This is a genomic window from Mesorhizobium sp. M0060, from assembly GCF_040323155.1.
Lineage (GTDB): Bacteria > Pseudomonadota > Alphaproteobacteria > Rhizobiales > Rhizobiaceae > Mesorhizobium.
This window is the reverse complement of record NZ_JAMYUP010000015.1, coordinates 1-55,178: the sequence shown is the minus strand read 5'-3', so window position 1 is coordinate 55,178 and position 55,178 is coordinate 1. Positions and strand designations below refer to the sequence as shown.

Annotated in this window: 60 protein-coding genes and 3 tRNA genes (1 of these 63 running past the window's edge); 30 read left to right on the top strand and 33 right to left on the bottom strand. The window is 62.0% G+C overall.

Translation table 11 applies throughout. From position 1 onward, the window contains the following. From NKJ94_RS16670 to NKJ94_RS16655, 4 genes are all read left to right on the top strand, one after another. A protein-coding gene (locus tag NKJ94_RS16670) for a rhomboid family intramembrane serine protease (RefSeq protein ID WP_352526514.1) crosses the window boundary here: on the top strand, positions 1-293 show its 3' portion. It extends 478 nt beyond the left edge of the window; the window shows 293 of its 771 coding nt (coding positions 479-771); its start codon lies off the left edge, out of view; it ends in the stop codon at positions 291-293. Positions 294-393: 100 nt separating this feature from the next. Further along, complete coding sequence (locus NKJ94_RS16665) at positions 394-825, top strand: CBS domain-containing protein (protein WP_023717464.1); 432 nt, start codon at positions 394-396, stop codon at positions 823-825. Positions 826-1,064: 239 nt separating this feature from the next. Next, positions 1,065-2,564: an Asp-tRNA(Asn)/Glu-tRNA(Gln) amidotransferase subunit GatB gene (gene gatB, locus NKJ94_RS16660; RefSeq protein WP_352526512.1), complete on the top strand. Its 1,500-nt coding sequence runs from the start codon at positions 1,065-1,067 to the stop codon at positions 2,562-2,564. 1 nt (position 2,565) lies between these two features. Then, positions 2,566-3,054 (top strand): GNAT family N-acetyltransferase, encoded by a 489-nt coding sequence (locus NKJ94_RS16655; protein ID WP_352526510.1) that lies wholly within the window; start codon positions 2,566-2,568, stop codon positions 3,052-3,054. Between the two features lie 16 nt (positions 3,055-3,070). On the opposite strand, the gene NKJ94_RS16650 is transcribed toward NKJ94_RS16655, so the two are convergent. From NKJ94_RS16650 to NKJ94_RS16630, 5 genes are all read right to left on the bottom strand, one after another. Then, entirely contained in the window at positions 3,071-3,502 is a 432-nt protein-coding gene (locus NKJ94_RS16650) for a hypothetical protein (protein WP_352526508.1), read from the bottom strand. 58 nt (positions 3,503-3,560) lie between these two features. After that, on the bottom strand, positions 3,561-4,772 hold the full coding sequence (locus NKJ94_RS16645) for a hypothetical protein (protein ID WP_352526506.1): 1,212 nt from the start codon (positions 4,770-4,772) through the stop codon (positions 3,561-3,563). 148 nt (positions 4,773-4,920) lie between these two features. Beyond that, positions 4,921-5,220 (bottom strand): hypothetical protein, encoded by a 300-nt coding sequence (locus NKJ94_RS16640; protein ID WP_352526504.1) that lies wholly within the window; start codon positions 5,218-5,220, stop codon positions 4,921-4,923. Between the two features lie 94 nt (positions 5,221-5,314). Further along, positions 5,315-6,715 (bottom strand): ArnT family glycosyltransferase, encoded by a 1,401-nt coding sequence (locus tag NKJ94_RS16635; RefSeq protein ID WP_352526502.1) that lies wholly within the window; start codon positions 6,713-6,715, stop codon positions 5,315-5,317. A gap of 209 nt (positions 6,716-6,924) precedes the next feature. Then, positions 6,925-8,085: a helix-turn-helix transcriptional regulator gene (locus tag NKJ94_RS16630; RefSeq protein WP_352526500.1), complete on the bottom strand. Its 1,161-nt coding sequence runs from the start codon at positions 8,083-8,085 to the stop codon at positions 6,925-6,927. Positions 8,086-8,343: 258 nt separating this feature from the next. Here NKJ94_RS16630 and NKJ94_RS16625 point away from each other — a divergent pair, with 258 nt between their 5' ends. From NKJ94_RS16625 to NKJ94_RS16615, 3 genes are all read left to right on the top strand, one after another. Beyond that, positions 8,344-8,742 carry an NADH:ubiquinone oxidoreductase subunit NDUFA12 gene (locus NKJ94_RS16625; protein ID WP_352526498.1) on the top strand — a complete coding sequence of 133 codons (399 nt, stop codon included), beginning with the start codon at positions 8,344-8,346 and terminating at the stop codon, positions 8,740-8,742. 125 nt (positions 8,743-8,867) lie between these two features. Beyond that, the gene (locus NKJ94_RS16620; RefSeq protein WP_352526496.1) at positions 8,868-9,344 is read left to right on the top strand and encodes a DUF2155 domain-containing protein; all 477 of its coding nucleotides are present in this window, start codon (positions 8,868-8,870) and stop codon (positions 9,342-9,344) included. Between the two features lie 92 nt (positions 9,345-9,436). Continuing rightward, positions 9,437-9,805: a hypothetical protein gene (locus NKJ94_RS16615; protein WP_352526495.1), complete on the top strand. Its 369-nt coding sequence runs from the start codon at positions 9,437-9,439 to the stop codon at positions 9,803-9,805. A gap of 12 nt (positions 9,806-9,817) precedes the next feature. Here NKJ94_RS16615 and aat read toward each other — a convergent pair whose 3' ends face one another. The 6 genes from aat to NKJ94_RS16585 form a co-directional block, all read right to left on the bottom strand. Further along, the gene (gene aat, locus NKJ94_RS16610) at positions 9,818-10,435 is read right to left on the bottom strand and encodes a leucyl/phenylalanyl-tRNA--protein transferase (protein WP_352526493.1); all 618 of its coding nucleotides are present in this window, start codon (positions 10,433-10,435) and stop codon (positions 9,818-9,820) included. Between the two features lie 15 nt (positions 10,436-10,450). Further along, on the bottom strand, positions 10,451-11,794 hold the full coding sequence (gene accC, locus NKJ94_RS16605) for an acetyl-CoA carboxylase biotin carboxylase subunit (RefSeq protein ID WP_352526492.1): 1,344 nt from the start codon (positions 11,792-11,794) through the stop codon (positions 10,451-10,453). A gap of 19 nt (positions 11,795-11,813) precedes the next feature. Further along, on the bottom strand, positions 11,814-12,272 hold the full coding sequence (gene accB / locus NKJ94_RS16600; protein ID WP_352526490.1) for an acetyl-CoA carboxylase biotin carboxyl carrier protein: 459 nt from the start codon (positions 12,270-12,272) through the stop codon (positions 11,814-11,816). Positions 12,273-12,298: 26 nt separating this feature from the next. After that, on the bottom strand, positions 12,299-12,733 hold the full coding sequence (aroQ, locus tag NKJ94_RS16595; protein ID WP_352526489.1) for a type II 3-dehydroquinate dehydratase: 435 nt from the start codon (positions 12,731-12,733) through the stop codon (positions 12,299-12,301). A gap of 163 nt (positions 12,734-12,896) precedes the next feature. Beyond that, positions 12,897-13,700, bottom strand: coding sequence for a DsbA family protein (locus NKJ94_RS16590; RefSeq protein ID WP_352526487.1), 804 nt, complete (start codon positions 13,698-13,700; stop codon positions 12,897-12,899). Between the two features lie 70 nt (positions 13,701-13,770). Continuing rightward, positions 13,771-15,165 (bottom strand): M48 family metalloprotease, encoded by a 1,395-nt coding sequence (locus NKJ94_RS16585; protein ID WP_352526485.1) that lies wholly within the window; start codon positions 15,163-15,165, stop codon positions 13,771-13,773. Positions 15,166-15,310: 145 nt separating this feature from the next. Here NKJ94_RS16585 and NKJ94_RS16580 point away from each other — a divergent pair, with 145 nt between their 5' ends. Then, positions 15,311-16,459: a pyridoxal phosphate-dependent aminotransferase gene (locus tag NKJ94_RS16580; protein WP_352526484.1), complete on the top strand. Its 1,149-nt coding sequence runs from the start codon at positions 15,311-15,313 to the stop codon at positions 16,457-16,459. Positions 16,460-16,470: 11 nt separating this feature from the next. Continuing rightward, complete coding sequence (locus NKJ94_RS16575) at positions 16,471-17,418, top strand: glutaminase (RefSeq protein ID WP_352526482.1); 948 nt, start codon at positions 16,471-16,473, stop codon at positions 17,416-17,418. Between the two features lie 95 nt (positions 17,419-17,513). Here the strand turns inward: NKJ94_RS16575 and NKJ94_RS16570 are convergent, their stop codons facing one another. Then, a complete protein-coding gene (locus tag NKJ94_RS16570) occupies positions 17,514-20,504 on the bottom strand; it encodes a ribonuclease E/G (protein ID WP_352526480.1) in 2,991 nt (996 codons plus the stop codon). Between the two features lie 648 nt (positions 20,505-21,152). Here NKJ94_RS16570 and NKJ94_RS16565 point away from each other — a divergent pair. The 6 genes from NKJ94_RS16565 (at position 21,153) to NKJ94_RS16540 (ending at position 28,611) form a co-directional block, all read left to right on the top strand. Further along, positions 21,153-22,415 carry an N-acetylmuramoyl-L-alanine amidase gene (locus NKJ94_RS16565; protein WP_352526478.1) on the top strand — a complete coding sequence of 421 codons (1,263 nt, stop codon included), beginning with the start codon at positions 21,153-21,155 and terminating at the stop codon, positions 22,413-22,415. A 213-nt stretch (positions 22,416-22,628) separates the two neighbouring features. Further along, positions 22,629-25,085, top strand: a complete 2,457-nt coding sequence (locus tag NKJ94_RS16560; RefSeq protein WP_352526477.1) for a penicillin-binding protein 1A — start codon at positions 22,629-22,631, stop codon at positions 25,083-25,085. A gap of 151 nt (positions 25,086-25,236) precedes the next feature. Next, positions 25,237-26,368, top strand: a protein-coding gene (prfB, locus tag NKJ94_RS16555) for a peptide chain release factor 2 (RefSeq protein ID WP_156948021.1) whose coding sequence is annotated in 2 segments (ribosomal slippage) — positions 25,237-25,302 and positions 25,304-26,368 — 1,131 coding nt in all. Because the reading frame shifts where the segments join, the coding sequence is not laid out codon by codon here. 480 nt (positions 26,369-26,848) lie between these two features. Continuing rightward, positions 26,849-27,235, top strand: coding sequence for a hypothetical protein (locus tag NKJ94_RS16550; protein ID WP_352526475.1), 387 nt, complete (start codon positions 26,849-26,851; stop codon positions 27,233-27,235). Between the two features lie 185 nt (positions 27,236-27,420). Continuing rightward, positions 27,421-27,789, top strand: coding sequence for a GFA family protein (locus tag NKJ94_RS16545; RefSeq protein ID WP_352526473.1), 369 nt, complete (start codon positions 27,421-27,423; stop codon positions 27,787-27,789). A 174-nt stretch (positions 27,790-27,963) separates the two neighbouring features. Then, entirely contained in the window at positions 27,964-28,611 is a 648-nt protein-coding gene (locus tag NKJ94_RS16540; protein ID WP_352526471.1) for a YiaD family glycine zipper/OmpA-like lipoprotein, read from the top strand. 90 nt (positions 28,612-28,701) lie between these two features. Here the strand turns inward: NKJ94_RS16540 and NKJ94_RS16535 are convergent, their stop codons facing one another. Next, a complete protein-coding gene (locus NKJ94_RS16535; protein WP_352526469.1) occupies positions 28,702-28,974 on the bottom strand; it encodes a DUF2798 domain-containing protein in 273 nt (90 codons plus the stop codon). Positions 28,975-29,022: 48 nt separating this feature from the next. Beyond that, positions 29,023-29,907 carry an NmrA family NAD(P)-binding protein gene (locus NKJ94_RS16530; RefSeq protein WP_352526467.1) on the bottom strand — a complete coding sequence of 295 codons (885 nt, stop codon included), beginning with the start codon at positions 29,905-29,907 and terminating at the stop codon, positions 29,023-29,025. Between the two features lie 123 nt (positions 29,908-30,030). On the opposite strand from NKJ94_RS16530, the gene NKJ94_RS16525 reads away from it, so the two are divergent. Next, positions 30,031-30,924, top strand: coding sequence for a LysR family transcriptional regulator (locus tag NKJ94_RS16525; protein ID WP_352526466.1), 894 nt, complete (start codon positions 30,031-30,033; stop codon positions 30,922-30,924). A 90-nt stretch (positions 30,925-31,014) separates the two neighbouring features. On the opposite strand, the gene NKJ94_RS16520 is transcribed toward NKJ94_RS16525, so the two are convergent. Further along, complete coding sequence (locus NKJ94_RS16520) at positions 31,015-32,592, bottom strand: DEAD/DEAH box helicase (protein WP_352526464.1); 1,578 nt, start codon at positions 32,590-32,592, stop codon at positions 31,015-31,017. Positions 32,593-32,888: 296 nt separating this feature from the next. On the opposite strand from NKJ94_RS16520, the gene NKJ94_RS16515 reads away from it, so the two are divergent. Next, positions 32,889-33,440, top strand: a complete 552-nt coding sequence (locus tag NKJ94_RS16515) for an outer membrane protein (RefSeq protein ID WP_352526462.1) — start codon at positions 32,889-32,891, stop codon at positions 33,438-33,440. A 142-nt stretch (positions 33,441-33,582) separates the two neighbouring features. Here the strand turns inward: NKJ94_RS16515 and NKJ94_RS16510 are convergent, their stop codons facing one another. Beyond that, the gene (locus tag NKJ94_RS16510) at positions 33,583-34,356 is read right to left on the bottom strand and encodes an NAD kinase (protein WP_352492517.1); all 774 of its coding nucleotides are present in this window, start codon (positions 34,354-34,356) and stop codon (positions 33,583-33,585) included. Positions 34,357-34,635: 279 nt separating this feature from the next. On the opposite strand from NKJ94_RS16510, the gene NKJ94_RS16505 reads away from it, so the two are divergent. Further along, positions 34,636-34,800: a hypothetical protein gene (locus NKJ94_RS16505; RefSeq protein WP_352526460.1), complete on the top strand. Its 165-nt coding sequence runs from the start codon at positions 34,636-34,638 to the stop codon at positions 34,798-34,800. A gap of 73 nt (positions 34,801-34,873) precedes the next feature. Here the strand turns inward: NKJ94_RS16505 and NKJ94_RS16500 are convergent, their stop codons facing one another. The 5 genes from NKJ94_RS16500 to NKJ94_RS16480 are packed head-to-tail and all read right to left on the bottom strand — an operon-like array spanning position 34,874 to position 39,440. Continuing rightward, on the bottom strand, positions 34,874-35,632 hold the full coding sequence (locus NKJ94_RS16500) for an MBL fold metallo-hydrolase (protein WP_352526458.1): 759 nt from the start codon (positions 35,630-35,632) through the stop codon (positions 34,874-34,876). Between the two features lie 2 nt (positions 35,633-35,634). Then, on the bottom strand, positions 35,635-36,699 hold the full coding sequence (locus NKJ94_RS16495) for an ABC transporter ATP-binding protein (RefSeq protein WP_352526456.1): 1,065 nt from the start codon (positions 36,697-36,699) through the stop codon (positions 35,635-35,637). Then, positions 36,696-37,478 carry an ABC transporter permease gene (locus NKJ94_RS16490; protein WP_352526455.1) on the bottom strand — a complete coding sequence of 261 codons (783 nt, stop codon included), beginning with the start codon at positions 37,476-37,478 and terminating at the stop codon, positions 36,696-36,698. Before NKJ94_RS16490 ends, NKJ94_RS16495 begins: the two co-directional genes overlap by 4 nt. 2 nt (positions 37,479-37,480) lie before the next feature. Next, entirely contained in the window at positions 37,481-38,320 is an 840-nt protein-coding gene (locus tag NKJ94_RS16485) for an ABC transporter permease (RefSeq protein WP_502896008.1), read from the bottom strand. Positions 38,321-38,333: 13 nt separating this feature from the next. Next, positions 38,334-39,440 carry a polyamine ABC transporter substrate-binding protein gene (locus NKJ94_RS16480; RefSeq protein ID WP_352526453.1) on the bottom strand — a complete coding sequence of 369 codons (1,107 nt, stop codon included), beginning with the start codon at positions 39,438-39,440 and terminating at the stop codon, positions 38,334-38,336. 91 nt (positions 39,441-39,531) lie between these two features. Here NKJ94_RS16480 and NKJ94_RS16475 point away from each other — a divergent pair, with 91 nt between their 5' ends. Next, positions 39,532-40,146 (top strand): TetR/AcrR family transcriptional regulator, encoded by a 615-nt coding sequence (locus tag NKJ94_RS16475; protein ID WP_352526451.1) that lies wholly within the window; start codon positions 39,532-39,534, stop codon positions 40,144-40,146. Positions 40,147-40,234: 88 nt separating this feature from the next. Continuing rightward, positions 40,235-40,801, top strand: a complete 567-nt coding sequence (locus NKJ94_RS16470; RefSeq protein ID WP_352526449.1) for a DUF2569 family protein — start codon at positions 40,235-40,237, stop codon at positions 40,799-40,801. 121 nt (positions 40,802-40,922) lie between these two features. Here NKJ94_RS16470 and NKJ94_RS16465 read toward each other — a convergent pair whose 3' ends face one another. The 4 genes from NKJ94_RS16465 to NKJ94_RS16450 all read right to left on the bottom strand — a co-directional run bounded on the left by NKJ94_RS16465 (position 40,923) and on the right by NKJ94_RS16450 (position 42,356). Continuing rightward, entirely contained in the window at positions 40,923-41,123 is a 201-nt protein-coding gene (locus NKJ94_RS16465) for a hypothetical protein (protein WP_352526447.1), read from the bottom strand. 275 nt (positions 41,124-41,398) lie between these two features. Next, positions 41,399-41,638, bottom strand: coding sequence for a hypothetical protein (locus NKJ94_RS16460; RefSeq protein WP_352526445.1), 240 nt, complete (start codon positions 41,636-41,638; stop codon positions 41,399-41,401). 124 nt (positions 41,639-41,762) lie between these two features. After that, positions 41,763-42,137, bottom strand: a complete 375-nt coding sequence (locus tag NKJ94_RS16455) for a YybH family protein (RefSeq protein WP_352526444.1) — start codon at positions 42,135-42,137, stop codon at positions 41,763-41,765. Between the two features lie 143 nt (positions 42,138-42,280). Beyond that, positions 42,281-42,356, bottom strand: a tRNA-Thr gene (locus NKJ94_RS16450). Between the two features lie 156 nt (positions 42,357-42,512). On the opposite strand from NKJ94_RS16450, the gene NKJ94_RS16445 reads away from it, so the two are divergent. The 3 genes from NKJ94_RS16445 to NKJ94_RS16435 all read left to right on the top strand — a co-directional run bounded on the left by NKJ94_RS16445 (position 42,513) and on the right by NKJ94_RS16435 (position 43,969). Beyond that, positions 42,513-42,680: a hypothetical protein gene (locus tag NKJ94_RS16445; protein WP_292661863.1), complete on the top strand. Its 168-nt coding sequence runs from the start codon at positions 42,513-42,515 to the stop codon at positions 42,678-42,680. 197 nt (positions 42,681-42,877) lie between these two features. Further along, positions 42,878-43,183 carry a BA14K family protein gene (locus tag NKJ94_RS16440; RefSeq protein ID WP_352526443.1) on the top strand — a complete coding sequence of 102 codons (306 nt, stop codon included), beginning with the start codon at positions 42,878-42,880 and terminating at the stop codon, positions 43,181-43,183. Between the two features lie 426 nt (positions 43,184-43,609). Then, a complete protein-coding gene (locus NKJ94_RS16435) occupies positions 43,610-43,969 on the top strand; it encodes a hypothetical protein (protein ID WP_352526442.1) in 360 nt (119 codons plus the stop codon). On the opposite strand, the gene bhcR is transcribed toward NKJ94_RS16435, so the two are convergent. Further along, complete coding sequence (gene bhcR / locus NKJ94_RS16430; RefSeq protein WP_352526441.1) at positions 43,970-44,791, bottom strand: HTH-type transcriptional regulator BhcR; 822 nt, start codon at positions 44,789-44,791, stop codon at positions 43,970-43,972. A gap of 203 nt (positions 44,792-44,994) precedes the next feature. On the opposite strand from bhcR, the gene gcl reads away from it, so the two are divergent. The 3 genes from gcl (at position 44,995) to NKJ94_RS16415 (ending at position 48,649) form a co-directional block, all read left to right on the top strand. Further along, complete coding sequence (gcl, locus tag NKJ94_RS16425) at positions 44,995-46,776, top strand: glyoxylate carboligase (protein WP_352526439.1); 1,782 nt, start codon at positions 44,995-44,997, stop codon at positions 46,774-46,776. A gap of 25 nt (positions 46,777-46,801) precedes the next feature. Next, the gene (hyi, locus tag NKJ94_RS16420) at positions 46,802-47,599 is read left to right on the top strand and encodes a hydroxypyruvate isomerase (RefSeq protein WP_352526437.1); all 798 of its coding nucleotides are present in this window, start codon (positions 46,802-46,804) and stop codon (positions 47,597-47,599) included. Positions 47,600-47,725: 126 nt separating this feature from the next. Continuing rightward, positions 47,726-48,649 (top strand): 2-hydroxy-3-oxopropionate reductase, encoded by a 924-nt coding sequence (locus NKJ94_RS16415; protein WP_502896007.1) that lies wholly within the window; start codon positions 47,726-47,728, stop codon positions 48,647-48,649. Here the strand turns inward: NKJ94_RS16415 and NKJ94_RS16410 are convergent. Continuing rightward, positions 48,646-49,062 carry a hypothetical protein gene (locus tag NKJ94_RS16410; RefSeq protein WP_352526435.1) on the bottom strand — a complete coding sequence of 139 codons (417 nt, stop codon included), beginning with the start codon at positions 49,060-49,062 and terminating at the stop codon, positions 48,646-48,648. The two genes, NKJ94_RS16415 and NKJ94_RS16410, sit on opposite strands and share 4 nt — an antisense overlap. 13 nt (positions 49,063-49,075) lie before the next feature. Then, positions 49,076-49,930: a TrmH family RNA methyltransferase gene (locus NKJ94_RS16405; RefSeq protein WP_352526434.1), complete on the bottom strand. Its 855-nt coding sequence runs from the start codon at positions 49,928-49,930 to the stop codon at positions 49,076-49,078. A gap of 201 nt (positions 49,931-50,131) precedes the next feature. On the opposite strand from NKJ94_RS16405, the gene NKJ94_RS16400 reads away from it, so the two are divergent. Next, positions 50,132-50,216: transfer RNA gene (locus NKJ94_RS16400), tRNA-Tyr, on the top strand. Between the two features lie 67 nt (positions 50,217-50,283). After that, positions 50,284-50,357: transfer RNA gene (locus NKJ94_RS16395), tRNA-Gly, on the top strand. Between the two features lie 79 nt (positions 50,358-50,436). Here the strand turns inward: NKJ94_RS16395 and NKJ94_RS16390 are convergent. Next, complete coding sequence (locus tag NKJ94_RS16390) at positions 50,437-50,895, bottom strand: YidB family protein (protein ID WP_352526433.1); 459 nt, start codon at positions 50,893-50,895, stop codon at positions 50,437-50,439. 160 nt (positions 50,896-51,055) lie between these two features. Here NKJ94_RS16390 and NKJ94_RS16385 point away from each other — a divergent pair, with 160 nt between their 5' ends. After that, entirely contained in the window at positions 51,056-51,313 is a 258-nt protein-coding gene (locus tag NKJ94_RS16385; protein WP_352526431.1) for a GlsB/YeaQ/YmgE family stress response membrane protein, read from the top strand. A 49-nt stretch (positions 51,314-51,362) separates the two neighbouring features. Here the strand turns inward: NKJ94_RS16385 and NKJ94_RS16380 are convergent, their stop codons facing one another. The 4 genes from NKJ94_RS16380 to NKJ94_RS16365 form a co-directional block, all read right to left on the bottom strand. Then, complete coding sequence (locus tag NKJ94_RS16380) at positions 51,363-52,022, bottom strand: peptidoglycan recognition protein family protein (protein WP_352526429.1); 660 nt, start codon at positions 52,020-52,022, stop codon at positions 51,363-51,365. A 103-nt stretch (positions 52,023-52,125) separates the two neighbouring features. Continuing rightward, positions 52,126-52,581 (bottom strand): GFA family protein, encoded by a 456-nt coding sequence (locus tag NKJ94_RS16375; protein ID WP_352526427.1) that lies wholly within the window; start codon positions 52,579-52,581, stop codon positions 52,126-52,128. Between the two features lie 35 nt (positions 52,582-52,616). Beyond that, positions 52,617-53,504, bottom strand: a complete 888-nt coding sequence (locus NKJ94_RS16370; RefSeq protein WP_352526425.1) for a DMT family transporter — start codon at positions 53,502-53,504, stop codon at positions 52,617-52,619. Between the two features lie 94 nt (positions 53,505-53,598). After that, positions 53,599-54,798, bottom strand: coding sequence for a glycosyltransferase family 87 protein (locus tag NKJ94_RS16365; protein ID WP_352526423.1), 1,200 nt, complete (start codon positions 54,796-54,798; stop codon positions 53,599-53,601). 277 nt (positions 54,799-55,075) lie between these two features. Here NKJ94_RS16365 and NKJ94_RS16360 point away from each other — a divergent pair. After that, positions 55,076-55,178 (top strand): GTP-binding protein (locus NKJ94_RS16360; RefSeq protein WP_245464554.1); only part of this gene is annotated, 103 nt, incomplete at its 3' end.

Below are 55,178 nucleotides of genomic sequence, written 5' to 3'. Positions count from 1 at the left end.
TGGGTGCGGCGGCGCGCTACGGCTTCCGCATCGACCGCTCGTCGGGCAAGGCCGCCTTCGCCGGCCAGCCTTTGCCGATGGCGGCGGTGCTGCGCTCGCGCGGCGTCGTCACCTTTCTCGCCATGTGGATGGTGATCAACCTGGCGACCGGCCTCTTCGGCTTGGCGCCCGGCATCGACGGCCAGATCGCCTGGGAAGCCCATATTGGCGGCTTTCTTGCCGGCTTCTTCGGCCTGCGGTTTTTTGACCGGCGAGAGCAGGCGCCCCAACAGGCGGACGAGCCGGACACCTGAGACCTCCGCACTTGAAATGAAACCGATCGCGGCGCACCATGTTCATACTAGGGAAAGCCGGCCAGGGCAGGAGCCGGCAGGAAATACAGAGGAGGACGCCATGACTGTTAAGGCAATTCTCGAGGCAAAAGGCCACGACGTGGTGACGCTCGGGCCGAACGAAAAGCTCAGCGAAGCCATTCGCATGCTCTCCGAACACAGGATCGGCGCGTTGGTCATCACCAACGGCGATCACAAGATCGTCGGCATTCTTTCCGAGCGCGATGTGGTGCGGGTGCTCGCCAAGGAAGGGGCGGCGGCGCTCGATCTTGCCATCCGCTCGGCGATGACGCCTAAGGTGAAGATCTGCAACGAGAACCACACCGTCAACGAGGTCATGGAGATCATGACCAAGGGCCGCTTCCGCCATCTGCCGGTGGAAAAGAACGGGCTGCTCGACGGCATCGTGTCGATCGGCGACGTAGTCAAGCGGCGCATCGAGGATGTCGAGCGCGAGGCCGAGGAGATCAGGGCCTATATCGCCACGGCATAGCGCACGGCGTCCTTTGCGCGTCCAAAAGGACGGGCGGCGCCGTAGATGCGGCTAGGAGGTCAGGGCCTTACCGAGCCTGAGCGTAAGTGGACATCCACTCTCCATTGGGATGAGCGGCGAAAGCGGCGGAACAGGCCAGCCTGCGGCTTTGCGCTTGTCTCTTTTGGCGGTTTGCACTAGCGAAGTTGCACATCAAATATGCGTTCTCGCATATCCGCAATTCCAATATGCAGGCCCCTATGAGCATCATCGATACCCGCACGCCCGACGCCAAGCGCCTGGTTCCCGGCGCCACCGGCGACTGGGAGATCATCATCGGCCTCGAGGTCCACGCGCAGGTGACCTCGCAGGCAAAGCTGTTTTCCGGCGCCTCGACCACTTTCGGCGCCGCTCCCAATGCCAATGTCAGCCTGGTCGACGCGGCAATGCCCGGCATGCTGCCGGTCATCAACGAGGAATGCGTCAAGCAGGCGATCCGCACCGGGCTTGGCCTGAAGGCTGAGATCAACCACAAATCCGTCTTCGACAGGAAAAACTATTTCTATCCCGATCTGCCGCAGGGCTACCAGATCTCGCAGTTCAAGCAGCCGATCGTCGGCGAGGGCAAGGTGATCGTCTCGGTCGGCCCGGATCGGCAGGGCGAGTTCGAGGACATCGAGGTCGGCATCGAGCGCCTGCATTTGGAGCAGGATGCCGGCAAGTCGATGCACGACCAGCATGCGACGATGTCCTATGTCGATCTCAACCGCTCCGGCGTGGCGCTGATGGAGATCGTCTCCAAGCCGGATATGCGCTCCGCCGATGAAGCCAAGGCCTACGTCACCAAGCTGCGCACCATCGTGCGCTATCTCGGCACGTGCGACGGCAATATGGACGAAGGCTCGCTGCGCGCCGACGTCAACGTCTCGGTGCGCCGGCCCGGCGGCGAATTCGGCACGCGCTGCGAGATCAAGAACGTCAACTCGATCCGTTTCATCGGCCAGGCGATCGACTATGAGGCGCGCCGCCAGATTGCCATCCTCGAGGACGGCGGCAGGATCGAGCAGGAAACGCGGCTGTTCGACCCCAACAAGGGTGAGACGCGCTCGATGCGCTCCAAGGAAGAAGCGCACGACTATCGCTATTTCCCGGATCCCGACCTTCTGCCGCTGGAATTCGACCAGGCCTATGTCGACGAGTTGGCAAAGGACCTGCCGGAACTGCCGGACGCCAAGAAGACGCGGCTGATCGCTTCGCTCGGCCTGTCGACCTACGACGCCTCGATCCTGGTGTCGGAAAAAGCGATTGCCGATTATTTCGAGAAGGTGGCGGCCGGGCGCGACGGCAAGCTCGCCGCCAATTGGGTCATCAACGATCTGCTGGGTGCCTTGAACAAGGCCGGCCAGGATATTGAAAACGCTCCTGTTTCGCCCGACCAGATTGGTACGGTCATCGACCTGATCAAGGAAGGCACCATCTCCGGCAAGATCGCCAAAGATCTGTTCGAGATCGTCTGGAACGAGGGCGGCGATCCGCGTCAGCTGGTCGAAAGCCGTGGCATGAAGCAGGTCACCGACACCGGCGCCATCGAAAAGGCGGTCGACGAGGTGATCGCGGCCAACCCGGACAAGGTCGAGCAGGCGCGCGCCAAGCCGACCATGGCCGGCTGGTTCGTTGGCCAGGTGATGAAGGCGACCGGCGGCAAGGCCAATCCGCAAGCGGTCAACGAGCTGGTCAAGGCCAAGCTCGGGATCGAGTAGGATGTTCATCCGCACCGCCGGCGAGCGCGATCTGGCGGCGGTGCGCGCATTGCTGATCGAGACGTGGCATGCCACCTATGACGCCATCTACGGCGCGGCGCGGGTTACCGAAATCACCGATGAATGGCATTCGATCGCCGCGCTCAAAGCGCGGCTGACGCGGCCGAACTCGGAGTTCCTGGTCGCCGACGACGGCAAAAGCATTGGCGGCATGGCTTTCGCCGCCGCCACCACGGATGCCAGGATCGTCATGCTGAACCAGCTTTACGTGCATCCTGCCTGGCAGAGGCAAGGCATCGGCCAGGCGCTGCTGGACGAGATCGAGGCCAGCTTTCCGGAGGCCCGAACGCTGCGCGTCGAGGTCGAGGAAGCAAATGCTCCGGCCATCGCCTTCTACCGCTCGAGGGGGTTCTTGCCCGCCGGTAACACGGCCGATTGCGGTGGCGCCTCAGGGTTGCCGGCGCTGGTTTTGGAGAAGCCACTCGGATAGCTCGTTCGCCTGACGCTCAGTTGCGTTTCTCAGGCAGGTTGGAGCAGCCGGCAGCGAGAAACTCGCACGGCAGGCTGCCGCCGCCGCCCGACGTGTGCGGGGGCGTAGCGGCTTCGATTTTTTCGACCTCGTAATATTTCGAGGTGACGCCCCATTTTTTAACGCCCTGGCACGTCGAGCGCACGCCAACCTCCGTCGCCTTCGCCGCCGTCTTGTAATAGGTGGTGATCCGGCAGGATTGGCTGACCGGCAAAGCGTTCGCCGGGCTCGTGACCGGCGGCAAGAAGTTCGGTAAAGCAAGCAGTGAGATTGCCGCAATGATCCGCGCGGCGGGCATGGTGTGGGGAAGGTGCAGCATCGTTTGTCTCCATCGATGGCGCCACTCGCTCTTGGCGAAGCGGCGCGTTTGTTCCCGCAAGATCAGGCCATGAAGCCGGGCCTGCCGCATCTGCCGCGCGGGGGCCGGCAGCAGTCTGAACCGCCGCCGTCATCCGCGAGCGGCCGCGTCAGGGCGTTTTCGGCTTGATGAGCGTCTTTATCGGAACGGCGACTTTTGGGGGCCGGACCGTACTGGCTCCACCGTCGACGGCCAGCCCGCCGCTGTTGAGATAGCGTACCGTATAGTGCAGCTCGTAGCCCGGAACTCTGATCCATGTAGGCTTGTGATTGAACTGGTCCGGAGGCCTCGAATACCACTTCGGGATCTGCATGATCTTGGAACCGGCACCGAATCCCGCAGTCTTGGCCGCTACCGCGAAGGCGCTGTCTCTGGGATCGTTCGGCGGCTGGTCGACATTGCCGATGACGACCAGCGAATCGTATTTTCGCGCGTCGAGCCTGAGTGCGGGAAGGTTCAGCGCAGCCACGTCGCCTTCGCGCATCGTCAGCGCCTTCTGAAGGCCGTCCTGATTGGCGTAGACGTTGAGGTTTATGGCCTCGGATTCCGCATAGACCACATTGTTGTGGAAGTCGCGGGCTGCCAGGCGCGTGAGGCTGTCGAAGGTCACTTCAACCGTCGGTTTGGCTATGGCGTCCGTCACCACCAGGTTGCGCCGCGGCACGGTCCAGAAGATGAGATCATCGCCGGTTGCTTGCGTGCCGACATCGGAGCCGTCTATGGCCGAGCATTTCGAATTCGGAACCGGGGTCGTCACCGGCAGGGGTGCCGAAAACGAGCTGCGTACCTGGGCGTCGATGTAATTGCCGACATTGAAAACGTCTTCGAGGATGTTGCCGCCTTCGAAGCTCGCCGGGCCGGGTTGCGAGCGGATGGTGACCTGGCTTGAATCGGTCTGCCAACGGCTGCAGAAAACGTTGACGTCTATGGGAATGCCGATGTGACGGTCCGACGTCACCGGGATCGAGACCTTGATGGTCAAGATATAAGGAACTTTGACAAACCAGCTGTTCGGCTGGTTCAGCATCTGCGTCGCAAAGCGCGACGGCCGCCATTGCTTCAGCGATTCGATCGATGCGCGCGACGATCGTCCCTGGGCGCTTAACTGTGCGTTGGTGGCGTCTACCTTGGCTTGCGCCAGGTTGCGGACGGTGTTGGTGATCAGGAACACGCCGAGATCGGCTTTGCAGGGCTTGTTCGATTGTGCGGGATTGCATGAGGCAAGTGTCGCACTGGGAACCGGCGGCCCCGAAGGCGGCGGCTGGGCGGCCGCGGTGGCCGCCATCAGGCAGAAGAACAGCATCGTGCAGGTTTTCAACATGGTACCCTCGCTCCGTGGTTGGAAACCACCCTCCGGCTGGACAACACCATTTCTTCGATGGCGATTCATCGCCCGCACGGGGGATGGACCGTGAAACACCGGGCGGACCAGCGACGTCGAGCCGCCGCCGGTTCTTCGGAGTGGATGTCTACTGCTTCACGGCGCCCTTGGTCGTCGCCTTCGGCGCGACGACCTTGGGCTTGGGGGTTTTCGGGCCGGGATCGCTTACCAACGCGGCCGTGCAGGAGCATTTGCCCGAACCGCAATTCAGGTCGCCCTTGCACATTTTCGAATGCCGCATGTCGGTGCAGTCGGCGGTCCCGGAGCAGGAGCAACTGCCTTGCCCGATCGTTCCGGACTGACATTTGAAACTCCACGCCGGATCGGCGGCAAGGCCGATCACGGCGAGCGATAGGACAAAAAGCATTGTCGAGATGAGCTTGCGCATGAATACCTCCCGGTTCTATCGAGCGATGGAACCACGGAGCAGCAACGCCTTCATCTCCCGCGCGGGGGACGAACTCGCATACCGGGGACGATCGTCAATGCTGTCCCTTCAGCACGACGAGATAACCGCGTTCGACGCGAAGCCGGAACGCGATTTGCCCTGCAGTCCCGGGATCCTTGGGAACCTTGTCGATGACATAGCCGCTGGGATGCGAGCTAAGCCATTCTTCCGGTTTGTCGGTGCTTTCGAATGGCCTTTGCAACCGGGCCAGAAAGCCGAGTTCGCCTTGATAGTCGAAAGCCACGGCCCAGTCCGCATCCTTTCGCTCGTCGATGAAGTTGGCGAGCGGCGTCAGGTCATAGCGTTTGAACGCAGTTGCCGATGCCACCGCGTGGCCGATGCCGAAAATGACAAGCATGACGACGGCCGAGCTTTTCAGCCTGGCGAGCGGGATCTCCGCCATGAAATATCCGAACAGGATGGTCACGAACGGCAACATCGGCACGACATAGTGGGGCTGCTTGCCGGATATCGCGCTGAACACCAGCAACACGGCAAAGAACGAGAACGACAGCAGGCGCAAGGCGCGCAGATCCGGCGACTTCGCGTCGATCAGGCTGCGTATCCGCGTGCGCAGCTTCAACCGCCACACCTCGGGTATGAAGATCCACGGTATGAACATGACCGGCAGCAGCAGCAGGTAGAAATAGAACGGCCGGCCGTGCGAATTGCGCAAATTGCCGGTGACGCGCCCCGCCGACTGGTTCCAGACGAGATCGTAGACGAAATCGCCTTTCGTCAGGATGGTCGCCGGCACCAGCCAGATCGCCACCGGAATTAACGCGGCGAGCACTGCCAGGCCCACTCCAGCGAGGAAGTTCGGCGTCGCCAGTCCCGCCCGCCGGTCGCGCCAGAACGGATAGAACAGGATGGGTGCGCCGATATGGATGAACACCACCGGCCCTTTCGTCAGCACGCCCATGCCGACGAACAGCCCGGCCAATACGGCGTGCCAGCGGTTGCCGCTCCGGGCAAAGGCAATCAACGACAACAGCGCGGCGAGCACGAAGACCGTCAGCAACAGGTCGAACAGGATCAGCGTCGAATAGATGACGAACACGCTGCTTCCGGCGACCAGCCAGGGGATGCGCCGTGCGATGTCGTCGCGGCCGGGAAACAGGGTCTTTGCCAAAGTCGTCGTCAGCCAGATGACGAGCGAGGAGGCGGCGAAGATGACCAGCATCGCCGCCGGCCGGCTGGCGCCAAAAATGCTCCAGACAAGGTCGATGAGCCAAAACAGCAGCGGCGGCTTCTGCAGATAGGGCGCGAAGTTCATCGTCGGGACGAAGACCTGTCCGCTCAGATATATTTCCCAGGTGACGCTGAGATATCGCGTTTCGTCGACGGGCAGCAGTGGCCGGAAAGCGACCGCGATTACGATCAGCCCAAGCAGGAAGAGGTAGGGGAGCAGCCGCTCGGTAGATGTCGGTGTCAAAGATCGAGATCCGCGCCAGAAACCATTTTCTTTCCAGCCGAGCACAGTGCCGCGTTTCTGGACCGCGAACGACCGCACCATGATTTTGGCCGAATTGCAACGATGCCGGTTTCGTTTCGCAGATTTTGCGGACGATACTCTTAAAGGCTTGGAAAACTTACCGGCTGAGCCTTTTGGACCGCCGCCGGTCCCGGGGAAACCGGCGCAAATCAACTGGAGCGCAACGGCGGCGACAATTCGCGCATCAAGAGTTCGAGCTCGCGCTGATCGCCGGTACCGGTCTTGTCGAAGATCGTCGCCAGCTGCGACTTGACGGTGCCGTCCGAGACGCCGCCGGCCGCGGCGATCTCCTTTCGCGTCAGGCCGGCGGCAACGTGACCGGCGACGCGCCTTTCTGCCGCGGTCAGTCCGAACAGCGCAGCAATGGCGTCCAGCGCCGGGATTGGTGCTGAACCGGCCGCGGCGATGAAGATCGCTGCGGCGGCGCGCTGCGAGATGCGCGCCGAGATTTCACGCCGTGCCAGCGGCATCACATGGGCCACCGCCGGAACGGCCGTCCTGGCCAGGGGAATGTTGATACCGCAAGGTCCGAGCGCGAATTCGTCGCGCGTGCCGAGCTGGACGGCGCGGCCGATCGCGGCGTTGGCGTTGGCATAGGTGAAGGAAAGCTGTCCGCGCACGCAAGCGACCGAGATGTTTTCGGCGAGCAGCGCTTCGGCTGCCGGGTTGGCGAAGATGATGGTCATGTCTTCGGCGACGATCAGCACCGGATAGTCGAGGCTTTCGATGATGGAACGGAAGATTTCGGCCTTGCGCCGCTCGGCTTCGAACAGGTCGCCGATGGTCACCGCGCGCCGCACATGCGGCGCCAGCAGGCAGACAAGCTCGATATCCTCGCAGGAAATCTGGCGCCTGTCCTTGTCGGTAACCACCATCAGCGTGCCGATCCGGGTCGGCCGCTTCATCAACGCCACCCAGAAGAAATCGTCCAGCCGGTTGGGTTTCACCCATTCGCGCACGATGCGGCTTTCGAGCCATCTCTGTCGCGTATCCGGACCTTGCAGGGCGTAGATCGAATCGACGGTGAACGGCACGTCGATCTCCATCTTGGGAACCGCCGCATAGAATGGCACTTGCGAGCCGTAGTCATGCTTCAACGGCTCAAGAACTGCAGGATCGCCGCAGGATACCGAAAACCGCGCGGAGCTGCTGATCGTATCGATGACGGCGAGCATGGCAAGCTGGCCTTCCGCTAGGCTGCAGATGGCCTCGAGTGTCGCCTGCCAGCGGTCGACATCGGCAATCGAATCGTAGATCGCCTCAACGACCTGCGGCAATGCGCGACCGGCCGTGCCCGCCAGCGATGACATGAGCCCCTCTCATTTGCCGCCCTTGAGGCGACGAAGCATCAACTCCTAGAATAACGCTGCGTAAGGTTGCCAACAACCCATTTCATCTGCTTCGGGCGGTCGCGAAGATCCCAAAAACGCATCGCTTCCCCGCCAGCCATTTGCTCGTCAGTTGCGGCAAGACCCTTGCCTTCGTAATGCCATGACGCCATAAGCAGGAACAGGCGCCGCCGCAGCCGCCGCGAGGACTTGCTACAAGGACTTGCCACGAGGATTTGGATGAAAACTTTCCTTCTGCAGTTTTTCACCTGGTGGAACAGCCAGACGCTGGGAACGCGCTTCCATACCTGGCGGCACGGCAAGATGGTCGGGCAGGACGAAGTCGGCAACGTCTACTATGAGGGCGGCGTCGACTCAGAAGGCCGCACCCGCCGCTGGGTCATCTACCGCAACTATTCGGAGGCCTCGGCGATCCCGCCCGGCTGGCATGGCTGGATCCATCACCGGGTCGACGTCGCGCCGCCAAGCGAAGACTACAAGCCGCGCGACTGGCAAAAGCAGCATTTGCCGAACCTCACCGGCAGCCCCGCAGCCTATCGCCCGAAGGGCTCGGTGCTGACCAATCAGCATCGCCCGCAGGTGACGGGCGATTACGACGCCTGGACGCCCGGTTCGTGATCGATCGCCGAGATACGGCACGGTCCTTTGTCGCCACAATTGCTGTTTAGCTGTTTGCTGATCCGACAGCAGCAACTAGCCTTGGCGTTAAGAGAATCACCCGGGCGCAAACCACCGGACTTTGCATGAACATGTTCAGCCGAATCTTGACAGGCGGACTAACCGCGGTCGTCGTCGCTTCGACGGCTACGCTTGCTGCTGCGCAGGAGTTGGCGCCGCCGGACGCGCCGGTGGCGCCTGCAGCACCCGCAGTATCCGACCGCGTCACCAATCCCGTCGCTGAATTCGCCGGCATCGACAAGATCACCGGCCGTATCATCACCTTCGACGTCTATATCGACGAGACGGTGCAGTTCGGTGCTTTGCAGGTGACGCCGCGCATCTGCTACTCGCGGCCGGAAAACGAAGAGCCGAAGACGGATTCGTTCGTCGAGGTCGACGAGATCACGCTCGACCGGAAAATCCGCCGTATCTTCACCGGCTGGATGTTTGCCGAAAGCCCCGGGATCAATGCCGTCGAGCACGCCGTCTATGATATCTGGCTGAAGGGCTGCAAGCAGAAGTCCGACGTGCCGGCACCCGCTGCCCCCAAAACCAACTAGAGTCCTGTCAGCGCGGCGGCGGATACACCGCGCCTTGCGGAACCGCCTTGTTGTCCGTGCGTTGGGGCCTGTCTACGGAGGAGGTTGCCGTGATGATGGCCAACAAGAACGAGCTTCTCGACATCGAAAAGGGATTCTGGACCGGCGACACGGCCTATTTCAAGGCCAATGCCGACACCGAGTGCCTGGTGGCCTTCCCACAAATGGCGCAAGCGATGAGCAATAGCGATCTTGCCGAAACCGCGGCGGACCCGAACCGCTGGCGCGATCTCGACATCGACCTCAAGGGCATCATCGAGCCGGGCAGCGACATCGTCATGCTGACCTACGAGGCGCGGGCGACGCGGCAAAATGGCGAACCTTATGCGGCGCTGGTCAGCACCGGCTATGTCCACCGCGTCAATGGCTGGAAGATGATGTTCCACGCACAGACGCCGCTGGAGATCGCAGCGAAAAGCTGACCGGCCGCTGGATCACGGAAAAAACACAGCCTCACCCTTCAGTGCCTCGGCGAGCATCTTCTCGTACTTGCCGCGCGGCACGTCGATTGCGCCGAAACGTTTGAGATGCTCGGTGGTGAACTGCGTATCGAGCAGCGCAAAGCCGCGCGCCTTCAATCGTTCGACGAGGTGAACCAGGCAAGCCTTCGAGGCGTCGGTCTCCCTGGCGAACATGCTCTCGCCGAAAAACACGCGGCCGAGCGATACGCCGTAGAGGCCGCCGACCAGCCGGTCGTCGTGCCAGGCCTCGACGGAATGGCAATGGCCCATCCGATGCAGCTCGACATAGGCTTCGCGGATCGGCGCGTTGATCCAGGTCGACCGCCGTTCCTCGCGTCTTTCGGCGCAGGCGTCGATCGTCGCCTCGAAATCGAAATCGATGCGGAACTCGAACGGGTTCTTGCGGATCGTCTTCCTCAGGCTCTTCGGTATGTGGAACCCGTCGAGCGGGATGATACCGCGCGTCTCCGGCCGCACCCAGAACACTTCGGGGTCACTGGCGTTTTCGGCCATCGGGAAGACGCCGGAGGCATAGGCTTTGAGCAAAAGGTCGGTCGGGATGCGATAGCCGGGTGCGTAGGGACGGGTCATCGCGTCGCCCCTGTGTCACTCGCCTTCGGCCAGGTATTTTTCCAGCCAATGGATGTCGTAGTCGCCGTTGGCGATGTCGGCGTTGCCGACGAGGTCGCGAAACAGCGGCAGCGTCGTCTTGATACCGTCGACGACGAATTCGTCGAGTGCGCGCCGCAGCCGCATCATGCATTCGACGCGGTTGCGGCCGTGCACGATCAGCTTGCCGATCAGGCTGTCGTAGTAGGGCGGGATCTTGTAGCCGGAATAGACGCCGGAATCGACACGGATGCCGAGCCCGCCCGGCGTGTGGAAATGTGTGATGGTGCCGGGCGAGGGGGTGAAGGTGCGCGGATCCTCGGCATTGATGCGGCATTCGATGGCATGGCCGTGGAAGCGGATATCTTCCTGGCGCACCGAAAGCCCGCCGCCCGAGGCGACGCGGATCTGCTCGTGCACGAGGTCGATGCCGGTAATCGCTTCGGTCACCGGATGCTCGACCTGCAGGCGCGTATTCATTTCGATGAAATAGAACTCGCCGTTCTCATAGAGGAATTCGATGGTGCCGGCCCCGGAATAGCCGAGATCGGCGATCGCCCTTGCGCAGACGCCGCCAATATGGGCGCGCTCCTCGGCATTGAGCGCCGGCGAGGGCGCCTCTTCCCAGACCTTCTGGTGGCGGCGCTGCAGCGAGCAGTCGCGCTCGCCGAAATGCACGCCGCGCCCGGCGCCGTCGCCGAACACCTGCACTTCGATATGACGCGGCTTCTGCAGATACTTCTCGATATAGACGGCATCGTCGCCGAAGGCCGCACCCGCCTCCGAGCGTGCCGTCTGCAGCGCGACCTCGAGGTCGGCCTCGCTATGCGCCACTTTCATGCCGCGCCCGCCGCCGCCGGCCGACGCCTTGATGATCACGGGATAGCCGATCTCGGCGGCAATGCGCTTGGCTTCCTTTTCCTCCGTGACCGCGCCGTCGGAACCGGGCACCACGGGGATGCCGAGGCGCTTTGCCGTGCGCTTGGCCTCGATCTTGTCGCCCATGATGCGGATATGGTCGCCGGTCGGGCCGATGAAGGTGATGTTGTGCGCGGCCAGGATATCGGCGAACTTGGCGTTCTCCGACAGAAAACCGTAGCCGGGATGCACCGCGTCGGCGCCGGTAATCTCGCAGGCGGCGACGATCTGGTGGATGTTGAGATAACTGTCGCGCGACGGCGGCGGACCGATGCAGACGCTCTCGTCGGCGAGACGCACATGCATGGCGTCGGCGTCGGCGGTCGAGTGCACCACCACCGTCTGGATGCCGAGCTCCTTGCAGGCGCGCAGCACCCTGAGGGCAATTTCGCCGCGATTGGCGATGAGGATTTTCTGGAACATCTTTCGCCTGTTCCCGGCTCTACTCGATCACGACGAGCGGCATGCCATATTCGACCGGCTGCGCATCTTCGAACAGGATCGCCGTCACCGTGCCGGCGCGCGGCGAGGGGATCTGGTTCATCGTCTTCATCGCCTCGATGATCAGCAGCGTCTGGCCTTCCTTGACCTTCTGGCCGATTTCGATGAACGCCTTGGCGTCGGGCGACGGTGACAGGTAGGCGGTGCCGACCATCGGCGAGGCGACGGCGTTCTTCGACATTTCGGCCGCTGCCGGTGCGGCGGCTGCCGCAGGCTGCGCGGCTGCCGGCGCATAGGCCGGCGGCGCTGCGGCGACCGCATGGACCGCCGGCGCCTGCCGCGACACGCGCACCTTGAGGTCACCCAGCTCGACCTCGATCTCGGTCAGGTTGGTGTCGTTCAGTATGCCCGCCAGATCGCGGATCAACTGCTGGTCAACACCGTTCTTCTTTATCGACATTTTCGAGCCTTCTGTTTGTTGGCCGGTCATAGGCGTGCAGCCAGCGCCTGCAGCGCCAGCGTGTAGCCGAGCGGCCCGAACCCGCAGATCATGCCGACAGCGACCGGCGCGACCATGGAGACGTGGCGGAATGGTTCCCGCGCGTGGATGTTGGAGAGATGCACCTCAGCGACCGGCAGCGGCGCGACGGCGCGGATGGCATCGTGAATGGCAATCGAGGTGTGGCCGTAGGCGCCCGGATTGATGACGATTGCGACGGCCTTGTCGGCGGCCTCCTGGATCCAGTCGACGAGGTCGCCCTCATGGTTCGACTGGCGGAAATCGATCTCCAGCCCAAGTGCGGCACCCGCCTGCTTGCAGTCGTCGGCGATCGCGGCAAGCGTCTTACCGCCATAGATGCCCGGCTCGCGCTTGCCGAGCGCGTTGAGATTGGGGCCGTTCAGGACGAAAACCGTTTTCAAAAAATGCCGACCTTTCCCGGCGCGGCTAAGCCGGCGCGCCGGACCCTCTATAATGGGCATAGACGCTGGCGAAAAGAGCGCAAGTGCGTTCTTTCGCCGTCCACAACAGCCGGAAAACGGCCCGCGCCAGAAACCCCCAGCCTAATCGAAACTCGGAAGCTAATCAGAGCGCGGCCTTTACCGCCTCGATCTTTTCGGCCAGCACTTCCTGTCCAAGCGCGCCGAACACAACCTCGTTGCCGACGACGTAGGACGGCGTTCCGGTGATGGCGAGCTTGGTGGCGAGATCATAGGTCTTGGAGAAGGCCTCCGTGATGCTCGGGTCCTTCATCTTTTCGCGCAGCGCCGCCTCGTCGACGCCGAGCGACAGCGCCACCTTGATCGCCGCTGCCTCGGTGGCGCGCCCCTGGCCGCCGAGCAGCGCGTTGTGGAATTCGCCGTATTTCTCCGGCTTCATCAAATGGAAGGCCATCGAGACGACGCTCGCCTTCTGCGAATCCGGGCCGAGGATCGGGAACTCCTTGAGCACGAAACGCAGGTCCGGATCGGCTTTGGTCAGCGCCTGCATATCCTCGATGGCGCGTTTGCAGTAGCCGCAATTGTAATCGTAGAACTCGACGATGGTGACCTTGCCGTTCGGGTTGCCGACAACACCGTCGAAGGCGGAGTTGAAGATCTGGTCCTTGGCGTCTTTGATGACGCCGAGACTGGCGAGCCGCTGCTCTTCCTTCTGCTTGGCCTCGAGCGCCTGCTGGGCCTCGAGAAGCACTTCCGGGTTCTTCAGGAGATAGTCGCGGACGATGCCTTCGACTTCGGTGCGGTCGAGCTTGGTTTCCGAGGATGCCGTCTGGGCAAGCTGCGCCGTACCGGCCTTCGCCGTCTGCGGATTTCCGGCGACGAAGCCGAACGCCAGCATGGCGAGAGCGGCTGCCACTCCGGTAGTGCCCAGCAGGATTGCCTTGTTCATGATCCTCGATCCTCTTGCCTGTGTTCGGGTCCGCTCGGTTCGGCTGTGTCGCAGCGTGCGTCCGAAAGGTTCACTTCTTCTTACCTGATGGTGCGTAGTTTATAATGTCCTGCGCGCGAAGCCAGCCCGGCTCGCCCCGCTTCATGCTCTGCTGCGCCCGCATGGCGAAGATCTTCGCGTTCTTGTAGTCGCCGGAATAGAAATGCCCTTCGGCGGTCGCGAGCTCGGCGGCCGGGATATTGCCGAGTTCGCCATAGGCCTGTGCCAGATAGCGGTATCCGGCGGCGTTTTCGCGGTCGCGCCCGAGGCCGGTGTTGATCTGCGCCACTGCCTTCTTCAGCGAATCCGGCGTGCCGATGGCCATCAGCGCCTGGCCGTAGGAGACCGGCAGCAGCCCGGATCGCGCCGGATCGAGGCTGACCGCCTTGGCATAAGCTTCCGCGGCATCCTTCGGCCTGTTCGCCTTCATCAGGATGTCGCCGCGCAATTCCTGGAAATAGGGATTTTTCGGCTGTTCCTTGATCAGCGCGTTGGTCTTGGTGAGCGCCGAGGCCAGATTGCCGAAAAGATAAGTCATCTGCGCGTCGCCATAGCGCGCGGCGAGGCTGCCGGGGTTCTTGCGCATCAATCGCGACGCCGCTGCCTGGCCTTGCATATAGGCGGCGATCTTGATGCGCATCATGTCGTGGCGCTGCTGCAGTGCCGGCGGGTCGACCTTGTCGACGTAAGGGCTCTGCTTCACCAGCACTTCGAGATTGGCGATACGCTCCTGCGGCATCGGATGGCTGATCCTGTAGGGATCGACATGGGCGCCCGAGAGCGACAATGCGTTCTGGAAACGGTTGAACGTCTTCAGCATGCCCATGCCGGACTGGCCGGTAGCATTGAGATAAGCGATTGCCGAACGGTCGGCGGTCATCTCTTCGGTGCGCTGATAGGCGAGGATGCTGCGTTGCGCCATCTCGCCGCCGCCGGCCATCACGCCCATGCCGGCCCCGGCGAGGCCGCGGCTGTTGCTGGTGGCGCCGGCCACCATGGCGCCGGCGCCAAGCAGCGTCGCCAGGATCGCCATCGTCTTGGCGCGCTCGAGCTGTTCGCGCAATTTTTGCTGGTGCCCGCCGGCGATATGGCCGGCCTCGTGGGCGATGACGCCGATGATCTCGTTGGGCGTTTCGGCCGTCATCAGCGCGCCGGTGTTGATGAACAGACGACGGCCGGCAACGAAGGCGTTGAAGCTCTGATCGTTGACCAGCACGATGTTGATGGCATCGTTTGACAAGCCTGCTGCCTTGAAGATCGGCCGCGCGTAATCGCGCACCAGCGCCTCGATCTCGGCATCGCGCACCACCGGCACATTCTGCGCAAACGCATTGACCGAGCCGGCTATAGCGACCACCGCGGCAAGCGAAAGCGTCGCGAAAGAGCGCGCTGTCCTGGCGATCGTCGATTTGGGTCGGCTCAACATGGCAGGTCCACTGGTAGACGAGCGGGCGAAGGATGAAAAGTCGGCACCTTAAACTTACCGAACTTGTGATCCCCACATCAATCGGGCATTTGTGCGGCGCGGCGAGCATGGCCGGCACGTGCGGACAAGTGTGGTGGATTGAAAAATGGTTGTTTCGCTTTCGCGCCGCGGCGCGGTCGAGCCGTTCCACGCCATGGACATCCTGGCCGAGGCGAATCGGCTGAAGGCCAAGGGCGTGCCGGTCGTTTCCATGGCTGTCGGCCAGCCCTCCGACCCGGCGCCGGCCGGGGTTCGCGAAGCGGCGGCCAATGCCTTGAAAGCAGGCCGCATCGGCTACACCGACGCGCTGGGCCTCGCCGGCTTGCGCAAGGCGATCGCGGCGCATTATGGCGAGCATTATGGGCTTGATGTTTCGCCCGAGCGGATAGCCGTCACCACCGGATCGTCCGCCGCCTTCAACCTTGCTTTCCTGGCAATGTTCGATCCAGGCGACCGCGTCGCCATCGCCGCGCCCGGCTATCCGGCCTATCGCAACATTTTGGCTGCGCTCGGCATCGACATCGCCGAGATCGAACTCGACGGCGCCGCCTATCTCCATGCCGAGCACCTGAAAGACGCGCACCGCGAAAAACCGCTGAAGGGCGTGCTGTTCGCCAGTCCGGCCAACCCGACCGGCGCGGTCATCCCGGCCGGCGATCTCGAGGCGCTGGTCAAGATGGCGCAAGAGCTCGGCATCGCTGTGATCTCAGACGAAATCTACCATCGGCTGGCCTATGCAGCGCCCGACACGACGGCGCTTTCTTTCGGCGCGGATGTGACGGTGATCAACTCCTTCTCGAAATATTATTGCATGACCGGCTGGCGTATCGGCTGGATGGTGCTGCCGCAGGAACTCGTACGGCCGGTCGAACGCATCGCCCAGAGCCTCTATATCTCGCCGCCCGAACTGTCACAGATTGCCGCGATCGAAGCGTTCAAGGCGACGCAAGAGCTGGAAGCGGTGAAGGCGCGTTACGCCTGGAACCGCGAGTTGCTGATGAAACGCCTGCCGGAACTCGGCTTTGCGCTGGCCGCGCCCATGGACGGCGCCTTCTATGCCTTCTGCGATGTCACCCGGCACACCAATGACAGCATGGCGTTTGCGCGCCGGATGCTGGCCGAGGCGCATGTGGCGGCGACACCCGGCCGCGATTTCGATCCGTTGCAGGGCCATCGCACGATGCGCTTTTCCTACGCCGGCAGCCACGACGACATGGTCGAGGCGATGGCGCGTATCGAACGCTGGCTGAAGTAGCGGGGGCGACGATGCCGGAGCTTGAACAGGCGCCCCAACTTGAACAGGCGTTGCGCGAGGTGGCCGCCGAAATGGCGGAGCGTACTGATCGCGGCGACGTTGCCAGTTATATTCCCCAGCTGGGCAAGATCGACCCGAAAAAATTCGGTATTGCCGCGGTGACCAATGACGGCCGCGTGCTGACCGCGGGCGACGCCGACGAGGCGTTTTCGATCCAGAGCATTTCGAAGGTGTTCACGCTGACGCTGGCGCTCGGCAATGTCGGCGACGCACTGTGGCAGCGGGTCGGACGCGAGCCTTCGGGCAACCCGTTCAACTCGATCGTCCAGCTCGAGCATGAGAACGGCATTCCGCGCAATCCGTTCATCAATGCCGGCGCCATCGTCGTCTCCGACATCCTGCTCGCCGGCCACCAGCCGCGCGAGGCGATCGGCGAGATCCTGCGCTTCATCCAGTTCCTGGCCGATGACGATACGATCATTATCGATCGCGAGGTCGCGGCTTCCGAACGCGCCACCGGTTTTCGCAATTTCGCGCTTGCCAACTACATGAAATCATTCGGCAATCTTTACCACGCGCCGGAGCTGGCGCTGGGTGTTTATTTCCACCATTGCGCGATCGCCATGAGCTGCCGGCAACTGGCTCTGGCCGGGCGCTTTCTCGCCAATGGCGGCAACAATCCGGCGACCGGGCATTCCGTCGTCTCAGCCGAGCGCGCCCGCCGCATCAGCGCGATGATGCTGACCTGCGGCCACTATGACGGCTCCGGCGACTTCGCTTTCCGCGTCGGTATTCCCGGCAAGAGCGGTGTTGGCGGCGGCATATTGGGGATCGTGCCGGGCGTCGCCTCGCTTGCCGTGTGGTCGCCTGGCCTCAACGCCAACGGCAATTCCAGGCTGGGTTCGATCGCGCTGGAAAAACTGGCGAAAACGATGAACTGGTCGATCTTCGCGCCATAGTGTTGTCGCCCGGAATCGGACAAGAAAAATCCCGCGCCGCCGATTGGGCTGCGCGGGATTCTTTGTCAGAAAATCAAGATAAGCTACGGAAAGGCTTAGAAAAAGCCCTTCCGCTGCCACCAGCCGGCACGCTTCGGCTTCTCCTCGGCTTTTGGCTCCTCAGTCTTTGCCTCGTCGGGGACGATCGAGGAGACGACCGGCACGACCGGAGCATCCACCGGTGCGGGCTTGCGCCGCGACGGCCGGCCCTTCGGCGTTTCCTTGGCAGCCGCCACTTCGGTCTCCTGCGACACCGACGCAGGGGTCTCGTCGGAAGCCACCGACGCGGCCTCGGCAGCCGATGTCTCGGCGCCCGCAATCTCGGCAACTGCTTCCGCCGCAGCCTTCTTCGGCTTGGCGGCACGGCGCGGCTTCTTTGGCTTTTCGGCGCTCGGCGTGTCGTCGTTCGCCGGAGCACGCGCCGCAAGCTCTTCGGCAGGCGGCGCCCCTTCCGGCTCGCCGGTCACGGGCTCTGCTTCCGACACGGCACCTTCTGCCATGTCGGCCGGCTCGCCGGCGCTGGCTTCGACGCCGTCTTCGCCGTCTTCACGGCGATTGCGCTTGCCGCCGCGCTTGCCGCGCCGGCGTTTCTTGCCGTGACCGTCGTCCGCCGCCTCCACCGTTTCGGCAACACCGGCCGGCGCTTCACGTTCCGCTTCGGCGCCTTGATCGCTGGAGGCTACGAGGGCGTCGTCCGTCGGCACCGAGATGGAAGCACCTTCCACAGGAGCGCCAAGCTCGCGCTCGCCGTGCTCGCGATCGCCATGTTCGCGGTCCCCGTGTTCACGATCCCCATGTTCGCGGTCCTTGCCGCCGCGCCGCCTGCGGCGCTTGCGGCGCTTGCGATCGCGGCCTTCGCCGTCCTCGCCGGACCTTGGCTGCTGCGGCTGCTGGGCAGTGCGTGGCTGCTCAGCCTGCACCGGTGCCTCGTCTTCCTCCTCGATGACGATCTCGTCCTCGGGTTCTTCCGGCTCGACATAGGCCGGGAACGCGCGGGCCTCGACAAAGCCTTCCGGCTTGTCGGCCAGCGCGCCGCGGAAGATGGCATAATGCTGCGCTCCGACTGTGTCATCGGCTTCGATGGTGATGGTCACGCCGAAGCGGTGCTCGAATTCCACCAGTGTGCCGCGCTTGTGATTGAGCACATAAAGCGCCGTCGCCGCCGGCGTCCGCACCGTGATGTGGCTGCGCGAATCCTTGAGCAGGAATTCCTCGATCGCTCGCACCACCATCAGCGCGACCGACGAATCGGAGCGCACATGGCCGGTGCCGCCGCAATGCGGGCAAGGCTTCATCGTCGATTCCAGAACGCTGGCACGGATGCGCTGGCGCGACATCTCCATCAGGCCGAAATGCGAGATGCGGCCGACCTGGATGCGGGCACGATCGTTCTTGAGGTGATCCTTCAGCCGCTTCTCGACGGAGCGGTTGTTGCGGTTCTCCTCCATGTCGATGAAGTCGATGACGATCAGGCCGGCGAGATCGCGCAGCCTCAATTGCCGGGCGACTTCCTCGGCGGCTTCCAGATTGGTGTGGAGTGCGGTGTCCTCGATCGAGTGCTCCTTGGTGGAACGGCCCGAATTGACGTCGATGGCGACCAGCGCTTCCGTCTGGTTGATGATGATATAGCCGCCGCTCTTCAGCGTCACCTGTGGCTGCAGCATGCGGTCGAGCTGCGCTTCGATGCCGTTGCGCACAAAGATCGGCGTCGTGTCGCGGAACGGCTGAACCACCTTGGCGTGACTCGGCATCAGCATGCGCATGAAGTCCTTGGCCTCGCGGTAGCCTTCTTCGCCGGAAACCAGGATCTCGTCGATGTCCTTGTTGTAGAGGTCGCGCACCGAGCGCTTGATCAGGCTGCCTTCCTCATAGACCAGGGCAGGGGCCGTCGATTGCAGCGTCAGATTGCGGACGTTTTCCCAAAGCCGCATGAGGTATTCGTAGTCGCGCTTGATCTCTGCCTTGGTGCGGCTTTCGCCGGCCGTACGCAGGATGACACCCATGCCTTGCGGCACTTCGAGATCGGCGACCACTTCCTTCAGCCGCTTGCGGTCCTGCGCATTGGTGATCTTGCGCGAAATGCCGCCGCCGCGCGCCGTGTTCGGCATCAGCACCGAATAGCGGCCGGCCAGCGACAGATAGGTAGTCAGAGCCGCGCCCTTGTTGCCGCGCTCTTCCTTGACGACCTGCACCAGCAGGATCTGCCGGCGCTTGATCACTTCCTGGATCTTGTACTGGCGGCGGACCGGCTTGCGGCGGTTGCGCACTTCTTCCAGCGCGTCCTCGGCACCGACCGATTCGACCTCGTGATCGTCCGGATGCGAGGATTGCACCTCTTCCAGCATGCCACGGTCATTGTCTTCGGACGTCGCTTCGCCGCTTGTCTCGGCCCCGCTTGTCTCGACTTGTGGGACGGCTTCGGAGATTACGTCGGCATCGACGCTGGCGGCGATGGAACTCGATCCGCCTTCGGACGGCTCGGTCTCGCCGCGATCGACGACTTCATCACTCTGTCCGGTGGCATCCTCGCTCTGTCCGGCAGTGTCGGACATGGTGTCGCCATTGTCGGTAGCGGCATCCAGGTTTTCTGCGACGGAATCTTCGCCGTTCTCGCCATTCTCACCGTCGGCCGCGCCTGCCTCGCGCCTGTGCTCGCCACGGTCGCGGCTCTTGCCGCCGCGCCGGCGTCCGCGCTTGCCACGGTCGCGGTTCTGGCGGTCCTCGCCTTCGGCGGCTTCCTCGTCCTCTTCGTCCTGGGCTTCCTGTGCTTCCGCACGCAGCAGCGCCTGACGGTCGGCGACCGGAATCTGGTAATAGTCGGGGTGTATTTCACTGAAGGCGAGGAAACCGTGACGGTTGCCGCCATATTCGACGAAGGCTGCCTGAAGGGAGGGTTCGACGCGCGTTACGCGGGCGAGATAGATATTTCCTTTGAGCTGCTTCTTGTCCTGGGATTCAAAGTCGAATTCTTCGATACGGTTACCGCGAACGACGACAACGCGTGTTTCCTCCGGGTGGGAGGCGTCTATCAGCATTTTGTTGGGCATTATTTCGTTTCCCCCCGGCAGCCGTCGGCCGCAGCTTGCGGGGCAATGCCCGCTGCCGTGGACCTGGAACATGGGTGCCGGACAATTGAACGTCCGCCGGCCGCTGCCTGAGCGCCATGGCGGTGCCGCCCGCAGCCGTAGTGGCGCGGTTTGTTGCGGACCTTTCCATGATTGCGCTTGAAGCCATCGTAACCAGCAGAACCTTTTGAACCAAAGCCCGGGAAAAACCGGACCAGCTTGTTTGCTCATACAGAGCCGGCACGGGACAATCCCGGCCGTTTTGCTCACGCAGGCGATTCCCCCGCCACGGGAGCACGCCTGCGAAAATCGTCGCGATCACCGATGCCTTCTTCGCCTGAAGCGAAAGGAGCCGTCTTGCGTCTGACCTGTAGCAGGAAGCTGCGGAGGAGGACGGTTCCAGGATTGCAGTGATCCACCATCGCTTTTATGATTTGGCGGGTTGGAAGGCAACCCCGATTCCCGATGCCGGCAAAAAGCCGTTCCGCAGGGGAAGCAGAGGTCTCACGCCTTCCATGAAAAGGCTTGGTTAACCTTCTCTGGATACCAATCGTTAATCGAGTTCGCGGCCTGACCGTCACTTCGACAGTCAATCGGTCATGACGCCAAACGGGAGCGACTGGTAGAAAGATGGGACTGGCAGGCTTCGCAGACAAGGGCCGTCATAATGGAGGCTGGTTCTTCCGCGCCGCTTGCCTGCTGCCGCTGATCCTGGCTTGCCTGGTCTTTTCGCCGCTTTCGCGTGCTGCCGACGCACCGCTCGGCGCGACAAGCTACAAGATGGCCGGCGATGCGACCAAGATGCGCATTGTCATCAATTTCGACCGCGAGCCCGATATCAAATGGTTCCTGCTGCGCGGCCCCGATCGTCTGGTCATCGATCTGCCGGCCACGAGATTCGCCCTCAATGCCAAGGATGTGAAGCCGCGCGGCCTTGTCCGCGCCGTGCGCTATGGCGATCTCGGCAAGGGGAAATCGCGGCTGATTCTCACCGGCAAGGGACCGTTCGCCGTCGACAATCTCGACGTGCTAAAGAATGATGACGGCAACGGCTACCGCATCGCCGTCGACATGTCAGCGGCATCGCAGCGGGAATTCGATGCAGCGCTTGCCAATCAGGCGTTGACCACCGGCTCGACGGTCTCCGCCGACAAGGCCGGCAGGGTCGGTACTGGGCCGGTCTCCAATCCGGGCCATCGTTTCACCGTCGTCATCGATCCGGGCCATGGCGGCATCGACGGCGGCGCCGAAGGCCTGAACGGTACGGTCGAGAAGAACGTGACGCTCGCCTTTGCCATGGAACTGCGCGACAAGCTCGCCGCCAGCGGCAAATACGACGTGTTCTTGACGCGTGAGACCGATGTGTTCCTGCGGCTCGACGACCGCGTGCGCATTGCCCGCCAGCATGAGGCCGACCTGCTCATCTCGATCCATGCCGACACGATCAGCGTCAAGGGCATTCGCGGCGCAACCGTCTACACCGTGTCCGACAAGGCTTCCGACCCGCAGGCGCAGGCGCTTGCCGACCGTGAAAATCTTTCCGACCAGTTCGCCGGCATGGAGATCAAGGACGACAACAAGGAAGTGACCGATATCCTGATCGACCTGATCCGCCGCGAGACGCATAATTTTTCGATGAGCTTCGCCCACACTCTTGTCGGCCAGCTTTCCACCAGCGTCGGCCTGATTAACAACCCGCAGCGTTCTGCCGGCTTCAAGGTGCTGAAGGCGCCGGACGTTCCGTCCGTGCTGGTCGAACTCGGCTATCTGTCGAACGCCAAGGACGAGGCGCAGTTGCTCAGCGCCGATTGGCGCAGCAAGGCCACCCAGAGCATAACCAACGCCGTTGCGCTGTTCGCTTCGGCCAGGAGCGGAACGGGGGCCGGAGGCTGAAATGCCCGCCATCGCCCACAACCTGAGGCAGCGTTGCACGGCGACAACACCCAGTGCTTTTATTTTCGGCATTCGAGACCGAAATTCCACGCTGCCGTATTTTGCCCACATGGTCGCGACATGGGTTTGCGATTACGGGTTGGGATCGTCCCGAAAGCTTGCGCGAAGGGCGGCTTCGTTTAGGAAATTCCCGAACCAAGGACTGGAGCGGGTATGATTCGTCTCATTGGCTATTTCTTCGGCATCGGCACGACGCTGGCCCTTTTGGTCGCGGCGGGCGTGGCAATTTATATCAGCCATTTGTCGAAGGACCTGCCCGATTACGAGGTGCTGGCCAAATACGAACCGCCGGTGACGACCCGCATCCATGCGTCGGATGGCGCGCTGATGGCCGAGTATGCGCGCGAGCGGCGGCTTTATCTGCCGATTCAGGCGGTCCCGGATCGTGTCAAGGCGGCCTTCCTGTCGGCCGAGGACAAGAATTTCTACAATCACCCCGGCATCGACGTGACCGGCCTTGGCCGCGCCATCATTGTCAACCTGCAGAATCTTGGCTCGGGCAAGCGCCAGGTCGGCGCCTCGACGATCACCCAGCAGGTGGCGAAGAACTTCCTGTTGTCTTCAGACCAGACCTACGAGCGCAAGATCAAGGAGATGATCCTCGCCTTCCGCATCGAGCAGGCCTACTCGAAGGATCGCATTCTCGAGCTCTACCTCAACGAGATTTTCTTCGGCTTCGGCGCCTATGGCGTCGCCGGTGCTGCACTCACCTATTTCGACAAATCGGTGAACGAGCTCACCGTGGCCGAGGCCGCCTATCTCGCCTCTCTGCCGAAGGGGCCGAACAACTACCATCCCTTCAAGCATGCCGATCGCGCCTTGGAGCGCCGCAACTGGGTCATCGACCAGATGGTCGAAAACGGTTACGTCACGCATGAAGAAGGCGAGAAGGCCAAGGCCGAGCCGCTCGGCGTCACGCCGCGCCGTACGGGCAACTATCTCTTCGCCGGGGAATATTTCACCGAGGAAGTGCGTCGCCAGATCATCGCGCGCTATGGCGAGAATGCGCTCTACGAGGGCGGCCTTTCCGTCCGTACGACGCTCGATCCAAAGATGCAGCTGATTGCCCGCAAGGCCATGCAGAACGGTCTTATGAAGTTCGATACGCTGCGCGGCTACCGCGGGCCGGTCACGAGCATCGACGTTTCCGGCGACTGGGGCGTGCCACTGGGCAACGTCAAGCGACTGGAGGACGTGCCGGAATGGTCGCTTGCCGTCGTGCTCGACAGCTCGGCCACCGGCCTGTCCATCGGCCTGCAGCCGACGCGCCAGATCTCCGGCGAAATCGTCAAGGACCGCGTCGAAGGCACCGTCAGCCGGGAAGACATGAGCTTTGCCATGCGCCACGTGGTAAACGGCAAGACCGTCAAGGCGAGGTCGCCGGCGGACGTGCTGAAGCCGGGCGACGTGATTTTCGTGCAGAAGAACGAGGGTTCGGACAACAGCTACAGCCTGCGCCAGGTTCCCGAAGTGGAAGGCGGACTGATCGCCATGGATCCGCATACCGGACGCGTCCTCGCCATGGTCGGCGGTTTCTCTTACGCGCAGTCGGAATTCAACCGGGCGACGCAGGCCATGCGCCAGCCGGGATCGTCGTTCAAGCCGATCGTCTATTCGGCCGCCCTCGACAATGGCTACACGCCCGCGTCGGTGATCATGGACGGGCCGATCACCATCCAGAGCGGCAACACGACCTGGACGCCCAAGAATTACGACGGAACGGTGGCTGGTCCGGCGACCTTGCGGTCCGGCATCGAGAAATCGCGCAATCTAATGACGGTGCGGCTTGCTAACGATATGGGCATGAAGCTGGTCGTGGAATATGCCGAGCGTTTCGGCGTCTACGACCATCTGGCGCCGTATCTGCCGATGGCGCTGGGATCCGGCGAGACGACGGTGATGCGCATGGTGTCGGCCTATTCGATCATGGCCAATGGCGGCAAGTCGATCAAGCCGTCGCTGATCGACCGTATCCAGGACCGCTACGGCAAGACCGTCTTTAGGCAGGACGAACGCGGCTGCGAAAACTGCAACGCTGCCGAATGGCAGAACCAGCCCGAGCCGGAGCTGGTCGATAATTCCGAGCAGGTGCTCGATCCGATGACCGCCTATCAGATCACATCGATGATGGAGGGCGTCGTGCAACGCGGTACCGGCGCCACCATCAACGAGCTCGGTCGTCACATCGCCGGCAAGACCGGAACGACCAACGACGAAAAGGATGCCTGGTTCATTGGCTATACGCCGAACCTCGTTGTCGGCCTTTATATGGGCTACGATCAGCCGAAAGGTCTTGGCAAAGGCGCGACCGGCGGCGGCCTTGCTGCGCCGATCTTCAAGGATTTTATGCGCGTGGCGCTGGACGGCACGCCCAATGTCGACTTCAAGGTTCCCGAAGGCATGAAGCTGATTGCGATCAATCGCAAGACCGGCATGCGGGCCAGCGCGGGCGACGCCGGAACCATCATCGAAGCCTTCAAGCCGGGTACCGGTCCCGCCGACAGCTATTGGGTGATCGGCATGGGTGCGGACGGCTCCAACGCCACCGGCGGGGCGCTGTCGCCGCAGGCCAACCAGGCCATCCAGTCGGGCGGCGGCGGGCTCTACTGACAATCGTTACATTCGGTCGGGCCCGGCTTGACGATCATGGTCGAGACGGCCCATTCCGCTTTACAGGGGCCGGTGCTTTACAGGGGACGGTGCCGTCCCTATGTATCGCGCCACCAAGCCGCCATTCAGCAACAGGACAGAACAGCCAGCCATGCGCGCGGAAACGCAAAATATTGTCGACGAGATCAGGCAGGCGATAACCCTGCTGAGGAGGCATCTTTGACTGGGACCAAGCCATAAAGCGGCTTGAGTACCTGAATGTCCGTGCCGAGGATTCGAGCCTCTGGAACGAGCCGTTGGAAGCGCAAAAGTTGATGCGCGAGCGCCAGGGCCTCGAGGAAGGCATTGCCGCGGTCAAAGGCCTCACCCAGGCGCTGGAAGACAATATCGGCCTGATCGAGCTTGGCGAGGAAGAGGGCGACGAGGGCGTCGTCGCCGAGGCCGAAGCGGCGATCCGCTCGATGCGCGGCGAGGCCAAGGCGCGGCAGATCGAAACGCTGCTGTCGGGCGAGGCGGACGCCAACGATAGCTATCTCGAAGTCCATGCCGGCGCCGGCGGCACCGAAAGCCAGGACTGGGCCTCGATGCTTCTGCGCATGTATACGCGCTGGGCCGAGCGCCGCCGCTTCAAGGTCGAGGTGCTGGAAGTGCATGACGGCGAAGAAGCCGGCATCAAGTCCGCCACGCTGCTGATCAAGGGCCACAACGCCTATGGCTGGCTGAAGACGGAATCCGGCGTGCATCGTCTCGTGCGTATTTCGCCCTATGACAGCAATGCGCGCCGCCATACCTCCTTCGCCAGCGTCTGGGTCTATCCCGTCATCGACGATACGATCGACATCGACGTTTCCGAATCCGACGTCCGTATCGACACGTATCGTTCTTCGGGATCAGGCGGCCAGCACGTCAACACCACCGATTCGGCGGTCCGCATCACCCATCTCGCCACCGGCATCGCGGTCGCCTGCCAGGCGGAGCGCTCTCAGCACAAGAACAAGGCCAAGGCCTGGGAAATGCTGCGCTCGCGGCTTTACGAGGAAGAGCTGAAGAAACGCGAAGCGGTGGCGAACGCCACGGAAGCGTCGAAGAGCGATATCGGCTGGGGCCACCAGATACGTTCCTACGTGCTGCAGCCCTATCAGCTGGTGAAAGATCTGCGCACCGGCGTCGAGAGCACCAGCCCGTCGAGCGTGCTCGACGGTGACCTCGACGATTTCATGGAAGCCTCGCTGTCGCAGCGGATCGAGGGTGGCGCTGGCGAGACGGTGGCAGACATCGACTGAGGCCGCCGGGCACCAATCCGGCAGGAATGTGGGTTCATCACGCGAGAGTTACGGCCATCGCGCGAGAGTGACCGGCTCTCAACTTGAACTTACCTGTCCTTCTACAACTTTGTTTTTCATCGAATTTCCCAAAGTTGGTTTCCGCTTTTTGACGCGGATGCTTCAGGCCTGCCGGCGCCCAGCCCGGAACCACTGCGAGCCGAATGCCGTTATTGGCGATCCCGCTGCCGGGGATTGATCAGGCCAGGTCTCGTCAATCAGTGCGGCAGGCTGGTTCCGGCTGCAGAGGTCGGCGTTCGGTTTGCGACAGCAATTCCTTGCGCCAACAAAGGAATCAGCACAGCATTCAATGGCTGGGGGGAAAAAAGCATTTATGGCCGGACGCGGCGTATCTGCGACCTGACGATCCGGCCACTGGGAAGACACGTTCCGGGAACGGGCAAGCGAAATGCTTGACAACCGTTGATAGGAACTGCGCTCATGCCTGCTCTCACAACCAGACCGGCCCCAGTCGCCCGCACGGCGCGCCGACTCCTGAATTCACTTGTCGCGGCAGTGGTTTTGATTGCTGCCGCCATTCCATTTGCGGCGCCTGCTCTGGCGCATGATGCCAAGCCGACCGCGGCTATGCCGCAAGGTTGGAGCTATCCGTTCTCCTGCTGCTCTGGCTATGACTGCCGCGAGGTCTCCCAGACATCGATCAGCGAACGCCCCGAGGGCTATGTCATCAAGGGGACGGGGGAAGTCGTGGCCTACAGCGACAAACGCATCAAGAATTCGCCCGACGGCGAATATCACTGGTGCTCCGTTGCCGGCGCCAATGACGGAAGGACCATCTGCCTGTTCGTGCCACCATCGTCCTTTTAGTTTGATGTATGTCGCCGAGGCCTGCCCTTGGGCTTGACCAAGCGTGTGCAGCGGTTTTGGCATCGACATGCATCGATTGGGAACCTGCGCATTGCAGACGACAGGTCTGCTGACAGAGAGTTGTCAGGACCGTTTCTTTATGTTGCCTTTGCCGTAGGGGCGGCGGGCAATTGGGAGGATCGTTCATGACCATCAAGGCGAGCTGCCACTGCAAGGCGACGACGTTCGAGGTTTCGCAAGCGCCGCAGACGGTGACGCAATGCACCTGCTCCTTCTGTTCGAAACGCGGTTCGTTGTGGGCCTATTACGCCCCCTCGCAATTCAGGCTTACCAGCCCGCCGGAGAATGTTTCTTTCTACCAATGGGGATCGAAAACCGTAAAACACGGCTTTTGCGTCACCTGCGGCTGCGGCACCTTCACCGAAACGCCGGACTGGTCGACAGGCGAGCCGAATTTCGACAATCCGAAGATCAGCGTGAATTCGCGGCTGTTCGACGATTTCGATCTCGACAAGGTCGAAGTGGTGGTCATCGACGGCAAGAATCTCTGGTAGCCGGTCGAATTGCGGTGGTCGCGCGAGCCGCTGCAGCCGTGTGGAATTGAGCCGGGGAAAGCTGCAGCAGCGGCTTTTGCTGTTCCGTTTTTCGCCGCATTTCATGTTACAAGTCGCTGGAAGGGCTGATGCGGTGCGCCGTTACGCGGCCGTGGAATGGAGAGGGACCACCATATGAAAAAAATCGTGCTCGCCGTCGTGGCGACGGCTGTGCTCGTGAGCGCATGCACCACCGATCCCTACACCGGGGAGCAGAAGGTTTCCAACACCGCTGCCGGTGCCGGTCTCGGTGCGCTGGCGGGTGCCGGGCTCGGCATGCTTGCCGGCGGCAACGACCGCCGCAATGCGCTGATCGGCGCGGGCATCGGTGCGCTTGCCGGCGGCGCCATCGGCGCCACCATGGACCAGAACGAGGCCGAACTGCGCCGGCAGCTTGAGGGCACCGGCGTCAGCGTCACCCGCACCGGCGACCAGATCATCCTCAACATGCCGTCCGACATCACCTTCAACGTCGACCAGGACGCGGTGAAGCCCGGTTTCTATCCGGTGCTGAATTCGGTGGGCCTTGTGCTGAAGAAGTTCCGGCAGACCACGGTCGACGTGTTCGGCCACACCGACTCGACCGGTGGCGACGAGCACAATTTCGACCTGTCGCAGCGCCGCGCCCTGGCTGTCGCCAACTATCTGTCCGGGCAGGGCGTCGATTCCCGCCGCTTCGCCGTCACCGGCTTCGGCAAGACGCGTCCGATCGCCTCCAACGCGACCGCTGCCGGCCGGGCTCAGAACCGCCGCGTCGAGATCCAGCTGTCGCCACTCACCTGAGGGAAGCGCATGAACCGAGAGCGGCCCCGCAAGAGGCCGTCCTATGGTTATGCCGGACCGCCGGCAGCCGGCGGTCCTTCGTTCGTGATGTCAGGACCGCGCCGGCTGATCGACAATCGCGGCAACGATCCGGCGCACGATCGGAAGCACAATCAGCAGACTGGGAAACGCAACAAGCCATGAAGCGCCCCATGCATAGCTCCAGGCCGCTATAAACCCGTTCGTCCAGCCTGCGCCGATTGCCGTCGAAACCGCCGAGACAATCGAGGACATCAGGATCGAAAGAACGAACGGCATCACCACTGCGCCGTAGGAGGGCGGCAGCTTTCTCAACTTGAAGGTTCGGTCCGGTGATGCTTGCATCGAAATCTCCCAATCAGAAAATGTGCGTAAGCGCTTTTGTGAGGACGATCAGGCGGCATATGCCATCTGCAGCGCCAGTTCCCGAATGAAGTTTTGCAGCGAACGCGGCTCGCGGCCAAGGGCGGCGCGCAACGTCAGGCTGTTCCCGCCGAGTCCGTATTTGGCGTAGTGGCTGTGTACTTTGGCCAGCATCTGCAACTGGCGGTCAGTATAGGGAAGGCGGGCTTTCGCCGCCCAGTCTTGAAATGTCGGCTCGCCTCCTGAAATGGGCCGGCCAAGCGCTTCGCTCATCATGGCAACGACCTCTTCGCGGCTGTGCATACCGTCGGCGCACAGCTCAAGTGTCGCATAGGACAAACGCGCTTCGGTCAGTGCGATCGCCGCCACTTCAGCCACATCGCGATAGTCGACGCGAGCCAGCCTCGCCGTCTTTGGAAACGGCTCCGAGAAAACGCCATGCTCGACGACGGATGGCCAGGCCGCCGCGATATTCTGCATGAAATTGGCAGGGTGCAGAATGGTGTAGTCCATGTTCGTCGAATAGAGGGCAGCTTCGACGGGCACCTTGCTCGCATGGTTTTCCAGTCTCGTATTGGTGGGCTGGATTACCGACGAGAAGACGAATTTCCGAACGCCTGCTCGCGCCGCCGCCTCAACCATGGCAACCCCCATAGCGGCTTCGTCGGGAGTAAAGGCCGGTCCGATGTGGAAGACACCGTCGACACCTTCGACGGCATGTTCAAGGCTCTGATGGTTGCGCAGATCTCCGGTCGCGATCTCGGATGCGCCGGCTTTCCGGGCTTTTTCGGCGGCCGCGGCGTCACGAACAAGCGCTCGAACCCTGGCATTGCGGCGGACGAGTTCAGGCACCACCAAACCGGCAACGCGGCCTGCGGCGCCCACGACCAGGACGGTTGGACTGGATGTTCGCATGACGATCTCCTTCCCTCAAATCTGCCTTTCGGACCTGTTGCAGGGAAGATAAAATGTAGCGAACTGCGTTACAATTGATCGATTTTGCGATAGTTTCTCCCGATTTTCGGGAGAAACCCTGCGATGAGCCGGATAGACGATTTTGAAGCCTTCATTGCCATTGTCGAGCACGGCAGCTTGACGGCTGCCGCACGGCGGCTGAACCGCTCGCTGCAGTCAGTCAGCCGGTCCTTGGCGACGTTGGAGCATGCTGTCGGGGTTGAGCTTCTGCACAGAACGACGCGCCGCTCGACGCCGAGCGAAGCCGGAGCGGCTTTTTTCCAGCGCATCAAACCCGCCATCGAGGAAATAAACGAAGCCAGGCTTCAGGCGGCCAACCGACGATCGGAGCCGTCAGGCACTCTGCGCGTGAGTGCCCCGGTTCTGTTCGGCCCGGATTTCCTCGTGCCGGTCATCGCCGATTATATGCGGACATATCCCCGGGTTGAGGTTGACCTCCAGCTTTCCGATGAATTTGTCGATCTTGATGCCGAGGGCCTCGATTTGGCAGTCCGGATCGGCAATTTGCCGGATTCCAGTCTGCGGGCGAAGCGGCTGGGAGCGTTGCGGCGCGTCGTGTTCGGCGCGCCTTCCTACTTTCTGCAAAGCGGCCGACCGGCCCATCCGCTTGAATTGCCTGAGCATAATTGCATCGTACGAACCGCTGACGGCCGCCCGGGCAAATGGATGTTTCAGATTGAAGGCAAGCCTCGGCCGGTGAAGGTCGCGGGCACTTTCCGGTCGAATTTGATGATATCGATCTATGCAGCCGCGGTTCACGGATTGGGTCTGGGCTACTCGCCGCTTTGGCAGATAAAACACCTGGTGGACGATGGCCGCCTGGAGCTGGTTCTAACCGAATTCGAGCCGGTGCCGGTGCCGATACACGCCGTCTGGCCGGAAGGCAGATCCTCCTCCGCCAAAGTCCGCGCTTTTCTGGATCTGCTGGCGTCCCGCCTGGAGCTCAAGAACCTTTAGGGCGAAGCGATGCACAGCCCCGGAAATTTGCCCGGAAGGGTGTCATCTGGAAGGAGTTGCGCGTCCGCGCGACGCGCAGGCGTTGCAGTCTCAGACCTTGGCGACGATCCGCATGAAGGCCGGCATGTCGTCGCCGAAGCCGACGGTCGCGTCATTGTCTTCCTGCCGCTGGCGGGCAGGGCGCTCGCGCTGCGGCCTGGTGTCGCCGCGTTCGGGCGCGCGCCGTTCGTTGCGATCGGGCGAAGCCTTGCGCTCGCTGTTTTCGGAGCGGATCGCCTCCTTGCGGGCGTGCCGCTCGCCGGTGTCTGCGACCGCGGCTTCGGCCACGACCGGCTGTTCCTCGCTAACCGCTTCCGGCGCCGCTTCCTCGCTGCGCTTGGCGTGGCGTTCACGCGGCTTGCGCTCGCCCCTGTCCTTAGCGTCGTCCTTGCGCCCGGCGCGGCGTGGCGCGCCGCGGCCACGGCGCGGAGCCTCATCTTCGCCGCCCTCGCTGGCGACGACCGTCGACAGGTCGCCGTCGTGCCACTCGATCTTGGTGCCGATCAGCCGTTCGATGGCGTCGATGTATTTGGTGTCCGACTTGGTCGCGATGGTGAAGGATTTGCCCGAGCGTCCGGCGCGGCCGGTGCGGCCGATGCGGTGGACGTAGTCCTCGGCGTGGATCGGCACGTCGTAATTGAAGACATGGCTGACGTCGGGAATATCGAGGCCGCGCGCCGCGACGTCCGAAGCGACGAGGTAGCGCAGCTTGCCGTCACGGAAATTGGCCAGCATCTGCATGCGCGCGCGCTGGTCCATGTCGCCATGCAGGGCGCCAGCGTCGAAATCATATTTCAGCAACGAGCGGAAAAGCTCCGCCACCTCTACCTTGCGGTTGCAGAAGATGATGGCGTTCTTCAGCTCGGCATCCTCGGCCTTCATCAAATTGCGCAGCGTCTCGCGCTTGTCCCAGGGTTTTGGCCCGGATTTCACCAGCCGCTGAATAATGTTGGTGGCGGCCGACGCAGCCTTCGACACCTCGACGCGCACCGGCGCGTGCAGGAATTTCTCGGTGAGCTTGGTGATTTCGGGCGGCATTGTCGCCGAGAAGAACAGCGTCTGCCTGGTGAACGGGATCATCTCGCAGATACGCTCGATATCGGGGATGAAGCCCATGTCGAGCATGCGGTCGGCCTCGTCGATGACGAGGATCTCGACGCCATTGAGCAGGAGCTTGCCGCGCTCGCGATGGTCGAGCAGGCGGCCTGGCGTCGCGATCAGCACGTCGGCGCCGCGCTCGAGCTTCTTGTCCTGCTCGTCGAAGGACACGCCGCCGATCAGCAGCGCGATGTTGAGCTTGTGGTTCTTGCCGTATCTGACGAAATTCTCTTCGACCTGCGCGGCAAGCTCGCGCGTCGGCTCGAGGATCAGCGTGCGCGGCATGCGGGCGCGGGCACGGCCCTTTTCCAGCCGGGTGAGCATCGGCAGGACGAAGGACGCCGTCTTGCCGGTGCCGGTCTGGGCGATGCCCAAAATATCCTTGCCGAGCAAGGCATGCGGAATGGCGCCCGCCTGGATCGGCGTCGGCTCGGTGTAGCCGGCATCGGTAACTGCGGAAAGGACCTTCGGCGACAGGCCGAGGTCTGCGAAGGTCAACGCTTCTTGAGCGATCTGGGTGTCTGAGGACAAGTTTGGCTGTTCTTTGGCTGGTTCGGGGGCGCAACATAAGCAGTCGCGGCAAGCGCCGCGCGCCTGCAAGATTAGTATTGCAGGTAGGCGCAAGCCCACGATTTGTCAACACAAACGGGCGGCATTGGCGCGATTGTGAAGTCGTAACCTTAATCGCGATGGTTACCGCTCGTCGATGGCCCGCTCTTCAGGAAGGCGACATTCTCGCACCAGCGCAGGTGTTGCAGATCAGCAACGCCAGGGTGCATTCATTCTGACCACACCCCAAAGTCTCCGCTGCGTTTCTGGCAGCGGCCTTGACTCCGGCGATCGCGGCCGATGTCGTGGAATTGCCGGTCGCATCAACGTATAACTGGACGGGCCTCTATCTAGGCGCACATGTCGGCGGTGGCAGCAGCAAAGTAGACTGGGAATATACTGTTGGCGGGACGGCTGATCATGATGGCAGCGGCGCCCTGGGCGGCGTCCAGGCCGGTTACAATTTCCAGAGCGGAAATATAGTCTATGGCGTCGAGGCGGACATCTCCGCCGCCCACATCGATGGGGGCACGGCCTGTCCGAACGCCGCTTTCTCTTGCGATTCCGATGTAAAGATGCTCGGATCGCTGCGTGGCCGAATTGGCTATGCGATGGATAGGCTGCTGATCTACGGTACCGGCGGTCTCGGCTTCGGCACTGTTGAGATTAGCACAAGCGGTCCGATCGGGACCAACGGCACCTCGAAAACCAGAGCAGGCTGGACCCTGGGCGGGCCTGGAATATGCCTTTACCGATCACTGGTCGCTCAAGGGCGAATACAAATATTTCCGATCTGGGCAAGGGCGATTATACTGTCGACACCGGCCTGAATGTCGAAGCAAAGGTCCGCATACACACCGGAGTCATCGGCTTGAATTACAAGTTCTGATCGCAACGATCGGCCGCCGCAACAGTCTTGTGTTGTCAAATAGGAACCCGGCCTCGTGCCGGGTTTTTATTTGCACGGTCTGTTCAATACCTGAACTGTTCGGCGAGAATGCGCTCGTTCCACGAATGGTTGGGATCAAACAGCAGCGTCGCCGTCGCCGTCGGCGATTCCCTCACCGTGACCGTCGTCACCGCCTTGACCTCGGTGTGGTCGGCGGCGGCATTCACCGGCCGCTTTTCCGGCTCCAGAATGTCGAAACGCACGATCGCCTTGTTGGAGAGCAGCGCGCCGCGCCAGCGGCGCGGACGAAACGGGCTGACCGGGGTCAGCGCCAACAGCGGAGCGTCGAGCGGCAGGATCGGCCCGTGCGCGGACAGATTATACGCGGTCGAGCCGGCCGGCGTCGCGATCATCACCCCGTCGCAATGCAATTCCTCCAGCCGCTCTTGCCCATCCACGGTGATGCGGATCTTGGCGGTCTGATAGGATTGGCGCCAAAGTGCGACCTCGTTGATCGCCAGCGCCGAAATCGTCTCGCCCTCCGCCGTCACCGCCTGCATCTCCAGCGGGCGGATCGTTTCGGCGACGGCAGCCGCGATGCGCCCCGTCAAACCGCTGGCGCGGTATTCGTTCATCAGGAAACCGATGGTGCCACGGTTCATGCCGTAGACCTTCTTTCCCGTGCTCATCGTCTCGCGCAGGGTCTGCAGCAGAAAGCCGTCGCCACCGAGCGCCACGACGATCCCGGCATCTTCGACGGATGCTTGGCCGTAGCGTGCCGAAAGGCTTTCCAGCGCCGCGTTGGCGTCGGCGGTGCCGGATGAGACGAAGGCGAAACGGCTGGCGGTTTTGCTCATGGCTCTCAACGACAACCGATTGGCGACGACCGATTGGAGACCGGTTGGCGGCGACCGGTTGCTGGGCCGCGCCAGCGCCGGGTTAGCATGGGCGGGCATTTCTGCAAAGGGAGGGAGGTGCCTTGCGATGGCGGCCAAACAAGGCGCACTCGCGGATCGTGTCGCGGGACGAAGGAATGTGATGGTTAAGACCGCGCTTAAGCTCTCGTAAAGCCGGATCGATCATGTTAGCCGGCAGTGGATGGGCGGCGTGGGGGCTAACCAGTCGAGGCCGATCTATTGCCGCTGGCACGCCTGATTATCGTCTTCCTGATGCTGGCAAGTTTTGCCCTGGCTTTCGCCGAACTGGTGCGCCAGTCGGAGGAAAAGAGTTTTAGACCGCAGCCCACGGCTTCACGCTGCGGCGACGCGGCGGGAACACCCTGTCCGCAAAGGGCGCTTTGATCGCCTGCGGCGAAACGTGCCTCTACAATCATGAAACAGTGCGGAGGCCGACGACGGGCTGCGCCCTGATAGGTTATCGGCCAAGCAGGTGGCAGCCGGCCTGTCGCTTTTGCGCGAGATACTCATCGATGAGTTGGCGGTAGCGCACCTTGCCGAAGCTCGGGAAATGGCCGCCATGCACGACCGAGACATCGAGGTCGCGCATGCGCAGCAGTGTTGCGACATAATCGTCGACAAGCGAATGATAGACATCGTCGATCAGCGGGCCGTCATAGATGATGTCGCCGGAAAGCAGAATGCCGGTTTTCTTCTCGTAGAGCGCGATGCCGCCAGGTGAATGGCCCGGCGTGTGGATCACCTCGAAGGCACGGTCGCCGAGATCGACGATGTCGCCTTGCTCGAGCAGCCGGCCGGCCGGCGCCGGCAGGATCTGGTAACGCGCCGCATCCCAGCCCTCAGGCATGCCGTCGAACATCGCGTCGGTCGCGTAACGATCGGCGACCGTCCATTCATTGCGCGGGTCGGCCAGGATTTCGGCTTCGGCCGGGTGCACGCAGCGGTTCGGAAATTCGTGATGGCAGCCGATATGGTCGAAATGCGTGTGGCTCGCCACGCAAACGGGCTTGCGCTCTGTTACCAGCGGCACGTGGCGCCGCAAGCTGAAATGACCGAGGCCGGTGTCGAACAGCAGATCGCGATCGCGACCGTGCACATGCCAGATGTTGCAGCGGAAGAACGGCTTGATCCATGGCTCGTGGATCAGCGTCACACCATCGCCCATGCGGATGGTTTCGTACCAGTTGGGAGCGTCGATGATTGGAAGCGTGCTCATGTTCAGTCTGTGAGGAGGATGATGTCGCCAGCATCGCACGATACGGCGACCACGTCGCCCGGCTGGACGGCCGATGCGGAGGCGACCTTGGCAATGAGGCTCAGCGCCGGGTCGGTCGTGGACGCCCCCAGCACGCGCTTGAAGCTACCCTGGAAGACCACGTCGCTCACCTTGGCCGTGCCGAGCGCCACGGCGCCGCCGGTCGCGCCGAGGACAAGATGCTCAGGCCGGACGGCCAAAGCAATCTTCGAGCCCGCCGGGATTGTGCCGGGCAGCGATAGTGGTCCAAGCTTCGTTGCGACGGTGTTCCTACCGTTCTTCGTCTCGGTCACCGTTCCCGATATCAGCGTGCTTTCGCCCATGAAGGTCGCGGAAAAACGCGTTGCCGGCCGCGCATAGACGCGTTCGGGTGGTCCTTCATCCTCGATCCGCCCGTCATTCATCACCACGCAATGGTCGGCCAGCGCCATCGCTTCTTCCTGGTCGTGGGTGACATGGATGAAGGCGGTGCCGACGCGTTTCTGGATCGCCTTCAATTCGTCCTGCATCTGTCGGCGTAATTTGAGGTCGAGCGCGCCGAGCGGTTCGTCGAGCAACAGCACCGCGGGCTCGACCACCAGCGCGCGGGCCAATGCGACGCGCTGCCGCTGACCACCGGAAAGCTGGTGCGGCTTCTTGTCGAAGGCGGTGGCGAGCCCGACCAGCGCCAGCGCCTCGCGCGCCCTTGCTGCCCGGGTTGCGCCATCGACACCCTGCATGCGCAGACCGAAGCCGACATTGCCGCCGACGCTCATATGCGGGAACAGCGCATAATCCTGGAACACCGTCGTCGTCGGGCGCTTCGCCGGCGGTACGGCGGTGCAGTCCTCACCGCGGATCAGCACCTTGCCTTCGCTCGGCGTGACGAAGCCGCCGAGAATGGAAAGCAGCGTCGTCTTGCCGGAGCCGGAAGGCCCGAGCAGGATGGTGTAACTGCCCGGCTCGATCGTTAGCGAGACGTTCTTCAGCACGGTGTGCTGGCCGAAGCGATGCGAGACAGAGCTTATATCGACCAGTGGCGCGGTCATGCCGGCTTCCTCCGCAACAGCATCAGCTCGAACAATACCACCAGCACGATGGAAACGGCGAAGACCAGCGAGCCGACGGCGTTGGTCTTGGGATTGAGGCCGGAGCGGAGAAGATTCCAAATCTCGACCGGCAGCGTCGTGTCGAAGCGCGTCAAAAGGAACGAGATCACGAACTCGTCCCAGGAGAAGGTCATCGACAGGAAGAAACCGGCGAAGATGGCGGGCGCCATCACCGGTACTGTGATCAGCAGCAGCACCTTCCATTCGGGTGCGCCGAGGTCGCGCGCGGCGCGCTCGATGTTGATCTGGTGGTCGCCCATCTGGCTGTAGATGATGGCAAAGCAGAGCGGCAGGTTGATCACGACATGGCCGATGCCGGCGGCAAGTAGAGACTTCGGTATGCCGGCCCAGTTGAACAGCACCAGCAGCCCCATGCCGATGATGAGATAGCTGACCGTCAGCGGCAGCGTGATCAGCCCGCGCATCAGGCCCGAGCCCGGCAGGATGAAGCGTGCAAAACCCCAGGCGGAGAGGAAGCCGAGCGTGACGGCGACAGCCGAGGAGAGGACCGCAACCAGCAGCGAGTTGACCAGCGCTGAGGTGAGCCGCGTGTCGGCGAGCACGGCATCGTACCAGCGCAGCGACGGTCCGGTGAAGGGCGGGATCGGAAACGAGGTCGCCTGCAGCGAAAACAGCACCAGCACCACCACCGGCAGGAAGATGAAGCCATAGATGGCTATGGCGTAGAGGGCGGAGACGACGCGGATGAGCGCGCGCATGGTCAGGCTCGCTCGATCTTCAGCCAGCGGGCGCAGGCGAGATAGGCGATGGTGACGACCGCCATCAGGATGATCGACAGCGCCGAGGCGAGCGGAAAGTCGCCGCGCCGGCCGATCTGCATCATCACCAGTTGCGGCATCAAGAGCTCGTTGTTGCCGCCGAGGATCTGCGGCGTGATGTAGTCGCCGATGCAGAGCACGAAGGTGAGGAAGGCGCCGACCATGATGCCAGGGAGCGTCAGCGGCAGAACGACATGCAGGAAAGTCCGAACCGGCCCGGCGCCGAGGTCGGCTGCGGCCTTGCGGTAGCTGGGACTCAGCTGTTTCAGATTGGCGAAGATCGTCAGCGTCAACAGCATAACGAAGAAATGCACGAAGCCGGTGACGGTGGCTAATCGCGTATTGGCGAGTTGCAGCGGCTCACCGAACAGGCCGGAGCCGGTCAGCGCGCGGTTGACGACGCCGTTCTGCGCCAGCACCAGCAGCCACGAATAGGAGCGCACGACGTAGGAGGTCCAGAACGGCAGCACCGCCAGCATCAGCGCCAGCCGCTGCCAGCGTTCCGGCACCTGTTCGGCGAGGATCCAGGCGAAGGGATAGGCGAGCAGCACCGAGATCATTGTGACGATGGCCGTGACCTGCAGCGAGTTCACCATCGCCTGCCAATAGGACGGATTGGCAAAGAACTGGCTGTAGTTGGACAGTGTGAAGCCGCCGCCTTCATGCGCCGTCAGGCTGGATACCGCCATGGCGACGAAGGGCAGCACGAAGAACAGCAACGTCCAGCCGAGCGCCGGCGTGACCAGCGCCCAGGGCAGGGAGCTCTTTGCGGCAGCGCTCACGGCCGGCAGCCGGTCATTGCGCCTGCAGCATTTCGGTCCAGACGTCCTGCATCTTCTTGTCGAGATCGGCGTTCGGCGCCGGATAGGACTGCGCGCGGGCGAGGAATTCCGGCTGCTCGTCGAAGCGCAGGATCTTCTTCTGCTCGTCGTTCAGCGCCGCCTTGGTGTTGGCCGGCATGCCCCAATAGCAGGACGAGGTGGCGAGCCGCGCCTGGCCTTCGGGGCTCATAATGTACTGGATGAATTTAAGCGCCAGCTCCTTGTTCTTGGAATCCTTGAACATTGCCAGCGACTGCGACCAGAGCACAGCGCCCTCCCTGGGGATCGAGAAGTCCAGCGCAGGATTTTCCTTGGCCAGCCCCGCCGTCACCCATTCGCCGCCGCCGACCAGAATGTCGACCTCGCCGGTCGCCAGCGCCGTCTGGCTGGCGGTCACTTCGCCGACCAGCTTGGCATTGGCCTTCATCTTTAACAGCACGTCCTTGATGGCGGGAAGATCGGCCTCGGTCAGCTCGGCCGTCTTCTTGCCGATCGCCAGTGCGGCCATGCCGATGACCGGCAGGTAATAGTCGTAGATGGCGATCTTGCCCTTGTATTTATCGCCGGTCAGCGCGGCCATCGACTGCATGTCGGCCGGATCGACCTTGGTCTTGTTGTAGCCGATCGTGTTGTAGCCGAACTTTTCGGTGATGCCGTAGCGCTTGCCGTCGACGACGGTGGAACTGTCCATCTTCACTTGCGGGAAGAGGTCGGACAGCGGCAGCTTGTCTTCCGGCAGCGGTTCGAACAGGCCTTTTTCGACGCCGCGCGGTATGTCGATGCTGTCGATCACCATCACGTCCCAGTCGCCGGGCTGCGACTGCTCGACGATAGCCAGGCCAGCGCCGGTCCCTTCGAACTCCTTGACATTGACCTTGACGCCATTCGCCTCTTCGAAAGGCTGCAACAGAGCCGGATCGGCGTGATCGCACCAGATCAGCGCGTTGAGATCGGCAGCCTGAGCGAGGCTGCCCGTCGCCAGCAGCAGTGCTGTCGCAGCACAGGCGGCATGGAGACGGCTCTTCAGAGCGGAAAGCGGGTTCGCGATAGTTGGATACGGAGTCTTCAGATTGATGGACATCGAGTGTTCTCCCTTGCCTTTTTGGCTTGTGGGAAAAAATTGAACCAATTCTAAAATTGAGTCAATTCCGATTTTGTGGCAAACAGCCGATATGAGCGGATTGCGGGCAAGGCAGAAGGCGGATCGGCACCGCCGCATCATCGAGGCGGCGGCGGAGCTTTTCCGCGATGCCGGCTATGAGGGCGCCAAGATCGAGACGATTGCCGCGCAGGCCGAGGTGTCGGTCGGCACGATCTACAATTATTACCAGAACAAGGGCGACATCCTCGGCGCCATCGTTTCGATGGAAGTCAACGAGGTGCTCAATGCCGGGCGCGGGGTCGTCGCCAACCCGCCGGCCAATGTCGGCGACGCGCTGGATACGCTGCTCGGCATCTATATCGAGCATTCGCTGCACTACCTCAGCAAGGAGATGTGGCGACAGGCGATGGCGATCTCGACGCAATTGCCCGACAGCCCGTTCGGCCAGGCCTATAGCGCGCTCGACCGCGCGCTGATCGAGCAGATCCGCGCCCTGATCGCGAGGCTGCAGGCGCTCGGTCTGGCGCGCCGCGACATCGACGGGCCGGCGCTCGGCGAACTCATCTTCAACAACATGAACATGATGTTCATCGAGTTCGTGAAGCGCGAGGAGGCGAGGATTGCCGAGCTGCGCGCCGCGATTAGGAGGCAGAACCGGATATTAGTAGCGGCAATTGCGGCTTGACCGCAAACGTTCGCCGGGACAACATACCACCTTGAGTAAACCTAAAAAGATGGTACAACCATAACCTGCATTGGGGAGGGAGGGGTAAATGGGTTTCTCGGTCTGGCACTGGGTAATATTGATTTTGCTGATTGGAGTGCCTGTCTTTGTCGCTGTCCGGTCTGCGACAAAGCCCTCACAGAATCCAACGGGGCTTGTGGGGATTGGAGGCTGGCTAATGCTGCTTGCGATCGTTCAGGCCTTGTCCTCGCTGCATACGCTCGCCGTATTGGGTTCGTCGAGTGACGGCTACCGACAACTCATGACGCTGCCAAACGGCGCATTGGCGGCTTACGGCGAGATTGCCCTGTTGCTGGCGTTTCTGGTGCTCCAGCTAGTTGTGTTCGTTGCCATGCTGCGGCGGAGTTATCGCTTCAAACAGCTGTTCCTGTACCAGTGGCTTGCAATACCAATCGTGTTTATTCTGGACACGATGTGGATCTCGGCGGTTATGGGCGCCCCTGTGAGCCTGGTGCTTGCGGGAGATGCGCTGGTATTGCCCATAGTCACTTTCGTGCTGACAGGCATTTGGGTCGCCTACGTCTACAAGTCAGTGAGGGTGAGGAACACGTTCACCAAGGCGGGCGCATCTGGCCAAGTCGCGAGTGCGTTGTAGATCGTCGGCTTGAAACCTGGCTGCCCGAGTAATCGTTGGCGGCTCATGAAGCAGTTCTCGCGGCGGGCTTCCCACCGCACAGGCATGGAAACAAGCGCTAAAGCGCGTCGCAGAAGGCCGTTCAGGCGCGAGGCGCTTTAGGTGACCGTGCACGCGGGAACGGCACGATGGTCAGTGGCGCCTTCTGGAATTCCGCGATGGCTATTTCTTCAATCAGCGCGTCGAGTGCCTCGTTGACGCGTCGGCTGGTTTCGTCCGCACCGCAGAGGCGGTTTTGTGCGCACTCCAAAAGCTCGCGCGCTGCGGCGAAATCACTTCGCATGACATCACCCTCTGGTTTTGGCCCGCCGCACGGGCATTGTCGGCGCGCTTAATTGAGCGAGTGCTAATATAAGAAGGGACAATTTAATCGAATGGTATTAGATCGCCGGGGCCGGAAGAGGGGGCCGAAATAACGGCTCTGTAACGGCGAGACACGCCCGGGCTCGGCGTCTCCTGGTATGAGATGCCGAAGCGCTATCTGGTGCCAGACTATGCCAGCAATTTCACGGAAAGTTTCTGGTCATCCCGACGAGGACGGTCCCGACACATACGCCCCTAATACGATCTTGGGCGGCTTAGAAATTCTCTGGCGGCAGCAATCTGGCGTCGGTGCTCGCGGAGAAAGGCCGCGCCGAAACAAATGGCAAAGGCCAGTACTGAAAGGCTTGTCGTTGCTCTTGATGTTGGATCGGGATCGGGACTTGTCAGGAAACGGAAACCGAACGCGAAGGCAAAGACGATAAGGCCACCAAACATGCCGTTGATGAAGGGGGCGGTCGTGCGTTTCTGCTCCAACGGAAACTCCCATGGTTTCCGATGCAGTTATATGCGTTTGAATTGATGTGCCAACGATCCTTATGGCCCGACCCTGTGGAAATCGGGGATGACCAGATATCGACCTTCGACGAATGGACCGGTCTCAGTCCTCTGTATGAGGGTCGTTGCTGTTCAGGCTGCACATGCGGATCAACCATTTTCCGTCTGCCCGGCGCTCAAAAACGTCGAGTGATGTGCCGTCTCCCGTGGCTTGGCCTTCGGAATAAGCGGCCAGACACCAGGCTAGATCACCTGAACTGCCCGCCTTTAGGACCGTGAGTCGTTTGTCGGTGCCCGCACCTCCAGTCCAAATGCGATGAAGCGCCTCTATCGCGGCACGGCCGCAGGCGGGAGGCGCATAGGGCGAGTACAATTCCCCATCAAGCGCAAACATAGCCGCGCAAGCGGTGGCGTCGCCAACGCGATAGGCGGCGGCGTAGGTTTCCCAAAAGTTTTGCAATTCATCGTGGATCGACATGGCACTTCCTTTGGGGCGACATCTTCCTTGGCCGTGGGCTCCTGGATAACGAGGCGGACTACAGAATTGCTTTGAGGCCGTGGCCAAGCGTCCATACCTGGACGGTACCCCATTGGTCAGTCGCCGGTAAGTGTTTTGAGCGCTGGTGCCCCCGGACGGAATCGAACCGCCGACCTTCGGTTTACAAAACCGCTGCTCTACCAGCTGAGCTACAAGGGCACGGCGCTCCGGTAGCATATCTGCTGCGCCAGTAAAGACAAAACTCCGTTTTTCGGTTCCGGCGAACGCGCCGGTTCTACCGCCAAGGCGTCCTGAAAACGGCCAATTCGCTTCCTATATTGATCGAAGGTGCAATCGCATCAGCGAGGCTGTCGCATGATCAGGTTTGTCATCATTCTCCCGCTCGTCGTCGTGGCCTGGGTTCTCTTGGTGAAGCTCGTCAAGGATCTGAAGCGCGCCAATATCGACTGGACCGGCGTCACCACCATCATCGGCTTCATCGCGCTCGCCTTCTGGCTGCGCCACATCACCGGCATGGGCTGAGGCCTGCCGATTGTTCTGGCGAGCTGCCGACCGGCTCGATCATCCGTGGTCGCACGGCTGACCGCCACCTTGCTTCGACCAAGCGATTTCCTCGTTCGGGAAAAATCCAAAAGGCCTTCGAACCTTTTTCCTTGTCGCAACGACTGATGGTCAAGAGGCGGATGGATCGCCTCTCACAACGCAGCAAGGAGATCATCATGTTCAAGCGCACCATCGTTTCGGGCCTCGTCGCCACCACTGTCGCCGCCGCCATGCTGGCCGGCACCGTTCAGCCTTCGGCTGCCCATCACAAGCACTACAACAAGCATCTCGGCATCGGCATTGCCGCAGGTGTCGGCGGCTTCCTGCTCGGCAGCGCGCTCGCCCAGCCGCGCACTGTCTACATCGAGGAAGACGGCGGCTCATGGCACGTCCGGCGCTGTTTCAATCGCTACCAGAGCTACGAACCCTACTCCGACACCTATGTCGGCTATGACGGTTATCGCCATCGCTGCCGGCTTTGAGAGCCATTATTGCCAGCTTGAGAAGAGGTGAACCGTTTCAGGCAACCGAAAGAAGGGGCACCCACTGCCCCTTTTTCTTTTGTCTGAGTGGCAGGGCAGAGGGGCTGTCCCTCCGACCTCTTAGGACTTGGGTTCCTCGCTCACCGCGAAGCGGGGGAGAGGTGGCCGCGAAGCGTCCGGAGAGGGGCTTCGTAGAGCGCGGTTCCCCTCTCCGTCTCGGCTTCGCCGAGCCACCTCTCCCCACTTTCATGGGGCGAGGAACCCAAGCTGGAATGAGGCCGCGCTCCGTCACCCTCTGTCCTGCCGGACATCGCCCACTCACGGGGAGATCGGATGCCGCTTCGGCCTTCGCCAACGCTCTTGCCGATGTACAGGGATTTCCCAACAGCCTAATCTGCACCCGATGCCGAAACAGGGAGAGGGCGCTTGGGCGAGCATGATCCGAACGAAGAGCCGATCGAGACGGTTTTCCGTAACGGCACAATAACCACCGTCGGCATCCTGCTGGCGTTCTCGCTGGGCTTCATCACGCATTGGGCCGCCAACCCGATACCATGGCAAACCTACCATCTGCTCGCCGTGCTACCGATCCTGATCGGCATCGGGCTGCAGATGCGGGCGCTGGCGATGCTGCTCGACACAAAGTCCCTGCAGCGGCGCGTCTACGAGCGTGCCAGCCGCTTCTTTATGACCGGCCTCATTTTCACGGGATGTGGCGTGGGGCTGGCGATCCTGCTCGATTTCTTCGAAATATCGACAAAAAGCGCGCTGCCCGGAGCCGCGTGATCAGCCCGCCTTCAGCCCGCCGATCATCCTCGTCACTTCCGCCGCCGCGTCGCGCACCAACGGGCCGATCTCGGCCAACCGTTCCGGGGTTACCCGCACCGTCGGACCGGATACCGAAACGCCGCCGATCGGCTCGCCGAACTCGTTGAAGATGGCCGCGGCGACGCAGCGCATGCCCGGATGCCGCTCCTCGTCGTCTACCGACCAGCCGCGCAGCTTGATCGTCACCAGATCGCGGGCGAGCGCCGAGATATCAGACAGCGTGTTTTCGGTGAAGCGCTCCAGCCCGGCCCGGCGCAGGATGGTGGCGACGCGCTCCGGCTCGAGATGCGCCAGCACCGCCTTGCCGATGCCCGACGCGTGGAAGGAGCTGCGCGTGCCCGGCCGGAAGAAGGCGCGGATCGCCTGATGCGTCTCGACCTGGCTGACGAAGACGACGCAATCGTCCTCCGCGACGCCGAGATTGGCGGTCTCGCCGGTCTTCTCCATCAGCTCCTGCATGACGATGCGGGCGCGGTCGACCAGCTTGCGGCGGCGCAGGAACGCCGCGCCCATGCGATAGGTCTCGACGCCGATCGACCACAGCTGGTCGGTACCGTCGAACTCGACCATGCCGTGGTTTTCCAGCGTCGTCAGCATGCGATAGGCGGTGGACGCCGGTACACCGGAACTGGCGGCGATCTCGCTCAGCGACAGGCCGCTGCCGTCGGCGACGATGGCCAGGATGCGCAGTGCCCGATCGAGCGACTGCACCGAAGCGGCCTCGGACGGCCCATTGAAGGAGCGCGGCCGCCCGCGCTGGCGTTTTTCAGTCGTTTCCATCGCGCCATTCTTGCCGATTTCGCCAAATAGGCAATGAAAAAGTTTTTCACCGGGTTGCGCAGCCCAGTCTATGGAAAACAGAAAGCACAATGAAATCAGCCAACAGCAAGGGTTTCTTAAAAACGAAAAAATATTTTGAAAAAATTGAAAAATAGTCGGCGCACTGGCATTCTGCGGTCATCAACAATCTCGTGGAGGCTGACATGACCAGGATGCGCGCGGTCGACGCAGCAGTTCTCGTTCTCGAAAAAGAAGGCATCTCCTGCGCCTTCGGCGTGCCGGGTGCTGCCATCAATCCGTTCTATTCGGCGCTGAAGGCGAGGGGCACGATCCGCCACATTCTTGCTCGTCACGTCGAGGCGGCCTCGCATATGGCCGAAGGTTTTACCCGCGCCAGATCGGGCAATATCGGCCTTTGCATCGGCACGTCGGGCCCGGCCGGCACCGATATGATCACCGGGCTCTATTCGGCCGCGGCCGATTCCATCCCGATCCTCTGCATCACCGGCCAGGCACCGCGGGCGCGTCTCAACAAGGAGGATTTCCAGGCCGTCGACATCGCGGCGATCGCGGCACCCGTCGGCAAATGGGCGGTCACCGTCATGGAACCCTATCTGGTGCCGATGGCGCTGCAGAAAGCTTTCCACCTGATGCGCTCGTCGCGGCCGGGACCGGTGCTGATCGATCTGCCGGTCGACGTGCAATTGGCCGAGATCGAGTTCGACATCGATGCCTATGAGCCGCTGGTGCCGTTCAAGCCGGCAATGTCGCGCAGCCAGGCGGAGAAGGCGCTGAAGATGCTCGACGTGGCGGAAAAGCCTGTCATCGTCGCCGGCGGCGGCATCATCAATGCCGACGCGTCGGACCTGCTGATAGAGTTCGCCGAAGTCACCGGTGTGCCGGTCATTCCGACGCTGATGGGCTGGGGCGCGATCCCCGACGACCACCGGCTGATGGCCGGCATGTGCGGGCTGCAGACCTCGCATCGCTACGGCAATGCGACGATGCTCGAAGCCGATTTCGTTTTCGGCATCGGCAACCGCTGGGCCAACCGCCACACCGGTTCGGTCGACGTCTACACCAAGGGCAAGAAATTTATCCACGTCGACATCGAACCCACTCAAATCGGCCGTGTCTTCGCGCCGGATCTCGGTGTCGTCTCGGATGCCGGTGCGGCGCTGAAAATGCTGCTCGACGTCGCCACGGAATGGAAGACGGCCGGGAAATTGCGCGACTGGTCCGGCTGGGCCGGCGAATGCCGCCAGCGCAAGAAGACGATGAAGCGCAAGACGCATTTCGACCAGGTGCCGCTGAAGCCGCAGCGCGTCTATGAGGAGATGAACAAGGCGTTCGGCCGCGACACCACCTATGTCGCCACGATCGGCCTGTCGCAGATCGCCGGTGCGCAATTCCTGCATGTCTATAAGCCGCGCAACTGGATCAATTGCGGCCAGGCCGGCCCGCTCGGCTGGACGCTGCCGGCAGCACTTGGCGTTCGCGCCGCCGATCCACACCGCAACATTGTAGCACTTTCCGGCGACTATGATTTCCAGTTCATGATCGAGGAACTGGCGGCCGGCGCGCAGCACAGATTGCCCTACATCCATGTCGTGGTGAACAATGCCTATCTCGGCCTTATCCGCCAGGCGCAGCGCGGCTTTTCGATGGACTTCGAGGTCAGCCTCGCCTTCGAGAACGTCAATCGACAGGGCGATCCCGAGGCTGGCTACGGTGTCGACCACATCGCTGTCGCCGAGGCGATGGGCTGCAAGGCGGTCAGGGTGCGCCGGCCGGAGGAATTCGCCGGTGCCTTCAAGGAGGCGCAGCGCCTGATGAAAGAGCACCAGGTTCCGGTGGTGCTCGAATTCATTCTCGAGCGCGTCACCAACATTTCGATGGGCACGGAAATCGACAAGATAACCGAATTCGAAGAGCTTGCCGAACATCACGAAGACGCCCCCACCGCGATCGTCATGCTCGACTAAAATCATTTTATAAGGAACAGCTGCCATGCCACGGTTTTCAGCCAACCTTTCGATGCTCTTTCCCGAGCACGATTTCCTCGACCGTTTCGATGCCGCCGCTCGCGCCGGCTTCAAGGGCGTCGAATATATCGGTCCCTATGACCATGCGCCGGATGTAGTCGCGGCGAGACTCAAGAAGAACGGCCTGACGCAGGTGCTGTTCAACCTGCCTGCCGGCGACTGGGCCAAGGGCGAGCGCGGCATCGCGATCCTGCCGGACCGAATCCCGGAGTTCCGGCAAGGTGTTGCCAAAGCGATCACCTATGCCCATGCGCTGGGCTGCGACCAGGTCAACTGCCTGGCCGGCATTGCGCCGCGAGGCATCGAACGGAGCTTGCTGGAAGACGTCTTCGCCGAGAACCTGGCTTTCGCGGCGGAAAAGCTGGAGCAGGCCGGCATCAGGTTGCTGATCGAACCGATCAACACCCATGATATTCCGGGCTTCTTCCTGAATTATTCGGACCAGGCCCTGGCGCTGATCGACCGCGTCGGCTCGAAGAACCTGTTCCTGCAATACGACATCTATCACATGCAGATCATGGAGGGGGATCTCGCCCGTACCATAGAGGCAAACCTCAACCGCATCGCCCATATCCAGCTTGCGGACAATCCCGGCCGTCATGAGCCGGGGACGGGCGAGATCAATTTTCCCTTCCTGTACGACCACATCGACAGGATCGGCTATTCCGGCTGGGTCGGGGCGGAATATAAGCCGAAGGCCGGCACGGAGGCCGGGCTGGGTTGGTTGCGGGAGTTGGCCGGGCAGGGAAGTGCGGCGGCGTAGCGGGCAAGACAGGCCCCCTCATCCGGCCGCTGCGCGGCCACCTTCTCCCCGCTGGGGAGAAGAGGCTGGCACCGGCGTTCGCGACCTCTTCTCCCCTTGGGGAGAAGGTGGCCGCGCAGCGGCCGGATGAGGGGGCACCTCAGACAATCATTCGGGAGAACAACAATGGAAACCATCGGCTTCATCGGGTTGGGCATCATGGGCGCGCCGATGGCGGGGCATCTGCTCGATGCCGGCTATCAAGTCGTCGCCAGCGACCATCGCTCGAAGCCGCCGGCCGATCTCGTCGCCAAAGGCCTGAAGACCGTCACCGGCCACAGCGCCGTCGCCCGTGCCGCCGACATCGTCATCACCATGGTGCCCGACACGCCGCAGGTCGCCGATGTGCTGTTCGGCGAGAATGGCGTCGCGTCAGGGCTGACAAAAGGCAGACTGGTCATCGACATGAGCTCGATCTCGCCGATCGAGACCAAGCTTTTCGCCAAAAAGATCAACGATCTCGGCTGCGACTATCTCGACGCGCCGGTGTCGGGCGGCGAGGTCGGCGCCAAGGCGGCATCGCTGACCATCATGGTCGGCGGCGAGGAAAGGCCCTTCGAACGCGCCAGGCCTATCTTCGGGAAGCTGGGCAAGAACATCACGCTGGTCGGACCGAACGGCGTCGGCCAAACCACCAAGGTCGCCAACCAGATTGTCGTCGCGCTGACCATCGAGGCCGTCGCCGAAGCGCTTGTTTTCGCTTCGAAAGCCGGCGCCGATCCGGCCAAGGTCAGGCAGGCGCTGATGGGCGGGCTGGCCGCCTCGCGCATTCTGGAAGTGCATGGCGAGCGCATGATCAAGCGCAGCTTCGCGCCCGGCTTCCGCATCGAACTCCACCAGAAGGATCTCAACTTGGCGCTGGAAGGCGCGAAGGCACTTGGGGTATCGTTGCCGAATACCTCAAACACGCAACAATTGTTCAACTCCTGTGCCGCCAACGGCGGCGCTAAGGAAGATCACTCGGCGCTCGTCAGGGCTTTGGAAAGAATGGCGAACTTCCAGATTGGTTAGAGAGTTTGCTGGCTGCTGCCAGTCAATTTGAACTTACCGATATTGGCAGCTATCTGCTCAAGGGCTGGGACAAGCGTGCCGTTCTCGAACGCTTTGCCAAGAGCTCCGTCAACCCACCTTTCATCGGCCAAGTTGCTGGCGACCCGATAATGGATCTCTGTGACGTCCATGGAGGTCAGGGCTTCGGCGTTCTCCGGCAACCAACTCTCCGGGCCGGCGTTGACGTCGAGAAATTTTCCAAAATCGGCTGGATTCTCAAGGCCGTAGACAAGCTGCAATATGTCATCTCTAACGGCGTGGTAGCGGTCGTTCGCCTCGTCGTAGAACTCCGATGGAGTGAGTGTTCTTAATGTGCCGATTGTACTCGCGAGAAGCGCGAGCCATTCTCCCTGGTTTGAGAACGCTTTGAACATACCGATCGCTCGATCAATCCGCCGAAAGAAATTTCCTCGCCGCATAAAGCGCCACCGCCGCGGCGTTCGACACGTTGAGCGAGCGGATGGCGCCGGGCATGTCGAGCCGGGCGAGTGTCGTCACCGTCTCGCGCGTCTTCTGGCGCAGGCCCTTGCCCTCGGCGCCGAGTACCAGAGCGATCTTGTCGCCGGCAAAGCTGTTTTCGAGTTCCGCCGGTCCATCCGAATCCAGCCCGATGGTCTGAAAGCCGGCCTCGTGCAGCTGGCCGAGCGCATCGGCGAGGTTCTTCACCTCGATCTGATCGATATGCTCCAGCGCGCCGGAGGCCGATTTCGCCAGCACACCGGACTCATGCGGGCTGTGGCGCGCTGTGGTGATCAGCGCGCCGGCGCCGAAAGCCACGGCCGAGCGCAGGATCGCGCCGACATTGTGCGGATCGGTGATCTGATCGAGCACCAGCACCAGCCTGGTGTCGCCGAGCGCATCGAGCCGCTTGGGTTTCAGCGGCTCGGCCTCGATCAGCACGCCCTGATGCACGGCATCCGAGCCGGTGACCTTGTCGATGTCCTTCGGCTCGACCAGCTCCGCCTTGAAGGGCAAAGCGGCAAGATCGGCGATTGCCAGGCGCTCGGCAGCGTTGCGCGTCACCAGCATTTTTTTGATCTTGCGGCGCGGATTGTCGAGCGCCGCCCGCACCGTGTGCAGCCCGTAGAGCCGCACCAGCCCATCCGCGGCGGTCTCGCCGGGCGGCAGCGGCTGGCGTGGCCTGAACGCCGGCGCGCCGCCGCTCTTCTCGTCGCGATGCGCACGGCGCAGCTTGGCGTAGTGGGTGTCTTTCGGGGTCTTCGGTTTGTTGTCGTTGCTCATGGCCGGTTCTATAGCCGTGTCGTCCGGCCATGGATACAGCCGTACAAGCTGCTTGTCAGGCGAGGTGTGAAATTCAGCGCTTTTTGCCGGGATGTTGCGGTTGACAGTTTTGGGCGCTGCCGCCATAAGGCGCTTCGCGGAAGGGCTGCTCAGGCAGCCGCAACGCGTCGATGCCTCGTTGCATGGCTCCGGCGGCAGACTGGAGAGGTGCCCGAGTGGTTAAAGGGGACGGACTGTAAATCCGTTGGCTATGCCTACGTTGGTTCAAATCCAACCCTCTCCACCACTGCCGGCCCGGAAGCCCTGAAACGCAGAGCGAGCGTCGGAGCGGATCCGATGCTTAACTGAAAGGCGCGGGTATAGCTCAGTGGTAGAGCAGCAGCCTTCCAAGCTGAATATGCGGGTTCGATTCCCGCTACCCGCTCCAGATTTCCAAGAGATCAAATGATTCCAAGAGATCAAGTGGAGCGCCGTGCGTTCCGAGAACGTGCAGCGCTCCGACTGCCTTAGCTGTTGAACAGCGACGCGACCTGGTGCTGCGGCGGCACTTGCCCGTTCGGCGTCAGCCTGTCGACGATGCCGGGCAAAGCCGCCGACAATTGCTTGAGCAGCTCCTGCTGATCGAGGCCGGTCCTTTGCGCGATCTCCTGGATGACCTGCGGCCCGATCGCATTGCCCAGATCGCCGGGGTTGATCGGCTGGTTCTGCCCGGTGCCGACCCACGAATTGGCGACGTTGCTGTGGCCTGCATCTTTCAATCTGTCGAGCAGGCCGCCCAGTCCGCCGAGCAGGCCGCCATCGGCGGATGCGGTTGTATCGGGCGGGACAGGCGCAGGGATTTGTGCCTGCTCAGGCTGGTCGGCGCTTCTGCCGCTCAGCAATTTTCCGACAAGAAGCGCGCCGAGCGCGATCATCAGCGGCTTGGTAACGTTGCCGCCGGGAACGGCATTGTCAAACAGTCCCATTGTGGATCTCCATGTCAAATTGCCCGTCCGTCCTCGACAATGACGCATCCATGGCGAATTTCAAGCCGGTTTGAGCTTTCCGTAATCATGAATTTCAAGTTGGCTTGAGCTTTGCTTAATGATGTGGAAGTAATCGGGGCGCGGGGAACGGAGAGGAAAAATGTCAATATTAAGCTGGATTATTCTCGGCGTCATAGCCGGCTTCATAGGCAGCAAGATCGTCAATAAAACTGGTCAGGGCCTGGTGCTCGATATCGTGCTCGGAATCGTCGGCGCCATTGTCGGCGGACTGATCTTCAGTGCGTTTGGCGCGTCAGGTGTTACCGGCCTCAACATCTATAGCCTGCTTGTCGCTGTGCTGGGATCGGTGATCGTTCTGTGGGCCTATCACCAGTTCACCGGCAACCGGACTCTTTAGAAACCGACAGATCGGCAGTTGCGTCGGCATTCACCCGAATGCCGACCGCCTATCTGATCCTCTTGAGGATTTCGCGGACCAGCGTGTTGAGGCCGGCTTCCAGCCCCCTCACCATGATCGGCCACAATTCCTCAAGCAAACGCTGCCATATGGCATCGCGTCCAATCCTCACTGGCAGATTTGGCATCGAGCCCATTGCCGCCGTCACGTCCTGGCGCAGCCGGTCGCCGCAGGCGCTTGCGCCGCTGATCGCCGGATCGAAGGGCAGCCGGGTGAAATCCCATTTTCCGCGTTGCTCGATGCGCAGTTTGCTTTCGACCTCGGCATGCGAGAGCACCGTTTTGGGCGTGACCTTGATGCGGTAATATTTGCAGAGTTCGGCGACGACCGCAGTCATCGCGTCCCACTGCGTCCTCGTCATCGGATAGCGGCCGGCATCGAACGGCCTTTCCTCCGCCCCGGCCATGCAGCAGAGCGAAACCCCGATCGAGCCGCGGTTGCAGTTGAGCGTGTGAGCGGCATATCCCGGTTTTACCCGACCCGAATTGAGCCCGATCGAAGGCCGACCCCTGACCAGATGGCCATTCCCCTCGACGAGAATGTGATACGCATCCTTGTCGGTATCACCGGCCGAATGCGAGCCCGCCGTCCAATGGCAAATGACGCGCCTCATCGCAACATTGGGCAACCAGTCGGGCGGCAATGCCACAGAAATCCCCGCGACACAGTTCAGTGATGGAGCACAGTATAGGTTCTTTGGCGGCGGACGCGAAAACGAAACGATAATTTGGTTGAGCGTTTCTAACGGTCAGCTATTCGCTGGCATCTCCGGCGACCACGTGTTCTTGATATTGCGGCAGATCGTCGGTGATGGTGAACCACTTCGCCTTCGAGCCGACAAAGATGTGCTGCGTCGGGCGGATAGTCGGCTCATCGACGAGGGTTCCCATGGCGACATGCACGAAGGCACCGTCGCGGACCACCGAATAGAGCAACGAGCCGCAGGTCCTGCAATGCGCGTCATGGCCGGTTTCGTCGCCGAAGCTCGTGAGATTGTCCTCGCCCCTGGTCAGGCTCAGCCTGTCGCGCTCGATGCCGGCGAACGGCTTGAACGCCGAACCGGTGGTGCGCCGGCAGTTCGAGCAGTGGCAGTTCGCGGCATAGATGAACGCGTCCGCCACCGCATACTGAACGGCGCCGCACAAGCATTTTCCGGCGAGCGTGCGGTTGGTTGCATTTTGGTTGTTTTCGTTGTCCGGGCTTGCCATGCGCTTCTCCGATTGTCCCTGCGCCGTTTTCCGCTCTAGGCGACGACGGTCAACCGGCGCTTGCGCTCGTCGAGCGAGACGATGGTCAACCCGCTGGCCACCACCAGCAGGATGCCACAGATGGCCAGCGCATTCGGGAGCTGCCTGAATACAACCAGCCCTGAAATCACCGCCCAGACGGTGAAGCAATAGTAGAACGGCGCCACCACGCTGGTCGGCCCGACGCGATAGGCCATGAAGATGAAAAAGTGGCCGAAGATCAGGAACAGTCCGGCCCCCGCCATCAGCAGCAGGTGACGGGTTTCAGGCACCACCCAATGCTCGGAAACCAAATGCGCAACGCCGGCGCCGGTCAGCACCGCAACCACCGCGGAAATGGCGACGACCATCCCCGGCACGTCGGCGGCGACCTTGCGTCCCGCCAGATCGCGCGCGGCGGACAGAGCGGCGTTGCCTAGCGCCAGCAGGGCGTAGACCGAAATCCCTTGCATCGTCGGTTGTGCTACCATCACCGCGCCGATGAAACCGAGGCCGATCAGCGCCAAACGCAGCCCGCCGATCCGTTCGCCAAACAGGATCGAGGAGCCGACCAGCATCAGCAAGGGCGTGATCTGCCCGAGCGCGGTCGAATCGGCGATCTGCATGTTGGCAAGCGCCACCACGTAGCAAAGGATAGCACCCAGTTCGAGCAGGTTCCTGCGCAACACCTTCGCGTCGAGGATCAGGGGGATCTGCTTGCCATAGCCCAGCATGAACAGCAGCGGAATGCCCCACAATGTTGCGGCAGCCCCGCGCAGGAACAGCACCTCGTAGGGCGGCAGTCCCGCGGTTGCGAGTTTCATCATCGTGTCGTTCACGATGTAGGACCCGGTCGAAACGACCATGAACAGCGGGCCTCGGATGGCAGTCGGGATGAAATGCATCGGCCCACGAAATCAGACCGGCCCCACAGCGGCAATGGGCCAGCGGCAAGCGAACGGATTTCCAACGGCAAGCGAACGGATTTATGACTTCAATTCACGCTGAGCGCTCCAGCTGCGAAGCCAAGGGTGTCGGGCGAGGAAAAGCCTGCCATGCGCGGCCGACCACCAGGCCCAACACAAGCAGCGCCGAGAGAAAGGCGGTGGCCAGGTGTTCCGAGGGGCCGGAGACGAGCAGAATGCCGGCAGCGATCACGACAGCGCTTTCTTTCGCCGAAAATCCTGATTTTCCCAGAAACGCCAGCGGGATGGCGAGCGCCACGAAATCATAGATGAAGGCGTAGGGCGAAGCGAGAATCGTCGCCGTCGCGAGCGCTGCTGCCTTGACGTCGAACGCCGCCTTTTGACGCCATATCCAAATGATGCCGGCGCTCAGAACTGCGATGAGCAAGCCCTGCGCGGTCCATGCGAGCGTCCAACTCCACCCAAGCGCACGGACAAAACCGTAGAGGCTTTGAAGCTTGGAAAAGTCAGCCCTGCCATCGACGAGAATGGTGCTGTTGACCTTGGCGGCGGTGTCGAGGAAATCGGACCAAATCTCGGTGCCGAAGAGGGCGATGGAAAGCACGATCATGACGGTGGTGGAAACAGCGGCCCAACCGATGACTCGCCAAAAGCCTCCAGCGATAAGGGCAAGTGGGATCATCAGACCGAATTGCGGCTTGTAGGTGAGCAGGCCGAAGCAGAGGCCGGCGAGCGCGGGGCGTTTTTCGATCGAGGCGATGGCTGCGCCAAGCAAGGCAGCGGTGATGAAGCCGTTTTGGCCGACCGCGGTATTCCAAAGCACGGGGGGCCAGGCCATGGCTGCCAGAATCGCAACGCGCGTGCCCCCGATCAGCCGTATGGCGGCGGTGTAGAGCGTTATCCCGATCGACATCCATGAAACCAATGCAGCGGGATAGGATAGCAACGCCAATGCGGCGGTCACGATCAGGAAAGTCGGAGGATACTGCCATGAAAAATAGCCGTCGAAGGTAGCACCGCTTTCGGCGGTCGAGATGCTTTTGTGCAGGTCCCAATTATAGGCATCGGCGGCATGGCCTTGCAGGACAAGCTTGCCAGCCCCCCAGAATGCGATGAAGTCGGTCGCCAGGGGCTGCCCGTTTTCGTCGAACAGCCAGTTGCCGATCAATATCGAAATGCCAAGCACGCAGATGTAAGTGCAGATCAAGCCGCATATGGCCAGATAGATCAGACGGTGCAGGTTTTGTCCTGTCGTGATGGTGGCAGTCCGCATGACGCTCATTTACCCGCAAGTGCCCAGGCGCCATTTTGCCCCAGTGTCATTAAGAGAGTGTCATTAAAGATTTGTGGTGCGACTGGCCTTGGGTCGTGCCCGTCTTACATTTCCGTCCTGCCATTCCCATATCCCCGCCACATCCCCGAAATCGGATCATGGGTTCGAATCGAGTAAGCCGCGCTCAGCCACAAGGCACTTGTGTTTTTCGGCCTTAGTCGGTAATCGCCCCGCATTCGACTGAACTGAAGGTCCAGGCCGTCCAAGGAAAGAGACTATGGCAAAAGGTAAATTCGAGCGCACTAAGCCTCATGTGAACATTGGCACGATTGGTCACGTTGACCATGGCAAGACGTCGCTGACGGCGGCGATCACCAAGT

Coding starts and splice junctions, on each gene's coding strand:
- NKJ94_RS16540 (WP_352526471.1), top strand. CDS start 27,964: ATGAAAAAAATCGTGCTCGCCGTCGTGGCGACGGCTGTGCTCGTGAGC.
- NKJ94_RS16415 (WP_502896007.1), top strand. CDS start 47,726: ATGAGGGGGCACCTCAGACAATCATTCGGGAGAACAACAATGGAAACC.
- NKJ94_RS16580 (WP_352526484.1), top strand. CDS start 15,311: ATGGTTGTTTCGCTTTCGCGCCGCGGCGCGGTCGAGCCGTTCCACGCC.
- accB (WP_352526490.1), bottom strand. CDS start 12,272: ATGTCGATAAAGAAGAACGGTGTTGACCAGCAGTTGATCCGCGATCTG.
- NKJ94_RS16545 (WP_352526473.1), top strand. CDS start 27,421: ATGACCATCAAGGCGAGCTGCCACTGCAAGGCGACGACGTTCGAGGTT.
- NKJ94_RS16535 (WP_352526469.1), bottom strand. CDS start 28,974: ATGCAAGCATCACCGGACCGAACCTTCAAGTTGAGAAAGCTGCCGCCC.
- NKJ94_RS16490 (WP_352526455.1), bottom strand. CDS start 37,478: ATGCGCGCGCTCATCCGCGTCGTCTCCGCCCTCTACGCCATAGCCATC.
- gatB (WP_352526512.1), top strand. CDS start 1,065: ATGAGCATCATCGATACCCGCACGCCCGACGCCAAGCGCCTGGTTCCC.
- NKJ94_RS16560 (WP_352526477.1), top strand. CDS start 22,629: ATGATTCGTCTCATTGGCTATTTCTTCGGCATCGGCACGACGCTGGCC.
- NKJ94_RS16365 (WP_352526423.1), bottom strand. CDS start 54,798: ATGCGGACTGCCACCATCACGACAGGACAAAACCTGCACCGTCTGATC.
- NKJ94_RS16650 (WP_352526508.1), bottom strand. CDS start 3,502: ATGCGGCAGGCCCGGCTTCATGGCCTGATCTTGCGGGAACAAACGCGC.
- NKJ94_RS16480 (WP_352526453.1), bottom strand. CDS start 39,440: ATGTCCATCAATCTGAAGACTCCGTATCCAACTATCGCGAACCCGCTT.
- NKJ94_RS16500 (WP_352526458.1), bottom strand. CDS start 35,632: ATGAGCACGCTTCCAATCATCGACGCTCCCAACTGGTACGAAACCATC.
- NKJ94_RS16445 (WP_292661863.1), top strand. CDS start 42,513: ATGATCAGGTTTGTCATCATTCTCCCGCTCGTCGTCGTGGCCTGGGTT.
- NKJ94_RS16550 (WP_352526475.1), top strand. CDS start 26,849: ATGCCTGCTCTCACAACCAGACCGGCCCCAGTCGCCCGCACGGCGCGC.
- NKJ94_RS16440 (WP_352526443.1), top strand. CDS start 42,878: ATGTTCAAGCGCACCATCGTTTCGGGCCTCGTCGCCACCACTGTCGCC.
- NKJ94_RS16630 (WP_352526500.1), bottom strand. CDS start 8,085: ATGTCATCGCTGGCGGGCACGGCCGGTCGCGCATTGCCGCAGGTCGTT.
- NKJ94_RS16570 (WP_352526480.1), bottom strand. CDS start 20,504: ATGCCCAACAAAATGCTGATAGACGCCTCCCACCCGGAGGAAACACGC.
- hyi (WP_352526437.1), top strand. CDS start 46,802: ATGCCACGGTTTTCAGCCAACCTTTCGATGCTCTTTCCCGAGCACGAT.
- NKJ94_RS16475 (WP_352526451.1), top strand. CDS start 39,532: ATGAGCGGATTGCGGGCAAGGCAGAAGGCGGATCGGCACCGCCGCATC.
- NKJ94_RS16465 (WP_352526447.1), bottom strand. CDS start 41,123: ATGCGAAGTGATTTCGCCGCAGCGCGCGAGCTTTTGGAGTGCGCACAA.
- NKJ94_RS16385 (WP_352526431.1), top strand. CDS start 51,056: ATGTCAATATTAAGCTGGATTATTCTCGGCGTCATAGCCGGCTTCATA.
- NKJ94_RS16405 (WP_352526434.1), bottom strand. CDS start 49,930: ATGAGCAACGACAACAAACCGAAGACCCCGAAAGACACCCACTACGCC.
- NKJ94_RS16640 (WP_352526504.1), bottom strand. CDS start 5,220: ATGCGCAAGCTCATCTCGACAATGCTTTTTGTCCTATCGCTCGCCGTG.
- NKJ94_RS16585 (WP_352526485.1), bottom strand. CDS start 15,165: ATGTTGAGCCGACCCAAATCGACGATCGCCAGGACAGCGCGCTCTTTC.
- NKJ94_RS16470 (WP_352526449.1), top strand. CDS start 40,235: ATGGGTTTCTCGGTCTGGCACTGGGTAATATTGATTTTGCTGATTGGA.
- NKJ94_RS16620 (WP_352526496.1), top strand. CDS start 8,868: ATGAACATGTTCAGCCGAATCTTGACAGGCGGACTAACCGCGGTCGTC.
- NKJ94_RS16390 (WP_352526433.1), bottom strand. CDS start 50,895: ATGGGACTGTTTGACAATGCCGTTCCCGGCGGCAACGTTACCAAGCCG.
- NKJ94_RS16615 (WP_352526495.1), top strand. CDS start 9,437: ATGATGGCCAACAAGAACGAGCTTCTCGACATCGAAAAGGGATTCTGG.
- NKJ94_RS16655 (WP_352526510.1), top strand. CDS start 2,566: ATGTTCATCCGCACCGCCGGCGAGCGCGATCTGGCGGCGGTGCGCGCA.
- NKJ94_RS16370 (WP_352526425.1), bottom strand. CDS start 53,504: ATGCATTTCATCCCGACTGCCATCCGAGGCCCGCTGTTCATGGTCGTT.
- accC (WP_352526492.1), bottom strand. CDS start 11,794: ATGTTCCAGAAAATCCTCATCGCCAATCGCGGCGAAATTGCCCTCAGG.
- NKJ94_RS16575 (WP_352526482.1), top strand. CDS start 16,471: ATGCCGGAGCTTGAACAGGCGCCCCAACTTGAACAGGCGTTGCGCGAG.
- NKJ94_RS16495 (WP_352526456.1), bottom strand. CDS start 36,699: ATGACCGCGCCACTGGTCGATATAAGCTCTGTCTCGCATCGCTTCGGC.
- NKJ94_RS16590 (WP_352526487.1), bottom strand. CDS start 13,700: ATGAACAAGGCAATCCTGCTGGGCACTACCGGAGTGGCAGCCGCTCTC.
- NKJ94_RS16665 (WP_023717464.1), top strand. CDS start 394: ATGACTGTTAAGGCAATTCTCGAGGCAAAAGGCCACGACGTGGTGACG.
- NKJ94_RS16530 (WP_352526467.1), bottom strand. CDS start 29,907: ATGCGAACATCCAGTCCAACCGTCCTGGTCGTGGGCGCCGCAGGCCGC.
- aat (WP_352526493.1), bottom strand. CDS start 10,435: ATGACCCGTCCCTACGCACCCGGCTATCGCATCCCGACCGACCTTTTG.
- bhcR (WP_352526441.1), bottom strand. CDS start 44,791: ATGGAAACGACTGAAAAACGCCAGCGCGGGCGGCCGCGCTCCTTCAAT.
- gcl (WP_352526439.1), top strand. CDS start 44,995: ATGACCAGGATGCGCGCGGTCGACGCAGCAGTTCTCGTTCTCGAAAAA.
- NKJ94_RS16625 (WP_352526498.1), top strand. CDS start 8,344: ATGAAAACTTTCCTTCTGCAGTTTTTCACCTGGTGGAACAGCCAGACG.
- NKJ94_RS16455 (WP_352526444.1), bottom strand. CDS start 42,137: ATGTCGATCCACGATGAATTGCAAAACTTTTGGGAAACCTACGCCGCC.
- NKJ94_RS16565 (WP_352526478.1), top strand. CDS start 21,153: ATGGGACTGGCAGGCTTCGCAGACAAGGGCCGTCATAATGGAGGCTGG.
- NKJ94_RS16375 (WP_352526427.1), bottom strand. CDS start 52,581: ATGGCAAGCCCGGACAACGAAAACAACCAAAATGCAACCAACCGCACG.
- NKJ94_RS16410 (WP_352526435.1), bottom strand. CDS start 49,062: ATGTTCAAAGCGTTCTCAAACCAGGGAGAATGGCTCGCGCTTCTCGCG.
- NKJ94_RS16525 (WP_352526466.1), top strand. CDS start 30,031: ATGAGCCGGATAGACGATTTTGAAGCCTTCATTGCCATTGTCGAGCAC.
- NKJ94_RS16645 (WP_352526506.1), bottom strand. CDS start 4,772: ATGTTGAAAACCTGCACGATGCTGTTCTTCTGCCTGATGGCGGCCACC.
- NKJ94_RS16510 (WP_352492517.1), bottom strand. CDS start 34,356: ATGAGCAAAACCGCCAGCCGTTTCGCCTTCGTCTCATCCGGCACCGCC.